The sequence below is a fragment of the Haloechinothrix salitolerans genome (genome assembly GCF_042662605.1).
Lineage (GTDB): Bacteria > Actinomycetota > Actinomycetes > Mycobacteriales > Pseudonocardiaceae > Haloechinothrix_A > Haloechinothrix_A salitolerans.
In genome coordinates this window covers 2,622,593-2,680,263 of the sequence record NZ_JBHSXX010000001.1, presented here as the reverse complement: position 1 = coordinate 2,680,263, position 57,671 = coordinate 2,622,593, and the positions used below count along the sequence as shown (strand labels likewise).

The 57,671-nt window shown below is 62.8% G+C and carries 51 protein-coding genes and 5 pseudogenes (2 of these 56 running past the window's edge); 24 read left to right on the top strand and 32 right to left on the bottom strand.

The annotated features are described in order from the left end of the window. The 4 genes from ACFQGD_RS12660 to istB all read left to right on the top strand — a co-directional run. Window positions 1-48, top strand: the 3' portion of a protein-coding gene (locus tag ACFQGD_RS12660) for an ATP-binding protein (RefSeq protein WP_345398935.1). 162 nt of this gene lie to the left of the window's left edge; the window shows 48 of its 210 coding nt (coding positions 163-210); its start codon lies beyond the left edge, outside the window; it ends in the stop codon at window positions 46-48. A gap of 89 nt (window positions 49-137) precedes the next feature. Then, a complete protein-coding gene (locus tag ACFQGD_RS12655) occupies window positions 138-455 on the top strand; it encodes a hypothetical protein (RefSeq protein WP_345398879.1) in 318 nt (105 codons plus the stop codon). After that, window positions 455-1,549, top strand: coding sequence for an integrase core domain-containing protein (locus ACFQGD_RS12650; RefSeq protein WP_345398882.1), 1,095 nt, complete (start codon window positions 455-457; stop codon window positions 1,547-1,549). Before ACFQGD_RS12655 ends, ACFQGD_RS12650 begins: the two co-directional genes overlap by 1 nt. Window positions 1,550-1,613: 64 nt before the next feature. Next, window positions 1,614-2,189, top strand: coding sequence for an IS21-like element helper ATPase IstB (gene istB, locus ACFQGD_RS12645; RefSeq protein WP_345398917.1), 576 nt, complete (start codon window positions 1,614-1,616; stop codon window positions 2,187-2,189). On the opposite strand, the gene ACFQGD_RS12640 is transcribed toward istB, so the two are convergent. Together ACFQGD_RS12640 and ACFQGD_RS12635 are read right to left on the bottom strand one after the other, a co-directional pair. Continuing rightward, window positions 2,100-2,822, bottom strand: a complete 723-nt coding sequence (locus tag ACFQGD_RS12640) for a helix-turn-helix domain-containing protein (RefSeq protein ID WP_345398920.1) — start codon at window positions 2,820-2,822, stop codon at window positions 2,100-2,102. The genes istB and ACFQGD_RS12640 overlap by 90 nt on opposite strands. A gap of 72 nt (window positions 2,823-2,894) precedes the next feature. Then, window positions 2,895-3,494: a hypothetical protein gene (locus ACFQGD_RS12635; RefSeq protein WP_345398923.1), complete on the bottom strand. Its 600-nt coding sequence runs from the start codon at window positions 3,492-3,494 to the stop codon at window positions 2,895-2,897. Window positions 3,495-4,069: 575 nt separating this feature from the next. Between ACFQGD_RS12635 and ACFQGD_RS12630 the strand changes: the two genes are divergently transcribed. Together ACFQGD_RS12630 and ACFQGD_RS12625 are read left to right on the top strand one after the other, a co-directional pair. Next, a protein-coding gene (locus tag ACFQGD_RS12630) for an IS3 family transposase (protein WP_390221050.1) occupies window positions 4,070-5,259 on the top strand; the annotation gives its coding sequence in 2 pieces (ribosomal slippage) (window positions 4,070-4,322 and window positions 4,322-5,259; 1,191 coding nt in all). Between the two features lie 204 nt (window positions 5,260-5,463). After that, window positions 5,464-6,653, top strand: a protein-coding gene (locus tag ACFQGD_RS12625) for an IS3 family transposase (RefSeq protein ID WP_390221019.1) whose coding sequence is annotated in 2 segments (ribosomal slippage) — window positions 5,464-5,716 and window positions 5,716-6,653 — 1,191 coding nt in all. Because the reading frame shifts where the segments join, the coding sequence is not laid out codon by codon here. Between the two features lie 180 nt (window positions 6,654-6,833). On the opposite strand, the pseudogene ACFQGD_RS12620 reads toward ACFQGD_RS12625, so the two are convergent. Beyond that, a pseudogene (locus ACFQGD_RS12620) lies at window positions 6,834-7,019 on the bottom strand (IS701 family transposase); the annotation flags it as partial. Window positions 7,020-7,262: 243 nt separating this feature from the next. After that, window positions 7,263-8,543 carry a glycosyltransferase gene (locus ACFQGD_RS12615; RefSeq protein WP_390183554.1) on the bottom strand — a complete coding sequence of 427 codons (1,281 nt, stop codon included), beginning with the start codon at window positions 8,541-8,543 and terminating at the stop codon, window positions 7,263-7,265. Window positions 8,544-8,833: 290 nt separating this feature from the next. Here ACFQGD_RS12615 and ACFQGD_RS12610 point away from each other — a divergent pair, with 290 nt between their 5' ends. After that, window positions 8,834-10,342 (top strand): IS1634 family transposase, encoded by a 1,509-nt coding sequence (locus tag ACFQGD_RS12610; RefSeq protein ID WP_425557298.1) that lies wholly within the window; start codon window positions 8,834-8,836, stop codon window positions 10,340-10,342. Between the two features lie 499 nt (window positions 10,343-10,841). Here ACFQGD_RS12610 and ACFQGD_RS12605 read toward each other — a convergent pair whose 3' ends face one another. Continuing rightward, the gene (locus ACFQGD_RS12605) at window positions 10,842-11,102 is read right to left on the bottom strand and encodes an IS3 family transposase (RefSeq protein WP_390183551.1); all 261 of its coding nucleotides are present in this window, start codon (window positions 11,100-11,102) and stop codon (window positions 10,842-10,844) included. 833 nt (window positions 11,103-11,935) lie between these two features. On the opposite strand from ACFQGD_RS12605, the gene ACFQGD_RS12600 reads away from it, so the two are divergent. The 4 genes and pseudogenes from ACFQGD_RS12600 (at window position 11,936) to ACFQGD_RS12585 (ending at window position 18,766) form a co-directional block, all read left to right on the top strand. Beyond that, window positions 11,936-14,161, top strand: a complete 2,226-nt coding sequence (locus ACFQGD_RS12600) for an MFS transporter (RefSeq protein ID WP_345393091.1) — start codon at window positions 11,936-11,938, stop codon at window positions 14,159-14,161. 104 nt (window positions 14,162-14,265) lie between these two features. After that, the gene (locus ACFQGD_RS12595) at window positions 14,266-17,118 is read left to right on the top strand and encodes a branched-chain amino acid ABC transporter permease/ATP-binding protein (protein ID WP_345393094.1); all 2,853 of its coding nucleotides are present in this window, start codon (window positions 14,266-14,268) and stop codon (window positions 17,116-17,118) included. 306 nt (window positions 17,119-17,424) lie between these two features. Further along, window positions 17,425-18,383, top strand: a pseudogene (locus ACFQGD_RS12590) (IS481 family transposase). Window positions 18,384-18,412: 29 nt separating this feature from the next. Beyond that, window positions 18,413-18,766, top strand: coding sequence for a hypothetical protein (locus ACFQGD_RS12585; RefSeq protein WP_345393097.1), 354 nt, complete (start codon window positions 18,413-18,415; stop codon window positions 18,764-18,766). Between the two features lie 241 nt (window positions 18,767-19,007). Here the strand turns inward: ACFQGD_RS12585 and ACFQGD_RS12580 are convergent, their stop codons facing one another. The 3 genes and pseudogenes from ACFQGD_RS12580 to ACFQGD_RS12570 all read right to left on the bottom strand — a co-directional run. Next, complete coding sequence (locus ACFQGD_RS12580) at window positions 19,008-19,751, bottom strand: SDR family NAD(P)-dependent oxidoreductase (RefSeq protein ID WP_390221049.1); 744 nt, start codon at window positions 19,749-19,751, stop codon at window positions 19,008-19,010. 29 nt (window positions 19,752-19,780) lie between these two features. Beyond that, window positions 19,781-20,806, bottom strand: a complete 1,026-nt coding sequence (locus ACFQGD_RS12575; RefSeq protein ID WP_345393100.1) for a class I SAM-dependent methyltransferase — start codon at window positions 20,804-20,806, stop codon at window positions 19,781-19,783. Continuing rightward, a pseudogene (locus tag ACFQGD_RS12570) lies at window positions 20,803-21,108 on the bottom strand (thiamine pyrophosphate-dependent enzyme); the annotation flags it as partial. The gene ACFQGD_RS12575 and the pseudogene ACFQGD_RS12570, both read right to left, overlap by 4 nt. 315 nt (window positions 21,109-21,423) lie before the next feature. Between ACFQGD_RS12570 and ACFQGD_RS12565 the strand changes: the two are divergent. Together ACFQGD_RS12565 and ACFQGD_RS12560 are read left to right on the top strand one after the other, a co-directional pair. Then, on the top strand, window positions 21,424-22,407 hold the full coding sequence (locus ACFQGD_RS12565; RefSeq protein WP_345393103.1) for a 3-oxoacyl-ACP synthase III family protein: 984 nt from the start codon (window positions 21,424-21,426) through the stop codon (window positions 22,405-22,407). After that, window positions 22,395-22,871, top strand: coding sequence for a 3-oxoacyl-ACP synthase III family protein (locus ACFQGD_RS12560; protein WP_345393106.1), 477 nt, complete (start codon window positions 22,395-22,397; stop codon window positions 22,869-22,871). The genes ACFQGD_RS12565 and ACFQGD_RS12560 overlap by 13 nt, the downstream gene beginning before the upstream one ends. Here ACFQGD_RS12560 and ACFQGD_RS12555 read toward each other — a convergent pair. Both ACFQGD_RS12555 and ACFQGD_RS12550 read right to left on the bottom strand, forming a co-directional pair. After that, window positions 22,852-23,193: a group II intron maturase-specific domain-containing protein gene (locus tag ACFQGD_RS12555; RefSeq protein WP_345393109.1), complete on the bottom strand. Its 342-nt coding sequence runs from the start codon at window positions 23,191-23,193 to the stop codon at window positions 22,852-22,854. The genes ACFQGD_RS12560 and ACFQGD_RS12555 overlap by 20 nt on opposite strands. 191 nt (window positions 23,194-23,384) lie before the next feature. Next, window positions 23,385-23,810 carry a hypothetical protein gene (locus tag ACFQGD_RS12550; protein WP_345393112.1) on the bottom strand — a complete coding sequence of 142 codons (426 nt, stop codon included), beginning with the start codon at window positions 23,808-23,810 and terminating at the stop codon, window positions 23,385-23,387. A 73-nt stretch (window positions 23,811-23,883) separates the two neighbouring features. On the opposite strand from ACFQGD_RS12550, the gene ACFQGD_RS12545 reads away from it, so the two are divergent. Then, window positions 23,884-25,133, top strand: a protein-coding gene (locus tag ACFQGD_RS12545; RefSeq protein ID WP_390221048.1) for an IS3 family transposase whose coding sequence is annotated in 2 segments (ribosomal slippage) — window positions 23,884-24,157 and window positions 24,157-25,133 — 1,251 coding nt in all. Because the reading frame shifts where the segments join, the coding sequence is not laid out codon by codon here. Window positions 25,134-25,225: 92 nt separating this feature from the next. Here the strand turns inward: ACFQGD_RS12545 and ACFQGD_RS12540 are convergent. The 3 genes and pseudogenes from ACFQGD_RS12540 to ACFQGD_RS12530 form a co-directional block, all read right to left on the bottom strand. Continuing rightward, a pseudogene (locus ACFQGD_RS12540) lies at window positions 25,226-26,748 on the bottom strand (IS1634 family transposase). Window positions 26,749-26,928: 180 nt separating this feature from the next. Beyond that, window positions 26,929-29,256, bottom strand: coding sequence for a glycoside hydrolase family 3 C-terminal domain-containing protein (locus ACFQGD_RS12535; RefSeq protein WP_390221145.1), 2,328 nt, complete (start codon window positions 29,254-29,256; stop codon window positions 26,929-26,931). Between the two features lie 621 nt (window positions 29,257-29,877). Further along, window positions 29,878-31,266 (bottom strand): IS1380 family transposase, encoded by a 1,389-nt coding sequence (locus tag ACFQGD_RS12530; protein ID WP_345398995.1) that lies wholly within the window; start codon window positions 31,264-31,266, stop codon window positions 29,878-29,880. A 381-nt stretch (window positions 31,267-31,647) separates the two neighbouring features. On the opposite strand from ACFQGD_RS12530, the pseudogene ACFQGD_RS12525 reads away from it, so the two are divergent. From ACFQGD_RS12525 to ACFQGD_RS12515, 3 genes and pseudogenes are all read left to right on the top strand, one after another. Then, a pseudogene (locus ACFQGD_RS12525) lies at window positions 31,648-32,142 on the top strand (Gfo/Idh/MocA family oxidoreductase); the annotation flags it as partial. A 112-nt stretch (window positions 32,143-32,254) separates the two neighbouring features. Continuing rightward, window positions 32,255-32,656, top strand: coding sequence for a hypothetical protein (locus tag ACFQGD_RS12520; protein ID WP_345398998.1), 402 nt, complete (start codon window positions 32,255-32,257; stop codon window positions 32,654-32,656). A gap of 58 nt (window positions 32,657-32,714) precedes the next feature. After that, window positions 32,715-33,599 carry an SDR family NAD(P)-dependent oxidoreductase gene (locus tag ACFQGD_RS12515; protein ID WP_345399001.1) on the top strand — a complete coding sequence of 295 codons (885 nt, stop codon included), beginning with the start codon at window positions 32,715-32,717 and terminating at the stop codon, window positions 33,597-33,599. Between the two features lie 162 nt (window positions 33,600-33,761). On the opposite strand, the gene ACFQGD_RS12510 is transcribed toward ACFQGD_RS12515, so the two are convergent. The 9 genes from ACFQGD_RS12510 to ACFQGD_RS12470 all read right to left on the bottom strand — a co-directional run bounded on the left by ACFQGD_RS12510 (window position 33,762) and on the right by ACFQGD_RS12470 (window position 43,273). After that, a protein-coding gene (locus ACFQGD_RS12510) for an IS3 family transposase (RefSeq protein ID WP_345398863.1) occupies window positions 33,762-34,960 on the bottom strand; the annotation gives its coding sequence in 2 pieces (ribosomal slippage) (window positions 33,762-34,702 and window positions 34,702-34,960; 1,200 coding nt in all). Between the two features lie 27 nt (window positions 34,961-34,987). Beyond that, a complete protein-coding gene (locus ACFQGD_RS12505; protein ID WP_390221144.1) occupies window positions 34,988-35,299 on the bottom strand; it encodes a transposase in 312 nt (103 codons plus the stop codon). Window positions 35,300-35,324: 25 nt separating this feature from the next. Next, complete coding sequence (locus ACFQGD_RS12500; RefSeq protein WP_390221047.1) at window positions 35,325-36,479, bottom strand: ISL3 family transposase; 1,155 nt, start codon at window positions 36,477-36,479, stop codon at window positions 35,325-35,327. 153 nt (window positions 36,480-36,632) lie between these two features. After that, the gene (locus ACFQGD_RS12495) at window positions 36,633-37,499 is read right to left on the bottom strand and encodes a 3-hydroxybutyryl-CoA dehydrogenase (protein WP_345399123.1); all 867 of its coding nucleotides are present in this window, start codon (window positions 37,497-37,499) and stop codon (window positions 36,633-36,635) included. Then, window positions 37,496-38,497, bottom strand: coding sequence for a 3-oxoacyl-ACP synthase III family protein (locus ACFQGD_RS12490; protein ID WP_345399126.1), 1,002 nt, complete (start codon window positions 38,495-38,497; stop codon window positions 37,496-37,498). The genes ACFQGD_RS12495 and ACFQGD_RS12490 overlap by 4 nt, the downstream gene beginning before the upstream one ends. A gap of 132 nt (window positions 38,498-38,629) precedes the next feature. Then, complete coding sequence (locus ACFQGD_RS12485; RefSeq protein WP_345399129.1) at window positions 38,630-38,845, bottom strand: biotin/lipoyl-binding carrier protein; 216 nt, start codon at window positions 38,843-38,845, stop codon at window positions 38,630-38,632. A 28-nt stretch (window positions 38,846-38,873) separates the two neighbouring features. Next, on the bottom strand, window positions 38,874-40,301 hold the full coding sequence (locus ACFQGD_RS12480) for an acyl-CoA carboxylase subunit beta (RefSeq protein ID WP_345399132.1): 1,428 nt from the start codon (window positions 40,299-40,301) through the stop codon (window positions 38,874-38,876). Between the two features lie 97 nt (window positions 40,302-40,398). Further along, window positions 40,399-41,775 (bottom strand): crotonyl-CoA carboxylase/reductase, encoded by a 1,377-nt coding sequence (gene ccrA / locus ACFQGD_RS12475; protein ID WP_345399135.1) that lies wholly within the window; start codon window positions 41,773-41,775, stop codon window positions 40,399-40,401. A 517-nt stretch (window positions 41,776-42,292) separates the two neighbouring features. After that, window positions 42,293-43,273, bottom strand: coding sequence for an AraC family transcriptional regulator (locus ACFQGD_RS12470; protein WP_345399138.1), 981 nt, complete (start codon window positions 43,271-43,273; stop codon window positions 42,293-42,295). A 214-nt stretch (window positions 43,274-43,487) separates the two neighbouring features. Here ACFQGD_RS12470 and ACFQGD_RS12465 point away from each other — a divergent pair, with 214 nt between their 5' ends. After that, a complete protein-coding gene (locus tag ACFQGD_RS12465; RefSeq protein WP_345399141.1) occupies window positions 43,488-44,525 on the top strand; it encodes a sigma-70 family RNA polymerase sigma factor in 1,038 nt (345 codons plus the stop codon). Here the strand turns inward: ACFQGD_RS12465 and ACFQGD_RS12460 are convergent. After that, on the bottom strand, window positions 44,522-44,776 hold the full coding sequence (locus ACFQGD_RS12460; protein WP_345399144.1) for a hypothetical protein: 255 nt from the start codon (window positions 44,774-44,776) through the stop codon (window positions 44,522-44,524). The genes ACFQGD_RS12465 and ACFQGD_RS12460 overlap by 4 nt on opposite strands. 341 nt (window positions 44,777-45,117) lie before the next feature. Between ACFQGD_RS12460 and ACFQGD_RS12455 the strand changes: the two genes are divergently transcribed. Beyond that, window positions 45,118-45,510, top strand: a complete 393-nt coding sequence (locus ACFQGD_RS12455; protein WP_345399147.1) for a DUF5615 family PIN-like protein — start codon at window positions 45,118-45,120, stop codon at window positions 45,508-45,510. Between the two features lie 6 nt (window positions 45,511-45,516). Here the strand turns inward: ACFQGD_RS12455 and ACFQGD_RS12450 are convergent, their stop codons facing one another. The 5 genes from ACFQGD_RS12450 to ACFQGD_RS12430 all read right to left on the bottom strand — a co-directional run bounded on the left by ACFQGD_RS12450 (window position 45,517) and on the right by ACFQGD_RS12430 (window position 50,148). Next, window positions 45,517-46,299 carry a LytR/AlgR family response regulator transcription factor gene (locus ACFQGD_RS12450; protein WP_345399150.1) on the bottom strand — a complete coding sequence of 261 codons (783 nt, stop codon included), beginning with the start codon at window positions 46,297-46,299 and terminating at the stop codon, window positions 45,517-45,519. A gap of 4 nt (window positions 46,300-46,303) precedes the next feature. Further along, complete coding sequence (locus ACFQGD_RS12445) at window positions 46,304-47,575, bottom strand: histidine kinase (protein WP_345399153.1); 1,272 nt, start codon at window positions 47,573-47,575, stop codon at window positions 46,304-46,306. Further along, the gene (locus ACFQGD_RS12440; protein ID WP_345399156.1) at window positions 47,572-49,257 is read right to left on the bottom strand and encodes a sodium/solute symporter; all 1,686 of its coding nucleotides are present in this window, start codon (window positions 49,255-49,257) and stop codon (window positions 47,572-47,574) included. The genes ACFQGD_RS12445 and ACFQGD_RS12440 overlap by 4 nt, the downstream gene beginning before the upstream one ends. Continuing rightward, on the bottom strand, window positions 49,254-49,625 hold the full coding sequence (locus ACFQGD_RS12435) for a hypothetical protein (protein ID WP_345399159.1): 372 nt from the start codon (window positions 49,623-49,625) through the stop codon (window positions 49,254-49,256). The genes ACFQGD_RS12440 and ACFQGD_RS12435 overlap by 4 nt, the downstream gene beginning before the upstream one ends. Before the next feature lie 91 nt (window positions 49,626-49,716). Continuing rightward, window positions 49,717-50,148, bottom strand: coding sequence for a hypothetical protein (locus tag ACFQGD_RS12430; protein ID WP_345399162.1), 432 nt, complete (start codon window positions 50,146-50,148; stop codon window positions 49,717-49,719). Window positions 50,149-50,387: 239 nt separating this feature from the next. On the opposite strand from ACFQGD_RS12430, the gene ACFQGD_RS12425 reads away from it, so the two are divergent. From ACFQGD_RS12425 to ACFQGD_RS12405, 5 genes are all read left to right on the top strand, one after another. Further along, on the top strand, window positions 50,388-50,699 hold the full coding sequence (locus ACFQGD_RS12425; protein ID WP_345399165.1) for a DUF4212 domain-containing protein: 312 nt from the start codon (window positions 50,388-50,390) through the stop codon (window positions 50,697-50,699). Beyond that, a complete protein-coding gene (locus ACFQGD_RS12420; protein ID WP_345399168.1) occupies window positions 50,696-52,408 on the top strand; it encodes a sodium:solute symporter family protein in 1,713 nt (570 codons plus the stop codon). The genes ACFQGD_RS12425 and ACFQGD_RS12420 overlap by 4 nt, the downstream gene beginning before the upstream one ends. Window positions 52,409-52,437: 29 nt before the next feature. Then, on the top strand, window positions 52,438-52,800 hold the full coding sequence (locus tag ACFQGD_RS12415; RefSeq protein ID WP_345399171.1) for an MFS transporter: 363 nt from the start codon (window positions 52,438-52,440) through the stop codon (window positions 52,798-52,800). Beyond that, window positions 52,769-53,958 (top strand): IS3 family transposase gene (locus ACFQGD_RS12410; RefSeq protein WP_390221019.1). Its coding sequence is split into 2 segments (ribosomal slippage): window positions 52,769-53,021 and window positions 53,021-53,958, totalling 1,191 coding nucleotides; the frame shifts between segments, so codons are not numbered across the junction. Before ACFQGD_RS12415 ends, ACFQGD_RS12410 begins: the two co-directional genes overlap by 32 nt. A 224-nt stretch (window positions 53,959-54,182) precedes the next feature. Then, on the top strand, window positions 54,183-55,001 hold the full coding sequence (locus ACFQGD_RS12405) for an MFS transporter (RefSeq protein ID WP_345398871.1): 819 nt from the start codon (window positions 54,183-54,185) through the stop codon (window positions 54,999-55,001). A 139-nt stretch (window positions 55,002-55,140) separates the two neighbouring features. Here the strand turns inward: ACFQGD_RS12405 and ACFQGD_RS12400 are convergent, their stop codons facing one another. The 4 genes from ACFQGD_RS12400 to ACFQGD_RS12385 all read right to left on the bottom strand — a co-directional run. After that, window positions 55,141-55,392: an SDR family NAD(P)-dependent oxidoreductase gene (locus ACFQGD_RS12400; protein ID WP_390221143.1), complete on the bottom strand. Its 252-nt coding sequence runs from the start codon at window positions 55,390-55,392 to the stop codon at window positions 55,141-55,143. Between the two features lie 47 nt (window positions 55,393-55,439). Next, a protein-coding gene (locus ACFQGD_RS12395; protein WP_345398863.1) for an IS3 family transposase occupies window positions 55,440-56,638 on the bottom strand; the annotation gives its coding sequence in 2 pieces (ribosomal slippage) (window positions 55,440-56,380 and window positions 56,380-56,638; 1,200 coding nt in all). Window positions 56,639-56,665: 27 nt separating this feature from the next. Continuing rightward, window positions 56,666-57,358 (bottom strand): SDR family NAD(P)-dependent oxidoreductase, encoded by a 693-nt coding sequence (locus tag ACFQGD_RS12390; RefSeq protein WP_390221046.1) that lies wholly within the window; start codon window positions 57,356-57,358, stop codon window positions 56,666-56,668. After that, on the bottom strand, window positions 57,355-57,671 hold the final stretch of the coding sequence (locus ACFQGD_RS12385) for an SMP-30/gluconolactonase/LRE family protein (RefSeq protein WP_390221045.1). Its footprint extends 502 nt past the window's final position; only the last 317 of its 819 coding nucleotides appear in the window; the start codon falls outside the window, past its right edge; its stop codon occupies window positions 57,355-57,357. Before ACFQGD_RS12385 ends, ACFQGD_RS12390 begins: the two co-directional genes overlap by 4 nt.

The window sequence follows — 57,671 nt, the reverse complement described above, 5'->3', positions numbered from 1 at the left end:
GACGACAACCGATTCCGCAATGCGTTACGCGTGTCGTCTTGCGTCTGAGTTAGATGACCATTTGATCTTTGAAATACCCAGCCACGAAGCGGTGTGTCTGACCGTTCCGGAGGCTGATGATGACGTCCAATACGCCCATGAAGGCACGCAAGCAGCGACGGCTGCTCTCGCCGAGCCAGAAGTACGAGATGTATGTGTCGGTGCTGACTGGGCAGTGCACGCAGCGGGAGGCCGCGCAGAAGTGGAAGGTCGACCGCACCACGGTGACCACGATCTGCCGTACCGCCAAGCAGGGCGCGCTGACCGCGCTGTCGGCTCGGCCGGGCCGGCCGGGCAAGACAGTCGAGCAGCTGGAGTTGGAGGAGGCGCGGGCGGAGGCCGAGCGGCTGCGCGCCACGGTGACCGAGCAGGCGGTGGCGCTGCATCTGCACGAGGGAAAACCCGCCTGGGGCTGATGGCCGGCCCGGTCCCGGCGCGGGTGCACGCTGACGTGAAGGCCGGCCTACTCGAGTTGATCGAGCACGCCGTCGAGCGTGGCTGGTCGGCGCGGCGGGCATGTGACCGGCTGGGCCTGGAACACGGTCGCTACCAGGCGTGGCTGGCCCGCCAGGCCGCCGGGCGGCTGGACGACCTACCGCCGGGCGGGCATCCCCTGCACGGGATCCTGCCGGGCGAGCGGGCCGCGGTCGTGGAGCTGTTCGAGACCTGGGGCGAGACCGACCGTAGTCATCGCAAGCTCGCCCACCGCGGCTCGCGGATCGGACTGGTGCATGTCTCCGAGTCCACGGTGCGGCGGATCCTGGCCGCCGAACGGCTCGTTCTTCCTGGTCAGCCGCCCCGCGAGCCGATCGGTCGGGCGGAGTGGCCGCCCTGGCTGGAGTGGAAGCCCAACCGGGTGTGGGGTTACGACTTCACGCACTTCACCCGCGCCCGGGTCGCCGCGATCGCGATCCTCGACATCGTCTCCCGCAAGTGGATCACCACCCTGGTGTCGGCCGAGGAGTCTTCCACCCAGGTCGAGGTCGCCTTCACCGACGCGCTGGAGGCCGAGAACCTGTGGGCGGCCGCCGACGCCCGCGCGACCGACGCGCTGGTGGCCGCGCTGGCCTCCGGCGACCGCGACGCCGTCGGCACCGCGATCGGTGACGGGCAGCTGCCGTTGCTGCTGGCCATCAGCGACAACGGGCCGCAGATGCGCAGCCACACCACCCGCGAGTTCCTCGCCGGTGTGGCCATCGCCCGCCAGTTCGGACGGCCCGGCACACCGACCGATCAGGCGTGGATCGAGACGCTGTTCGGGCACGTGAAGGGCGAGTGGCCGCACCTGGAAAAGATCCGCGACCCCGGCGAGCTCGAAGCCGAACTCGAGCTCGTACGGGCCCAATACAACGGGGTCAGGCTGCACGCCGCCATCGGGTATGTCACGCCCGACGACGAACACGAAGGACGAGGTGACGCCATCCGCAAGAACCGACGCGACGGACTCGCCCAAGCACGCGAGAACCGCCTGGCATACCGTCGAAGCAGAGCACCTGAGGAGAACCAATGACCACGCACCGGCCGTGGCTGGGTATTTCAACCCGCGATTGGTCAATTAACTCAGACACACCTCAGTGTCACGGCTACCACACCACAAAACACTCGACGACTACGATTTCACATTCCAACCCAGCCTCGACGTCCGCAAGGTCAAAGACATCGCCGCCCTGTCGTTCGTCGAAGCCAAAGCCAACGTCGCCCTGCTCGGCCCGCCCGGGGTCGGCAAAACACACCTCGCCTGCTCACTCGGGATAGCCGCCTGCCAAGCCGGCTACGGCGTCTACTTCACCACCCTCGACGAACTCATCCGCAAATTGCACGCCGCCGACGCCACCGGACGACTCACCCGCCAAATCCGCACCTATCTGCGACCCACCGTCCTCATCATCGACGAAGTCGGATATCTCCCACTCGACCAAAAAGACGCGAACCTACTATTCCAACTCGTCTCACGCAGATACGAAACCGGATCAATAATACTGAGCAGCAACAAAGCATTCTCGGAATGGGGACCGATCATCGGCGACGAAGTCCTCGCCACCGCCATTCTCGACCGCCTCCTACACCACTGCGACGTCATCTCCATCAACGGCCCCAGCTGGCGCATGAAAGACCGCCTCGCCGACACCGAACCACCCATGGCAGACTGACACCACGCCGGACCCCGACCTACACGCCAGGTCGTACCCCGTGAACCACGTCAGGTCGTACGCGGACAGATCATCCAGGAACGCGAACAGATAGGTCTTGCGTCCGCCGATCCGCAGAGCGTGCAGGGCATCGCCGGTCCATAACTCGTTCGGACGGGAGGCCTCAAACCGGCCGAACACAACCGGCCGCCCGGCCTCCGGGGCGACGGTGAGGGCGTGCTCAGCGAAGTGGCGTTGCAGGGTGCGTTCGGACGGCGACCAGCCGAGCTGGCCGCGCAGGACGCGGCGCACCTGCGCCGCGGTGCGCTGCGGGTTCTCCCGTTTCAGCGCTATCGCCAACTCGAGGACCTCGCTCGGGGTGCGGGGACTGGACTGCCGCGGAACCGGCACGAGGGCATCAAACCCGTCACGCCGCCACGCCCGGATCCAACGATCCAGCGTGTCCCGCGAGATCCGCACCGTCCGCCCGAACGGATCGACATGCTCGGCGGCGGCGATCGCGCGCACCATCCGACCCCGCACCTTGGACGACAGCTCCGGATCCGCCGCTTCCCGGATCAGCTGGTAGCGGAACAACCCGATCAGCCGGGCCCGCTCGGCCCGCACCTCATGCTCATCTCGTCGCCCAACCATTCGCGGGCCACCTCCTCGCTCGATCCAGTCAGGACACAAGCGCAAAGGATCACCGCATCAACGACCGCGGCGTCAGGGGCAACTCGTGTTGATCAACTCCCCGGGCCAGCCAGGCGCCAGCAACCGCCCGGACGAGATCGCTCCCACCACCTCCCACGGCGTCACCGCGCCGAGCACGAACCGCTGACCCACCGCACGAACCGTCGCAGTGATCGCGGTCAACGCATCCGCCCAGCGTGTTCCGGCCGGCTCGGGCATCACCGGGTCCGGATCCATCGCGCCCAGCCACCGGGTGAACACCACCCGCACCGCTTCCAACCGCCCGGCGAACCGGCGCAACCAGCCCCGCACCGTCTCCGCCGGCCGCCCCACCACGACAGCGATCCGCCGAAACCCGAGCCCCCGGGCACGGGCCGCCAACGCCGCCCCGATCACCGACAACGTGTCCGCCCGCCGCAGCAACACCCCCACTGGCAGCAACACATGCGTCGCCGCGCACCCGATGCAGCGCGACCGCCGAGGACGCACCCGAACCAGAACATGACGATCACGCAGCAGCCGCGTTCGCCCATATCCCCAGCCCGCCAGAACCCCCGAACATCCCGGACAAATCAGTTCCCCGGCGACCAGCCGCCGCTCGACGCCCTCCACATCAGCCTCTACCGTGACCACAGCGCCTCCAAGCGCTACCGCACGGCCCTCCCGTGAGCTCCGGCCAGAGACGACGGGAGGGCCGTCGCCTACATCGACCTCGTCACGGTGACGGCGCCGACCACCGAAAACAACCCCACCCCACCAGCCCCACAGCCATCGGCACCCCCAACGACGCCGAACCCCCACCACGTCGGCACCCTCAACGACGCCCGACAACGGCCCGGCTTCGGCTGAGACACTCCAAACCTCCTGAACGGATGATCAACTTAGCCCGTTCAGTGGTCGGGAATTAAAACCGGGATCTGGTTCACAGACTCAGACGCGCAAGGGTCCCAACATCACCAGCACGACCACAACGCCAAGAAGACGGCCCATAACCACGATTCCCTTCAGAAGACCAGAACAAAAACCTTCCAAAGAGAACTCCGCATCACCAGCTGCAAACACGGCACTACCCAGCGCAAAATCACTCAACCGTCGCACAACGCAACGTCCAGAACGAGGAGTGCCGGTTGCCCACGGAACTCGTGAGGGGCTGTTGATCTTCCGGACAGCGAACCCACTAGGGTTTTTGTTCGGAAGAGAGGAAGCCAGTGTCAAAGAATCGTCGGTCGTTTACTCCTGAGTTCAAGGAGGAGGCGGCGAAAATGGTGGTCGAGACGGGCCGCCCGGTGGCGTCGGTCGCGCGGGAGAACGGGCTGAACGAGCAAACGCTTCGTAACTGGGTGAACGACTACCGGAAGGCTCATGCTGCGGACGAGCCACCATTGACCGTGTCGGAGCGCGCGCGGCTGCGTGAGCTGGAGAAGGAAGTCCGTGAGCTACGGATGGAGAAGGAGTTCCTGGGAAAAGCCGCAGCCTTCTTCGCGAGCGAGTATCGGTGAACGAGAGGTACGAGTTCATCGAGGTGGAGAAGGGCGCAGTGACCGATACTGGCGAGAAAAAGTACACAGTGACCAAAATGTGCGAATGGTTGGGTGTGTCGAAGTCGGGATTCTATGAATGGCGTTGTCGGCCCAAGTGCGCGACGGCGCAGCGTCGCGCCTACCTGGCTCCGTTGATCACGAAGGTTTTCGACGATTCGGATGAGACCTACGGTCACCGGCGCGTCCACGCCCAGCTGCAGCGCCAGGGTGAGCGGTGCACCCCTGAGCTGATCCGCAGCATCATGCGTGAGCTGGGGCTCGAGCCTTGCCAGCCCCGTCCGTGGCGACTCGGCCTGACTGAGCCGTCTGCCAGCTTGCTGCCCGACCTCGTTGGCCGCGACTTCGCCGCATCCGCGCCCGGCGAGAAGATGGTTGGCGATATTACCTATATCCCTACGTGGGAGGGCTGGGTTTATCTCGCGACGGTCATCGACTGTCATACGAAGGGCGTTATCGGGTGGGCGATGGACGATAATTACCAGACGCCTCTCATCGAGAAGGCGATTCGCATGGCCGTACGCAACTATCCTATCGCACGCGGGGCGATATTCCACTCCGACCGTGGCAGCAATTACACTTCCGCCCAGTTTGCCAGCACGCTCCGATCATTGGGCATCAGGCAATCGGTCGGACGCACGGGAATATGCTATGACAATTCGATGGCCGAATCGTTTTTTGGTGCCCTGAAGAACGAGCGGGTTCACCGAGTGATCTACTCCACCCGAGAGAGGGCCAGGACAGATATTGCTGCCTATATCGAACTTAGATATAATAGTCGACGTCTCCATTCGGGACTCGACTATAAGGCCCCAAATGAGGTCTACAACGAGTACCTGAACCGGCAGCAAGCGGCATGAATTGACCCACTAAACAGCTGTCCGGAAAGATCGAGGCCGCTCATCGCGACTGTCGGGGACGCAGCGCCGTGGACACCCGGCCGAACAAACGCTACCCGAGCCACCACACCACCGCAGCGACATCACCCAACACGCGGAATGAGGGGCTGTTGATCTTCCGGACAGCGAACCCACTAGGGTTTTTGTTCGGAAGAGAGGAAGCCAGTGTCAAAGAATCGTCGGTCGTTTACTCCTGAGTTCAAGGAGGAGGCGGCGAAAATGGTGGTCGAGACGGGCCGCCCGGTGGCGTCGGTCGCGCGGGAGAACGGGCTGAACGAGCAAACGCTTCGTAACTGGGTGAACGACTACCGGAAGGCTCATGCTGCGGACGAGCCACCATTGACCGTGTCGGAGCGCGCGCGGCTGCGTGAGCTGGAGAAGGAAGTCCGTGAGCTACGGATGGAGAAGGAGTTCCTGGGAAAAGCCGCAGCCTTCTTCGCGAGCGAGTATCGGTGAACGAGAGGTACGAGTTCATCGAGGTGGAGAAGGGCGCAGTGACCGATACTGGCGAGAAAAAGTACACAGTGACCAAAATGTGCGAATGGTTGGGTGTGTCGAAGTCGGGATTCTATGAATGGCGTTGTCGGCCCAAGTGCGCGACGGCGCAGCGTCGCGCCTACCTGGCTCCGTTGATCACGAAGGTTTTCGACGATTCGGATGAGACCTACGGTCACCGGCGCGTCCACGCCCAGCTGCAGCGCCAGGGTGAGCGGTGCACCCCTGAGCTGATCCGCAGCATCATGCGTGAGCTGGGGCTCGAGCCTTGCCAGCCCCGTCCGTGGCGACTCGGCCTGACTGAGCCGTCTGCCAGCTTGCTGCCCGACCTCGTTGGCCGCGACTTCGCCGCATCCGCGCCCGGCGAGAAGATGGTTGGCGATATTACCTATATCCCTACGTGGGAGGGCTGGGTTTATCTCGCGACGGTCATCGACTGTCATACGAAGGGCGTTATCGGGTGGGCGATGGACGATAATTACCAGACGCCTCTCATCGAGAAGGCGATTCGCATGGCCGTACGCAACTATCCTATCGCACGCGGGGCGATATTCCACTCCGACCGTGGCAGCAATTACACTTCCGCCCAGTTTGCCAGCACGCTCCGATCATTGGGCATCAGGCAATCGGTCGGACGCACGGGAATATGCTATGACAATTCGATGGCCGAATCGTTTTTTGGTGCCCTGAAGAACGAGCGGGTTCACCGAGTGATCTACTCCACCCGAAAGAGGGCCAGGACAGATATTGCTGCCTATATCGAACTTAGATATAATAGTCGACGTCTCCATTCGGGACTCGACTATAAGGCCCCAAATGAGGTCTACAACGAGTACCTGAACCGGCAGCAAGCGGCATGAATTGACCCACTAAACAGCTGTCCGGAAAGATCGAGGCCGCTCAGAAGGATCACCCATACAGGGCGGAGCCAAAATAGACCGGACAACTGCCCCAGACCACACCCAAACCGGGGCCAAAACCCACCGGCCAAACCGCACCAACCGGGGCCAGAACTAACCTGCGGAAACACGTGACGGTTCAAGATGCTCCACGACGTAGCCGCGCAGATCGTCGCGCACCGCGTCCTCTTCCCACACCGCCTTGCGCAGAAGGTGCTGCAACCGGTCCGGCGACTTGTGCCCGGCATGCTCGGCGATCGTCCAGCAGTTCTTAACCTGCAGGTCCGACACCAGACCGAGCAGCAGGTCACGAGCCCGATGGCGCAGTTTCCACCCCGCACGAACCGGCCCCGGTCCGCATCATTAGGTCATCGAAATGCGCCCACCACCGGGCAGGCGATACGCTGTGGCCCGCGAGCACCGCAAGATCAGCTGAGTTCCACACAAACCCGGCATGATCACGCGGTGGCCGTTCTACGTCACGCCGCCACGCCCAAGATCACGAAGTCCGGCTGCCGTACTAGGATGCGCCAACTGGGGATTCAATATCGAAAGCAGGCTCGAAGCCGTTTAAGTTTTCCAATGCTCGACGACAGATTCCAACGCGTCCACTGAATAGGCGACGCCTCCTTCATTTCGGACACGTTCGGCCAGTTCAAATGCGCGCCTCTCAAGAGCCAGGTTATCTACTACTGATCTGATAGCGTCCGATAGTCCTGACGCATTTAGCGACCGTTGATGCAATGGCTTGACGGCCACTCCGCACTGATGCATTCGAGATGCATAATACGGTTGGTCTGCATAGAATGGGCATACGACCTGGGGGCGTCCGGAAGCCAACGCAGCAGCGGTTGTCCCCGATCCGCCGTGATGAACTATTGCGCTCATGCGAGGGAAGAGCGCGGAGTGTGGAGCGCCGGTGATACAATAGATCTGTTCATCGCGGTCACTGATTCGGATCCCGCCCCAACCTGCGGCTACGACCGCTCGAACTCGTGCTCGTTTAACGGCCTCCCGGACTTCTGAACCTGCACGGTACGGGTCAGTGCCAGACAAACTTCCGAAGCCGATATAAACTGGGGGCGGACCTGAGTCTATAAAGCGAACGAGATCTTCAGGCAGTGACCGCGATTCTTGCTGTGGTGCATACCAGAACCCTGTGGTGTGAACCCAGCCGGGGTAGTCAAGTGGATGCTGGAGGATGTGCTTGCTGATGGCCTGAAACGTGACTGTCGGTGAGCCGTCAGGATTGCGCAGAACGTTCAGGTGTCCTCGTCGAGGGCGCAAGCCTAGATCGCGTTCCCGCCACTGCGGCACCCCGGATATATAGCCTCGAATCAGATATTGCGCTGATACGTACGTAAGTCTATTGAGAAATCTTGGAGCCGGAAGGCCGAAGCGCGGACTCGGAAACGAATTTGTCGGAATGTAGGACGGATCGAAACATACGGGTATCGAAGGGACGTCTAAAAACTCTCCAATTTGATTTCCCGGAAGCTTGATGTGATGAACGATGATGTTGGGGCGGTAAATGCATGCTGCTTCTAGGATGTCTCGGAGCATGGGTGTCATTGCAACTCTGGCAACTCTCATTGTACGGTATCGCAGCCTAAATCCACGAGGGCCGTGGCAGCCTTGTTGAATCGACTGTCGTATTTCCGGATCGGCAACTAGACGAGGCACTGGATCAATGGTAGGAAAGCATGTTGCTCCGAAATGACGTGCCAGATCTAGCTGAGACGCGGGGCCAACAAGGGCTATTTCGTGGCCTCGTTTGATGAGTTCGTGCGCTAGTGCTGAAAATGGTTCTATGTCGCCCCGGCTCCCTTGCGTGATGGCTAGCACTCTCATGGCCTTCTCCGTGGGCTCGGCGATACCGGCAGTGCGGTCGGTCACGGAAGTCGAGGCTGCCGCATGTCGTCTTCTTAGCAGATGGGGCTAGTTGTACTTGCGAATCCTTCGGCGAGATATCGGCTTTTTGTATTGCACCACGGGGAAGAGTTGTTCTGGTTGAGGTCGAATGATGAAACCTGACTTGGGCCACGAATCGGGGCTGGTCGGGGGCATGGTTCGCTGACCTGGGGTTTCTTCGCTCGGGTGGGCGGAACTTGTGCACTAAATCTGGGTCCTAAGGTTGGCTGGTGGCCTACGTCCGGACCGTGAAGACCGCCTCCGGGGCGCGTGCGGTGCAGATCGTGCACTCCTCACGCAAGGGCTCGCGCGACATCGAGCACATCGGCTCCGCTCATGACGACGCCGAGCTCGAGCTGCTCAAGACCGTCGCCCGACAGCGTCTCGCCTCCGGGCAGGGCGAGCTTGACCTCGGGCTGGACGCGCCACCGGAGGCGGGCGGACCGTTGCCGATCACGGCCTCGCGGATGGGGCACCTGTGGGACGCGCTGTCGCTGGCCTACGAGGCTCTCGGGTTCGACACCGGAGCCGAGGGGGACGCGGTGTTCCGGCAGCTGGTGCTGGCACGCATCATCGAGCCGACCAGCAAACTGGACTCGCTGCGGGTACTACAGGAGGCTGGCATAGCGCCGGTGTCCTACCGGACGCTGAAGCGGCGGCTACCGGCGTATGCCCAGGACTCGTGGCGGGAACGGCTGGCGGCGCTGTGCGCCCACCATGTTGGCCTGGGACCGGCGACATATGTGCTGTACGACGTGACGACGTTGTACTTCGAGACCGACACCGGCGACGGGTTTCGTGAGTCCGGGTTCTCCAAGGAACGTCGCCTGGAACCGCAAATCACGGTGGGCTTGCTGACCGATGCGGCTGGGTTTCCGTTGATGGTCAACGCATTCGAAGGGAACAAGGCGGAGACCACCACCATGCTGCCGATGATCACAGCGTTCATGGCCGCCCACCGGCTGCGCGATGTGGTCATCGTCGCCGACGCCGGGATGATCTCCGAGAGCAACATGACCGACATCGAGGCCGCCGGCCTGTCGTTCATCCTCGGCATGAAAATTCCCGAGGTTCCCTACGTCGTCGACGAGTGGCGCCGCAAGCATCCGGGCGAGCCGATCCCGGACGGGCACATCTTCGTCCAACCCTGGCCCGCAGGGTCGAAAGACAAACGCAAAAACCAGGTGCGGTACTACCAGTACCAACACGACCGGGCCCGGCGCACACTCAAGGGCATCGACGAGCAGGTCCGCAAGGCCGAACAGGCCGTCGCGGGCAAAGCCGCGGTCAAGCGCAACCGGTTCGTCAAGCTCACCGACGCCACCAAGACCGTCAACCGCGAACTCGAGGCCAAAACCCGCGCCCTGGCGGGTATCAAAGGCTACGTCACCAACATCGCCGACCCCACATCTATGCAGGTCATCGACGCCTACCACCGGCTATTCCAGATCGAGAAAAGCTTCCGGATGGCCAAATCGGACCTGGCGGCCCGTCCCATCTTTCATCGCACGAGAGACTCGATCGAGGCGCACCTGACCATCGTGTTCGCCGCCCTGGCCGTCTCCCGCTGGATCGAGGACACCACCGGCTGGTCGATCAAGAAGTTCGTCAAGACCGTCCGACGCTACCGCACCGTCCACATCCAGGCCGGCGACCACCTGATCACCGCAGCCGACCCACTACCCGACGACATCCAGCAGATCCTCGAAGCGATCAAGACTCGAGCAGCTGCACACTAATTTGGCCCAACTCGGGTCTTAGCAGATGGGGCTAGTTGTACTTGCGAATCCTTCGGCGAGATATCGGCTTTTTGTATTGCACCACGGGGAAGAGTTGTTCTGGTTGAGGTCGAATGATGAAACGCCGACGTTTGACTATTGACAACCTATGAAACATACTGATCCATGGGCATGAACCCGCTTCGTCTCCACGGCGCAGCCTGGGCACCCGTCGCTGGCCCCAGCGGCGTCGACGCCCGGACTACGATCGTCCCTTCATCCTCCTCAACCCCTTGGATGACCTACGACGACAATCCCGAGAACACCAACGCCAGAACTTGATCAACATCGCACCAGCGTCACTATGACACAACGCCCCGTGCCCACCCCATCAACCCCTCAGTGTTGTGCGTGACGAACGAATGCCGAAGACTTTGGGGTGTACTGGGAGAAGATCGCTAAGGCCCTGAGCCCAGTCTACACCGGTCTGAGCTTCCCCCGGGGATCGTGGAGGGCTTCCCTAGGCGGCTCGTTGGGCCGCAGTGGTTTCGTAGTCGATCGGGGACATCATGCCACAGGAACTGTGGCGTCGGCGTCGATTGTAGAAATCGACCACCCGTTCCACAATGACTTGACGGGCCTCCTTTCGGGTAGTGAAATGGTGGCGCGATAACATCTCGTGTTCAAGGGTTGAGAAGAACGAAAGCGCGAGGCTAGGGACCAACCCGCGTTTTGTACAATTTTCTCGCTGACGTCGTACTTTTACTGGAGAGCTTTCCACGAGGGGAACCGGTCGCCAGTCCGGAGTTTCTCGTTGCCCAACTCGTCTTCGGTGCCGTGGATCCTACGGCGAAGTATCTCGGCAAGCTGGCGGGCTATTCGTTACCTCGTGCTTGACGGGGCCTATCTGCATCGCGGTGATCTTCGGACATGGGGCTGGACGCAACGGACGAAGGTGAGGAGGATAACTTGTGGCCGTATGGCCCTGTATTTGTTAACTTACCCGGATAAGTGCTCTTAACCTCGAAGTTGCTAGAGTTCTCTGCCCAGGAGTCAGCGCGGGGGTATACCTTGTCCATGCTGCAGCGTCCTCGTGCACCATAGCGCACGCAGGGCGACGTCGCTCGGCTTGTTGAGGTTCTTATCGTGTTGCCACCGCTTCTAACTTGCCTCTTTTGTGGCGCCGCATGGTGAGGCTGCAGCACGAACGACGAGGTAATAGTTGATCTCCTATTATGAATTGAGATAGCGTTGTAGGATTTTGGGCGGATTTCATCGCATCGAAATAAGATTTTTGTATAATGCAGGAGATTATATAGGATCGATTGTTGACCCCGGTTGATGGTACTTAGATAATTCTCCCAGTCGGACCTAAACTCATATCGTATTTCAGCGTGTCAGCATCGTTGCTTTCGGTCATTTTTCATCTGGTCTGGCGCCGCCAGCAAGGGAGCTGGCCAATGTGTATATGATTTTCGGATATTCAAGAGAGTTTGCATTGGAAAGCTGTTGTAGAGGACTCCTGCGGTGACAGCTCGTTCCATGTGCGATTCAACTACGAGTGGAGAGCGTTGCCATGAGGTTCCTCGCGAACACTGACGGACGGACATCGAAGTGGCCAAGGCGTTAGGGAACGGACAGCCGATCGACGGGGCAGCAACGGCCGTGCTGTCCGACCTCGAGCGTAGGCGGGACGGTCTGCACGCCCGAGCGCGTCAACAGCTGGGCTTCACAGGCACGGAGGGCACTCCGCCGTTGCGTAAGACGCTGCGCGAGCACAACACCAGCTGGTACCCAGTCCTAGCGCTTGGTGGACTGGCCATCGTTGATCAGTTCCAGACGTATGTCTTCACGGTCCTCACACCGGATATTGCTCGTTCGCTCGGGTTGAGCATCGCGGCGATAGCAGGGATGCGCACCCTACAGGCGCTCGCGCATGCGGTGTCGCCACTGCCGATGGCCGCGCTAACGCAGAATCGCGCGTGGCGAGCCGCATTGTGCATCATCACGGCCTTTGGGTGGAGCCTTATCACCGCTGGCACCGGCTTGGTGGTCAACCTGTGGGGCTTGGGAATCGTACTGGTCACGGATGGGTTGCTAGTGGGCAGCGCAGTCGCCCTTCACCGGCCGCTGATCATGGATATATATCCGCCGCCGGCCCGGGTACGGCTGCTGGCGATACGTGAGGCGTTCGAGCGCAGTACGAGTATCGTCGCGCCGCTGTTAGTGACACTCGGTGCGTCGGTGCTCGGGCTGACGTGGCGGGGTGTATTCCTCATACTAGGCATCGTCTCGATTATCGGCGCGCTTTTTGCACTCGGGTTGCGAGATCCGGGATACGGCAAGTGGGACACCGAACAAATCCGCAGGACGGTACGCGAAAGCCACCACGCGCACGCAGACCAACTGTCGTCGCAGGCGGTGCAACTCGGTTTCTTCGAGATCACCAGACGTCTGCTCCTTGTCCCCACGGTGCGACGGCTTGCTGTCGGCTACCTGGTGTTCGGCATTCTGGTTATTCCTTACACCACATTCCTCTCGTTCTTTCTGGATGAGAGGTGGGGTATGGATGCCGGTGAGCGCGGAGTGTTCTTCGGATTTACCGCCGCGGTCGGTGTGGTCGCCCTGCTGCTCTACGGGCCGCGGGGCGAGGCGATCTTCAGGCAGAACCCCGGCGGGGTGCTGGATGTCGTCGGCATCGCGCTGATAGCCGCCGTGGTGTGCATCGTCGTCGCCGCAGTGATGCCGTGGTTTGTGGCCATGGTGGTTTTCTTCTCCGCAGCTCAGGCATTGATCGGGGTGCTGGCCCCGCTACTGGGTATCGCGCAGCTGTCAGTGGTGGAGGCAGCGTGGCGTCCGCACGCGGCCGCGTTGATCGGGATCTACATGGCCTCGGGAAGTTTGCTGGGAGTGTTCCTCCTGTCGGGTGTCGAGGAGCGCTATGGCATTGCGGGCGCCATGATCTCGCTGTTGATTCCCGGAGTTATAGGTGCGCTGATCATTCGCAGCGCTAAAGATCTTGTTGCCGCCGACCTGGACCGTTTGATCGACGAGATCGTCGAGGACGAGGAGGTGTGTCATCTCACCTCGTCCGGGGCTGGTGTGCCGATGTTGGCGTGCCGAGGAGTGAACTTCTCCTATGGGCAGCTTCAGGTGCTCTTCGATGTCGACTTCACGGTCGACGATGGGGAGATGATTGCGCTGCTGGGCACTAACGGGGCAGGCAAGTCGACCTTGCTGAAGGTGGTCTCCGGGATCGGACTGCCGACAACGGGCACGGTTCGCTATAGGGGGCAGAACGTGACTTATCTTGACGCCGAACGCCGTGTTCGGCTCGGCATCAGTCAGATCCCGGGCGGACGCGCAGTCTTCGGACCGATGAACGTCGTCGAGAACTTGCGCGCCTTCGGCTACACGTTGGGACGCAGTCCGAAGGTGGTCGACCAGGCAATTGAGCGGTCGTTTGAAACCTTCCCACGCCTGCACGAACGGCGCCATTCGTTGGCGGCCACGCTGTCGGGCGGAGAGCAGCAGATGCTCGGGTTGTCCAAGGCCCTGATCCTCAAACCCCGACTCCTGCTGATCGACGAACTCTCCCTCGGCCTGGCGCCGGTGATCGTGGGCCAATTGCTGGAGCTGGTACGCGAGATCAACCGGCGCGGCACCGCCGTCGTGCTGGTGGAACAGTCCGTCAACGTGGCACTGAGCGTTGCTCACCACGCGTACTTCATGGAGAAGGGCCAGATCCGGTTCGACGGCCCGAGCGCGGACCTGCTGGCACGAGGTGACCTCCTGCGTGCGGTGTTCCTCGAAGGAGCGACCAAGGGGGCTGCACTGTGAACGCCTTCACGGCTCAACTCCACCGCGTTGTACGGCCAGAAACCCTCGTGGTCACCGGTGCCCTCGCAGTCGTGGCATTACTGGTATGGCCGACGTTGTCGTCGATGCGGACCAATAGCCCCACCGGGGTACTGGAGGCGCCGCCGCCGGTGCTGATGCTCGGCGCGATCGTCGGCACCACCTACGGCCTGCTCGCCGCCGGCCTGGTGATCGTCTACCGCACCAGCAAGGTGATCAACTTCGCGCACGGCAACATCGGCGCGTTCGCCGCCGCGGTCTTCGGGCTCGCTGTCGTCGAGTGGACGTTGCCGTACTGGGTCGCATTCCCTCTCGCTCTGGCAGTGGGCGGTGCCGTGGCGGCCGCAACCGAGGTCGTCGTGGTTCGCAGACTCCGCAACGCGCCGCGACTGATGAGCATTGTAGCCACCCTGGGCGTCGGCCAGTTCATGCTGCTGCTTGGGTTCGCCGTCAACGACCAGGCCGGCGCAGCCCATCTGTATCCGCAGCCGACCGGGATGCCGGATTTTATGATGGGCGGGCTGCGCGTTTCTCCGGCTTACTCAGGCATGCTCATCCTCTCCCCGATTCTGGTCATCGCACTAGGCCTGTTCCTGAAACGGACCAGATTCGGGATCGGCATCCGCAGCGCGTCGGCGAACGCCGAAGCCGCCCGGATGTCAGGGATCTTCGCGTCGCGGATGTCGTCGCTGGCGTGGGGCCTGTCGGGGGTCTTCGCGGCCTTCACCGCCATCCTGACCCAGCCGGCGAAGGGGTTCACTACTGCCGAGTCGTTCGGCCCGAGCCTCTTGCTGTTCGCACTGGCCGGCGCGGTTCTGGCCCGTATGTCCAGCATCCCTGTGGCGGTGGTCGCCGGGCTCGGGCTCGGCGTCATCGAGCAGGTCCTGAAATGGAACTTTCCGTTCGGCGGCGCGGTCGAGATTGCTTTGTTCGTGCTGATCGCCGGTGTGTTGCTGGTGCAGAAGACCGCGGGCGGCCGCGACGAGGAGAAGGGCAGCTGGGCCGCGGTGCAGGCGATCCGACCGCTGCCGGACGAACTGCGGTCGCTGTGGATGGTGCGCAATCTCGGTTGGATCGCTGGGATCGGCGCGCTAGGGGTGGCGCTGCTGCTCCCGCTGATGATCACGCACAGCGCGTCGGTATCGATGACCGTCATCTTCGCCTACGCGGTCGTCGCTCTGTCGTTGACGGTGATTACCGGACTCGGTGGTCAGCTGACCTTGGGGCAGTTCGCGTTTGCCGCGGTTGGTGCGACGGTGTCGTATCACGTGTCGATGCGCACTGGCTGGTTCCCGCTATCTTTCGCCTACGCTGGTATCGTCGCCGGTCTGGTCGCCGTTGCAGTCGGGTTACCGGCGTTGCGGATCCGCGGGATGCTGATAACTGTCACGACTCTGGCGTTCGCCCTCGCCGTCCCCGCGGCGATCGTCAGCCAGGCGTGGGGTCTCGGTGACGGCGTCGACCCCGGCAGACCGATCGTGTTCGGGCTTCCGCTGGACACCGGCAAGTCGTACTACTTCGTCGGGCTCGTCACCGTGGTGGGCGCGCTGCTGCTGACTCGCAATGTCCGGACATCCGGATTTGGCAGGCTGCTCGTCGCCGTGCGAGACAACGAGGACAACGCCAAGGCCTTCACCGTCCGGGCCACTGCGGTCAAGCTCCAGGGCATGCTCATCGCGGGCTTCATCGCTGGCGTCGGCGGCGCGATGTACGGGCACGCGCTGTCCTTAATCGGGGAAACCACCTTTCCCGTGACGGCGAGTATCGACATCGCCAAGATCGCAGTCATCGGCGGGATCTCGATGCTGGCGGGGCCCCTGGTAGGCGCCCTGTTCGTGATGGGTCTCCCCACATTCGTCTCCTTGGGCGCCGCGGGCCTGGCCGCGACCTCGTTCGGGCAGCTGTTGATCATCATGTACCTGCCGAAAGGCCTGGCGCAGATCTTCGTGCCCATGCGCGACCACCTCGTCCGCTGGCTTGGTACACGGGCGGGCATCGACGTCGACGCTGCTTTCGCGCGACGCGACGGACACGCCGATCACGGTGAGATGCCCATGGGTAGGCCGAGCAGGTCACACTCGGATGTGCTGACCGCGTCGGTATCGCAACAGGTACGGCCCCGCAATGGGCACCCCAGAGGGGAGAGGCTTCTGGAGGTCAGCGGGCTGCGCAAGTCCTTTGGCGGTGTGCACGCCGTGAACGGGGTGTCGTTCGACGTCCGCCGTGGCGAGACTATGGGACTGATCGGGCCCAACGGCGCGGGCAAAACCACCACTTTCGAGCTCATCAGCGGGTTCACCCGTGCGGACGCCGGCACCGTGCACTTCCAGGGTCGTGCTGTGACCGCGCTGTCCCCGGAGGCGCGAGGGCGGCTCGGACTGATTCGGTCCTTCCAAGACGCGGGACTGTTCCCGACCATGACTGTGCACGAAACTGTGATGCTGGCGTGCGAAAAGGTCATGCCGACCCGCGTCGTCTCCTCGATAGCCGGCATTGGCCTCGGCGAAGGCGCCAAGCGCCGACGCGCGGACGAAATCATCGACTTCATGGGCCTGGGCCTGTACCGCTCGAAGCAGATTCTCGAACTGTCCACCGGGACACGCCGCATCACCGAATTGGCGTGCCTGGTGGCACTGCAGCCGACATTGCTGTTGCTGGATGAACCCACGTCCGGAATCGCCCAGCGGGAGACCGAGGCCCTCGGGACGCTGCTGCGCGACCTCAAATGCGACCTGCATATGACTCTTGTTATCATCGAACACGACATTCCCATGGTCATGGGGCTCTCCGACCGCATCGTGGCCATGGCAGAAGGCGAGATTCTCACCGTGGGCACTCCTGACCACGTCCGGAATGACCCCCAGGTAATTGCGGCCTACCTGGGCGGCGATCCCACCGCCATCCAACGCTCCGACATCGTCGCCGGGGTTTCGCCATGAAATCCTGAATCGCCTGCATCTATCGAGACTCGGCGGAACCGGTCGTCTGCATTATCGGCGCCCGCACGAGAACGTTGTGCCAAGCCCTCATTTCCATGCGAGGTCAGGAGCCGGTGTATGGGCGCGTCGCAGATTGGGCTACTTACATCCCCACGTACTGCCGCCGGTATACGGATCATCCCTTGTACTACGGGTATTCTGTGCCCATCAGGGGCCTCCTTCTCGTTCGTGACGGAACTCTGAAACTGCGGGAGATGGTTGACACTCGGGCTCGTTGATCATAGGGAGTTCCGGGTGAGTGAACCTGTGTTGGACCGCGAGGTGCGTCGACGTCTCGCGGTCCTTCGTCATGTTGAGGAAGTCAGTGGCAACGTTGCGCAGACCTGCCGGTACTACGGCATCAGTCGACAGACGTACTACAAGTGGCTGCGCCGGTACGAGACCGACGGCGTCGACGGGCTGCGCGACCAGTCGAAGCGGCCGCGGACCAGCCCTAACGCTACTCGGGCGGAGGTGGTCGACAAGATCGTGCACCTGCGGCGCAACTACCACTTCGGACCAGGCAAGATCGCGATGTACCTGCGGCGCTACCACGACGTGGAGATCAGCGGCTCGACGATCTGGCGGATCCTGCACCGCCTGGACATGGGACGCCTTCCGACCTCGCAGCGGTACCAACGGCACGACCGGCGTTGGAAACGCTACGAGAAGCAGCGCCCCGGTCATCAGGTGCAGATCGACGTCAAGTTCGTCGAGCCGCTGCCCCAGGCCGGCAAAGCCGGGGTGTCGCTCAAGCCGATCGGACGGCGGGGCAAATTTTACCAGTTCACCGCGATCGACGACTACACCCGCCTGCGGATCATCAAGATTTACCCCAAGCTCAACCAGAAGACCGCGATCCAGTTCCTCGACTACGTGCTGTCCCAGCTGCCGTTCGCTGTCGAGAAGATCCAGACGGACAACGGTAGCGAGTTCGGCACTCAGTTCCACTGGCACGTCCTCGACAAAGGCATCGGCCACGTCTACATCAAGCCCCGCACCGCACCCCACGGTTGAACGGCAAGGTCGAGCGCAGCCACCGCATCGACGCCGAGGAGTTCTACAAGCTCCTTGACGGCGCCGTGATCGACGACGTGAACGTCTTCAACGCCCGCCTCAAGGAGTGGCAGGACTACTACAACTTCGACCGCCCACACGGCGGACTAAACGGCCAGACACCCTATGAGAGACTCCGACAGAAGACCCAAACCCAAGCGCCCGGATGACACCGATCTCCTGCAGTCGCACAACGTTCGTGACGGACATGGAGGTTGATTTCAATAGTGCGGTATTCGTGGGAGTGCAGTTCGTCGTGGGCGTCGCAACTCTGGCATGCCACGAGGGTGCCCGCCACGATCAGCTGCTCACCATCGGGCAATTCCTCGGTGGTCGGCGTGAATTCCTGCAACGCGCTGGCCAGCAGCGGCATGATGACACTGCTCGCCTGGCTGCTGGTGGGCTAGGATACGTCGTGACACTCGCCGAGCTCCTGCTGCACGTGATCGCCATCGCCGCAGACGGCGATGGCGATCACCGTGGATTTGAACAAACCCAGAATCGACGGCCGCCGGTCGCGCTTCCTAGCCATTTGGTTCAGCCTCGCGAATAAGTGTACGAAGCTCGATGATGTCGTCCTTACGCAAGTCTGCAATATGCCGCACGCGAAGGGTAAATCTTTGAAAACTGAAGACGGCAACGCATTCCTTCTGAAATTTAAACTGCCTCTATAACAGGCGCCGACACGCCATTTCTCAAGACAGGACCGGGTACGCTTCATCGGCCCTCTCTTCGTGCTTGTGGCGCGCGCAAGATAAATAATAGCTACGTACAGAGACCAGAATAACCGAACGCTATCCTATTCCATAGCCGCCATCAACACGTAGCGTCTGGCCAGTTATATAGCTTGAGAAGTCACCCGCGAGAAATAGCACACTCTTCGCGAACTCGGACGCATCGCCAGCTCGCCTCAGTGGAATTCTTGCGAGTAATGAGTCGCGAACTCTGCTGGAATGGACATTGGGATCACCGTTTTCTATATAGCCGGGTGCTACAGCATTGACACATATATCGTCAGTCGCCCAATCCGAACATAGCGCCCTAGTCAAACCCTCAATGCCAGCTTTCGATGCCACATATGAGGATGACCCTCGCATTGGCAATCGCGCAGCACCTGAAGAAACGAAGACCATGCGCCCTCGCCTGGAAGCACGTAGATACCGATGCGCGTAGCGTGCAACGTGAAAAGCGCCGGATAGATTGGTTCCGATAACCTCGTTCCAGACCTCAATTGGCAGATTCTGCGCCTTAGCGGTTGTAGAGAGAACACCGGCGTTCGACACGACTGAGTCCGCGCCGCCAAGCTCCGATGCTACTTCTTCAAATGCGCGCGCAACAGAATTGGCATCTGCCACGTCACATTGGATAGGAGCAACTTTGCAAGGGAGTATCGCCGCCAGCCGCCTCAGGCGTTCAAGGTCGCGTGACAGCAACCCCAGAGAAGCTCCCTCCTTCGCGAATAGCTCTGCGCACCGACGGCCCAGACCACGACTCGCTCCCGTTATTACGACAATTCTTCCCGACACGCCAAGGCTCATAGGTCTTCCTACCTTGAATCCAGTAACTGTTAGCGTCGGCATGTGATGTACGTCCACGTAAAGGGAATCGCTTCGCTGCCCGGAAACAGCGTCTCAAGGGCGTAGCGAATGAAGAACAACCTATCCTGAACGGCGGACTCCGTGGGCGATATGGACTCGACCTTTTCTGATCCACCTATCCAGCTAAGTACACCCTCGTGGTAGGTGCTCACACCTTTAGCGAAGTCATTCAAGGGAACTGACGTGGTCTGCTCAAATGTGTGTAGGACCTCGAACCCAGATTTGGCGAGATTCTCCAAATAGCTTTCCAGCATTCGCGGTGGCGGAAAGATGGAGTCGCGGAACTGTCGATGCTTGGACATTTTTGGGGCGTTCTCCAAAACTCTGCGGTATCGCGTAAATGCAGGTTCCCTCTTGACAAGGTTCGCAACTATATCGCCTATCTTGATTACCATGTCGCCAAGGATCCAGCTATCGGGTGGACTCTGTGTATTCCTAATGTTTCCTGACGCAATGAGGACGATGCTGCCCGGACGCAGTGCGTCAAACCAAGACTTGAATGTTGCGTAGGGATTCTGATACAGGTGTACCGAATTGGTCGAGGCTAGCACCTTGACGCGTTCGAGTACGCAACCGTCCACAACCTCTGTCAAAAGCTCCAACCGTTCATCTTGGGAAAGCCATTCCAGTAACCTGAAGGCGGCACGATCATCACCGCGGAATTTCTCGACGGCTACGCGGAGAAGTTTTGCAGATGGATCGACGTTGAGGACACCAATCGGCCGGTCCTCTGAACTTAGCAAACATTCAGTCACTGGTCCGGTTCCGCATGAGAAGTCCAGTAGCACGTCGTTGGTTTCCAACACAGCTAGAGCCTGCGAAACGATCGGATCGAAGCTCCTTCGCCAACCATCGCGCCCGGCGCGGTCGTAGTTCTCGCCGGCGTCATCGATGGGCGCGCGGGTCCATTCTGAATTCGGAATACGACTGAATCCCTCGGGCCACGAGAATAAGTGCGCACCTGGAAGGGAACTGTCGCCATCGAGCGTCGTCATCCACTCCTCCATTTCTGTGATGATTTCTCGTGTGGATCGTCCTCGTCGAACAGCGGCCAGATGCCTCGGGCGGCCATGATCTCGTCGTTGCCGGTCCCGGCGGCGACCATCGGCCACACCTGAGCGTCCTTGCCGACGATGAAGTCGATGACGACCGGCCGGTCGTTGATGTCCATCGCCTTCTTGATCACATCGTCGACCTCGTCCTTGGACTCACACCGCAACCCGACACAGCCCATCGACTCCGCCAGCAGCACGAAGTCCGGGATGCGGTGGGCGTGCGTACCGAGGTCGGTGCTGGATTAGCGCTCGGCGTAACTCCGTTGGTATGTCGCCGGCAAAGATCATCACGTGTTGCGTCGCTGATGACTGCCTCGGCATGCTCGTCCATCGTCAGCCCTTTTCGCGTTCGCGCAATGTGTCACTCTGCCTTAGTTGCGGCTGATGCGTTGTGTCATGCTGCCTATGCGAGAGCCGACGCACACAGAGGGCTCCTTCAGGCACGGATGGCGTCGTCATCCGTACGGGCGGACACCACAGGTGAACTCGCCTCCTGGTTCGTGGCGTCGTGCAACGGGAGCCTTGTGACAAGCAGTCGACCTACCATCGGAGCAATCATGGGTGTTGGTATTGTCGGTACGGGCTCTTACCTGCCGCAGACCGTTCTCGACAATGCCGAACTCGCAGCGCGTATAGATGTCGACATCGACCAGATCGTCGAAAAAACCGGAATTCACGAGCGGCGAATAGCCGCACCGGCGGATGCGACGTCTGACCTGGCCGCCTGGGCTGGCAAACGAGCACTTCACTCAGCGGGTATCGCGGCAAACGATCTCGACGTGGTGATACTTGCAACGGGCACGGCTGACCAACCCTCCCCCGCCACAGCGTGTTACGTGCAGGCAAAGCTCTGCGCGGCCAAAGCAGTGGCATTCGACGTCATGGCGACCTGCTCGGGATTTATCTACGGGCTCACCATCGCTCGCGACATGCTGATCGCGGACCGTTCGCGCAAGTACGTACTTGTCGTCGGCGCCGAGGCCTACTCACGCTTCGTCGATTACACCCGAAAAGGTGCGAGTGCCCTCTTGGGGGACGGTGCCGGCGCTGTCGTGGTCGGCAGAACCGACAGCGGCGGGATCCTCGCTAGCCGATTAATGACCGACGGCACCTTGGCCTACCTCGGCGGGATTCTTGGCGGAGGCTCCCGCAACCCGGCTTCGCCATCGACCCTCTCCTCCGGCTTGCACCACGTGAGCATGAACGGCCGTCTTATCCGGGACCTGGTCGCGAACCTCCTGCCCGGACTGGTAACGGAATTGACCGATCAGCTTGCCATCACGCTTTCCGATGTTGATCTGATTGTTCCCCATCAAGCCAACGGCACGATGTTGAAGGAATGGGTACAGATACTCGACATCGATCCTGCTATTACACACGAAACGGTGTCGAAGTATGGAAACACCGGGGCCGCGTCGATCCCAGTAACACTCGACGACGCAGTTCAGCGCGGGCGCCTGTCCTCCGGGGACCGCCTCCTGTCGATATCGTTCGGAGCCGGCGTCGCGTGGGGCGGAGTCATCGTCGAATGGACTCAGTAACCCACCATGAACCGGAAGGAGTAGCTCGTCAATGCAAACTGCGATTGTCGGAACGGGGTTCTCATCTGCCGGAAAAGGTGCTCGCCACCGCCGGGTTCGGCGTGCGACTCGGCAAGGCAAAACAATGGATCCTCGACAAGACGGAGATCGAGGAGCGTCGAATCGCCGCGAAAGACGAGGCGACGTCAGACCTCGCTATATTCGCCCTGTTGAAAGTGATCGAAGATACCAGAATTTCGCTGGCGGATATCGACGTGATTGTGCTCGCGACTGCGACGAAGGACCAGCCGATTCCATCAACCGCTTGCAGGGTGCAGGGAAATTTGGGGGCTATGTGCGCGGCGGCTTTCGACATTGAGTCGGGTAGCCGGGAGGAACTTCCCCTCCCGGCTCCCTCAGATCCGGACGTGAAGCTCTCGCTTCATCCGGCTCCTGTGGTGCCGGTCAGTGTCCGATCCCAGTGACCCATCGCCAGTGAGCGAGGTAGTTAGGCTGTTCAGCCACGACCTGTTTCCATCGGCGGATGAGTCGGTCCCATCGGCGGAACCGGCGGTATTTTCGGCGGACCCATTTAGCCAGCATGGCGTTGAGCTGCATCAGCAGCGGGTAGAGCTCGGAGCGCCGGAAAGCCCCATAGTAATTCATCCAACCGCGCACGACTGGGTTGATCCACTTGGCGAGGTCAGCGAAATTCAGGTCGGTGCGGCGGGCGATGCGCCAAGACCGCATGATCTGTGACATGCGTTTCCGGGCAGCCTTGCTCACCGCCGGGGCGAACGTCGTCATCCGCGTCCCGTCCTTGCGTTTCGCTCTGCGCTGACGGAAGTCGAACCCCAGGAAGATGAATTTCCTGGCCCCGTTCCATGCCGGGGCGGGGTCGGTACCGCAGTAGTCGGGTAGCGGGGACGCATTGCTGCGCCCCCGCCCCCTCGGAACCGGCCATGCGGGCTTTCCCCGCAGCTCGGCTCGGGCAGGGCCTAAGGCTTACGGGCGATCAGAAGTGCTGGTTCCGTGCCGCTTTCGACGGTGAGCCGACGGCGGCAGCGGGTGTGTATCAGACGGAACGTGACGGCTTCGTCCGGCATGCCGGGACCCGCATCGACGGTGATCGCGTGTTTGCCGATCGCTCTGCGGGTGACCTGGAGCCACTGTTCGGGGCTTTGTGGCTCGCGGTCGGCGTGCAGCAGGAGATCCCCGCACTCAGGGCAGCGTCCGTGCTGCGTCCTGAGCAGACGCAGACTGGTGCGGTCCAGTGGCGGCTTGTTTCTGCGACGCCTTGCGGCCCAGTACTCGGCCAGGGCCGGGTCGTCCGGAGACGCCGTGCCTGGCACCAACTGCTGCCGGACGATCTTCGTCCAGCCGAACTTGGACAGGTAGGCGCCGGTTTCGCGGTCGCCGAACACTCATCGGTCCTGCCGAGACTTGAACCGTCACGGGTTTGATGCCGCTTCCTTGTAAGTCAAGGAGGATGAGCACATGCCCAAGAAGGTGGACCCGGCCCTGAAGGATCGGGCGCTTCGGATGGTCGCTGAGCACCGGTCGGACTATCCATCGGTGACCGCGGTCTCGAAGGTCGTGGCCGAGCAGCTCGGGATCGGGAAGGAGACCGTGCGCCGGTGGGTCGTCCAGGCCGACATCGATGCCGGCGACCGGCCTGGTGTCACGAGCGAGGAGTCGGCTGAGATCAAGCGGTTGAGGGCCGAGAATCGTCGGCTGCGTGAGGACAACGAGATCCTCCGCAAGGCATCGATTTTCTTCGCCGGGGAGCTCGACCCCCGCAACCGCTGATCATGGCCTTTATCGAGGACATGCGCAGCGAGGGCCACGCCGTCGAGTCGACCTGCCGGGTGCTCACCGAGCACGGCTGCAGCGTCGCGGCGCGGACTTACCGCAGTTGGCGACAGACCAATCTGCCAGTCGCGGACCGGATAGTGTCTGACGCTGTGGTCATCGACGCACTGCTCGCCACCCGCGGCACTCCCGAAGGGCTCTACGGGCGCCGGAAGATGACCGCCCACCTGCGCCGCCAAGGCCTGCACGTAGCGCACTGCACGGTCGACCGGCTGATGCGCGATCTGGGCATGAACGGTGTACGACGTGGCAAGAGGCTGCGCACCACCATCCCCAGCCGTGAGGGCGACCGGGCCGGGGACTTGCTGGACCGTGACTTCACTGCATCGGCGCCCAACACCCGGTGGGTCGCTGACTTCACCTATGTGCGGACCTGGACCGGGTTCGTCTATGTCGCCTTCGTCGTGGACTGCTTCGCCCAACGGATTGTGGGCTGGCACGCCGCGACCTCGAAGGTGACCGACCTGGTGCTGACGCCGCTGCGGATCGCGATGTGGGACCGCGACCGCCACGGCCACCCGGTCGAGCCCGGCACTCTGGTCTGTCACAGCGATGCCGGGTCGCAATACACCTCGCTGCGGTACACCGAGCACCGTGCCCTCGAGGGCATCGCGCCCTCGATCGGGACTGTCGGCGACGCCTACGACAACGTCCTCATGGAGTCGATCATCGGCCTGTACAAAACCGAGGCCATCGCCACCGACGTCTTCCACGGCGGCCCGTTGAAGACCCTGGTCGACGTCGAGTACACGACAGCCGGCTGGGTCGACTGGTGGAACCACCGACGCCTGCACAGCACGATCGGACAGATCCCGCCCGCTGAACATGAGCAGGCCTACTATGCTGCCCTCAATCGAGAGCCGCACCCCGTATAGAAGCGGCAGAGAACCCGTGACGGTTCACAGACCCGTAAACCAATTCGAGTCACTCGACGACAACCTCCGCCTGCAACCCGAGTTTTGCCAAGTTAGTGCGTAGGCTGGCTGACCGTGTTGATGGCGTCGAGCGCGTGTTGGAGGTCGTCGGGTAGTGGGTCGGCGGCTGTGATGGTCTGTTCGCCTGCCTGGATCTCGACGGTTCGGTAGCGGCGGGCGGTGCGGACGAACTTTTTGATCGACCAGCCGGTGGCGTCTTCGATCCAGCGAGACACGGCGAGGGCGGCGAAGACGATGGTCAGGTGGGCCTCGATGGAGTCGCGTTTGCGGGCATAGATCGGCCGGGCCTGGAGGTCGTGTTTGGACATTCGAAACGACTTTTCAATCTGGAACAGCTGGTGGTAGGCGCCGATGACGAACTCCGCGGTCGCGCCCTCGAGGTTGGTGACATAGCCCTTCAGGCCAGCCAGGGCGCGGGCTTTGGCCTCGAGGTCGCGGTTGACGGTCTTGGTGGCGCCGGTGAGCTGGAGGAACCGGTTGCGCTTGACCGCTACCTTTCCGGCGACGGCTTTCTCGGCTTTGGCGATCTGCTCGTCGATGCCGCGCAGCGTCCGGCGGCCCGATCGTGCTTGTATTGGTAGTGGATCACCTGGTCGCGGCGGTTGTCGGTGTGCCCGGCGGGCCAGGGCTGGGTGAAGATCTGCCCGTCGGCGATCGCCGTGTTGGGATGCTTCTGGCGCCACTCGGCCACCACATAGGGAACGTCGGGGATGCGCATGCCGAGGATGAACGACAACCCAGCCTTTTCGATGTCACGCTTGTTCGCGTCGGAGATCATTCCCGCGTCGGCCACGATCGTGACGTCGGTCAGCCGGTGCGCGGCCATGAACGCCTGGATCGACGGCAGCATGGTGGCGGTCTCGGCCTTGTTGCCCTCGAACGCGTTGACCATCAACGGAAACCCGGTCGCGTCGGTGAGCAGCCCGATCGTGATCTGCGGTTCCAACCGCCGCTCCTTCGAAAACCCCGGCTCGCGGAATCCGTCACCGGCATCCGCCTCGAAGTACAACGTGGAAACGTCGTAGAGCACCAGGCTCGCCGGCCCGAGCCCGGCATGGGCGGCACACACCGCCGCCAGCCGCTCCCGCCACGCATCGGCGGCGAACACCGGCAGGCGACGGTTCACCGTCCGATACGACGGCGCCTGCACCCCAACCTCGTCGAGAACCCGCAGCGAGTCCAACTTGCTGGTCGGCTCGATGATCCGCGCCAACACCAGACCCCGGAACACCTCGTCACCCTCGGCCGCGGCATCGAAGCCCAGCGCGTCATACGCCCGCGAGAGCGCATCCCACAGGTGCCCCATCCGCGACGATCGGATCGGCAACGGCCCACCAGCCCTCCCACCTGCCTGGCCAGCGGACTCGAGACCGAGTTCGAGCTCGCCCTGACCAGCAGCCAGCCGCTGCCGCGCCGCAGCCTTCAACAGCTCCACCTCGGCGTCGTCGTGCGCCGAACCAACGTGCTCGATATCGCGCGACCCCCGCCGCGACGAGTGCACGATCTGCACCGCCGTCGCCCCCGAAGCCGTCTTCACCGTGCGCACATACGCCACCCGGCCACTCTACGACCCCATTTAGTGCGCAAATCAGCCCAGCAACCAAGGCAAAACCGCAGGTCAACGGCTCGCGCTCGTCACGGTCTGCCGAACGTGGCAAAAGTCAGGGAGAGCCGCACCCCGTATAGAAGCGGCAGAGAACCCGTGACGGTTCACAGACCCGTAAACCAATTCGAGTCACTCGACGACAACCTCCGCCTGCAACGGAAGAATCTCACTGCACCCGCCCGCGAGTAGGGTGAACGCCCCACGCTCATTTGCCCACTGACGCTGCTGTGTGTCCCAATGCTGAAAAGCTCGCGCATCGATGTCGATGTTAACCCAGTGTTGCTGCCCCGGATCTGCGATAAGGCGCGTGAATCCAGCAAGCCAGAGAGATGGTCGATCGATCGCGCTGCGGAGTCGTTTCAGATAGATTTGAACAACCTCACTTCCGGACCGGTCGCCAATGTTCTCTACCAGCACATTGACTATCATATTCTCGCCAGCGTGAATCGAATCAGGCAACTTCAGTGAGTGATATTTCCACGCAGTGAATCCCATGCCATAGCCGAAGGGATAGGCGGGCTTACGTTGGGCCCGTACCCATGCGCGGTATCCGATATGGACGCCTTCGGAATAAACTAGCTTCCCGCTACTGGGAGCCGTTTCGAGCACTGGCACATCGCCTTCGGCGGCTGGCCATGTGGTTGGTAATCGGCCAGCAGGCTCGTGCCGTCCCAGGAGAACGTCCCCAAGCGCATCGCCGAATTCTTGCCCCGGAAACCACGCCACGATAATTGCGGGAACCTGTTCGCTCCAGGGCATCACGACCGGAGAGCCCGAATTGACGACTACGACCGTGGCGGGGTTCGCGGCGGCAACGGCACTAACTAGCTGATCTTGCCCATCAGGAAGCGCAAGGTTTTTTCGGTCGTAACCCTCTCCCTCGGCGAATGCCTTTGACCCAACGACAACGATTGCTAGATCAGCCTCCTGCGCTGCGGCTACCGCCTTGGTCGTTTCATCTGTGGTTGTCGGCTCCTGAACGCACAGCGTGATTGCAACGGACCGACAGGCGGCGTTCGGCTCATAAGTAACCGATAGACGAACCGATTCGCCGACTTGGACGTTTACGTCGACCCAAGTCGGACTAGCCAGTGCGCTTGGACTGCCATCATTGGCGGTCTGGACCACGTCTTCGCGGACGACCAGTTCATCGACAAGTATGCGATATGAGCCCGCGCTTCTGTTGGATCCGAGTCCGGTAATAGCCAGCCGATGGGACCCGCTGCTGCGCGCCGTGAACTCTGTGTTGATGACGATCCGGCCGACGTGCGGTAATGGCGGCCCGAACCAGACGAACTGCGATGTTGCCCGGCTCTCAGAAGAGAGAAGACGTCCGACGCGATCGAAGAATTCGACGGATGAACCCGGCTCAGCTGTCACAGGATTGCGCAGCTGCTCGAGTGGGATCGGCCGCAGGCTATCGTCAGTGCTATCGCGACGACCGGGACAGTAGACGACTTCCGCTATGCCGCTGAAGGCCTTCTGGAGTCCGTCTAATGCTGAAATCGTCCTCGTCGGCACGACCTGCGCAGCTCCACCCCCCTGGTGCTGTGTGTCAAGGGCATTATGACCGATCACGGCAACTTTCCGTATGGATCCATACTTCAATGGCAGCAGCTTTCCCTCATTTCGAAGCAGAACCATGGATCGTGCGGATGCCTCCCGTAATAGAGATCGACCATCGAGTTCGAATGTCTCCTGAGTCGTATTTTCGTGTGATGCGCTCAGAGCGCACACCCGCATCGCGAGGAGTAAAATGCGTCGAACCTTCTCATCAATCGTCTCGAGTAGAACCTCGCCCGAGTCGATTGCCTCTGCTAGCGCTGGACCCCAATAATCGCAAGGGCCCGGCATAGCGAGGTCGTTAGCGGAGTTCGCAGAAGCTGACGTAGACCGGATCGCGCCCCAGTCGGACACGACGACTCCGTCGAACCCCCAATCGGTTTTCAATGGTTCTTGCAAGAGTTGATTCTCCGTCATCGTACGGCCGTTTACGCTGTTATAGGCAGACATGATTAGCCATGCTCCGGCCGCGACGGCCTGCTCGAAGGGCCATAGGTACACTTCTCTGAGGGTTCGTTCGTCGACGTGCACATCGATCGTGAATCGATTCGTCTCTGACTCGTTCGCAACGTAATGCTTAGGGCAGGCGGCGATGCCACATCTTTGAAGGCCCCGAACAAAAGATGCGCCGAGGCGTCCAGTTAGAAGTGGGTCCTCGGAGAAACACTCAAAATGGCGACCACTTAGCGGACTGCGATGAAGGTTCAGGGTGGGCCCAAGGACAGCATCTACGCCCTTTCGCTTCGCCTCTTTAGCGAGGAAGGTTGCCAGGATCTCGACGAACTCTTCGTCCCATGTCGCACCCATGGCGGTCGGGCAGGGTAAACATGCCGATGGATCTCGCTCGTCCCACAGTATTCCTCTGACTCCGGCCGGTCCGTCCGCCAGTGTCATTGAACGCAGGCCAATGCTGCTGAGTGGTTTGGTACTCCAAGGGCCTTCCCCGGCGATAACAGACAGCTTGTCACGCAGTGGGAGTCGACACAGGAGCAGTTCGGCTTGCGCCTTGAACGGGTCGGGGGCGTGCGACATGCCAGAAGCTCCCTTTACAATAGGAATATCGCACAAATGAGAACATGTGCGATCTTCGTAATCCGGGAATTATATCAGCGTTCGAGTCTTTACGCAGACTACGTCTGGAACTGATATGAAGTCAAGCTTCGGGAGTGAAGAAAAATTCGTGGCGCAATCGAACAAGCATTCCGATGTTGCATGCGGTGAAATTGGGCGTGCGCGCATTTCCCCAGTGAGCAGGCCGCGCTAGCTTCGATCTTTCGTGCTTGTGACGGGTCGGCCTGATCTGGCTCGGATTCCGCGTTGTGGCTGCTGTGGTGTGGTTTCGGGCGTGGCTGGTCCCCGTTACCTAACCCCGCTCTTTCAGTAAGCGGGCAATCGGCTTGTTGATCTTGATTCTCGGGTGTGGGTTGGGCTGAGTTGGTGTGGGCAGGGGTGTTCTGCCGTTCTCGGTTGACGGCTTGTCCATTGGTGAGTTCGAAGGGATAAGGGTCGGCGGTGTTAGGCAGGCAGCGGGATTTCGCGGAGACGTGCGAAGGCTCGCGCCAGGGCGAGGGCCCAGGGCCAGTGCTCGGCGAGGCGCAGCCGGGTCCGGCGGGCGCCGCGGGTGACGCGGGCGGCGACGTGCAAGATCCGGTAGCGCCGCAGCCGCGGCTCGGCGCGGGCCAGGTCGGGTTCGCCGGCCAGTAGCCCGGTGCGCATCCAGGCGAGCAGGTCGGTGGCGGTCAGGGCGAGTTCGAGCCAGGCGGCGTTGACGTGGGCGAGCTGGGACGGGAACTTCCCGAGCCCACATTGTTTCCCGGTGCGGATGCGGTCCTCGACTCGGGCGTGCGCACGATGCCGGGCGTCGAGGAACGCCAGCTGCCCGGTCGTGGTGTTGGTGATAAATGCCTGGTAGCGCCATCCGTCGCGTTCTTCGAAGGCGTTGAGCTGGGCGCCGGGATGCGGGCGTTCGCGGCGCACGATCACCCGCATGCCGGTCGGCCAGCCGGTCAGGGTGAGCATGCCGGTGATCTCGGCGACGTCCGCGCCCTCGCGCGGATATCCGTCGGTATCGATCGCTGGGGTCCATCCGCGCCTCGGAACCCCAGCGATGGCGGTCCGCAGTGCTTCGGTGACCCGGAACCCGATGGAGTACTCCACGCCGGTGTCAGCGAGTTCGCCGACGAACCGGCGCGTCCCGCCAGCCGAGTCCGCGCGGATGAGGATCGGCTTCGTCCGCCAGGCGTCCGGCAGTTGCGCCAACGCCAACTCCAGCAGCCGCACGTGATCGCCAGCATCGTGCGCGGCAGCGTTACCCGGACGCAAGATTCCCGCCAGGGCTTCGCCGGTGTTGTCCAGAAACGCCAGCAGCGGATGGAAGCCGAATCCACCCTTGTAGTGCGGCGCCGCGCTGTCCTTCTCGCTGTGCGCCTCAACCAGCGTCGCATCCACGTCGATCACCGCATGCTCGATCATCCGGTCGGCGACCCGCGAGCCCGGCAGCTCCGTCCCGGTCCACTCGCCGCGCGCTGCCCAGGCCCGCTCCCGCGCTGCCGCCCGCGCCCGGCGCAGCCCGGCCAGCACCTGCTCGTCAACGCCGTCCAGCACGCGCCACGCCGTCGCCGTCGAGGCGACCGGGCCGTGCAGCAACCCCTGATCCGCCAGGGTGCGCAGATCGCTGATCACCGCACCACCGTCGGCGATCACCACCGCCACATCCACCGCGACCCGCCCGGGATCATGACCGCCACGACGAGACCGCGACCCCGCCAGTGCCGCCGACAACCCGCTGGTCAAACCGCTGCGATCCGCCAGCTCCCGCAGCAACGCCGTGCCCGCGTGCGACACGACCCCTCTGCCATCCACCGTCACAACCGGCAACTGCGGAGCGCGTCTCGTAGCCTTCACTCAGAAAGTGCCTCTCTCGAGGTGAACCTGGACCTCAACAAGCCCAGTTTCCCTTACAGAGCAGGCACTTTCTCCATCTCCCAGCCCGTGTCGACCACACAATCACGCAACAGCCGGGCTAGACAGCAACGCCGAAAACACCGTTTCTCTATAGACCCATCGGGGTCAGAAAGACTCGGTATCAAGGGATGCTGGTCTTATGTAATATGATCAGGTAACGTTATCCACGTTCCGATTGCATCTCACATAAAACGAGATGATCTACAAATCGGAGAACGTATGCAATTCTAGGGGCGCAACTCTGTGTTGTCAGAATTCTCGGATTGCGGGGTCCGCTGGAAAAAGTTCGTTTATCATCCTCTTGACTTCAGGATTTTACTGATGCTCGAATGGACTGAAATGAACTACGAGTATCGAGGCGGCGGTTCTGTGGTGCGAGTGGGTGTTGTGGGGACCGATAATACGCATGCGTTTTCGTTGTGTGCGTTTGTGAATGGATGGGATGAGGGCGTGGCGGTTCCGGCTCGGTTGCCAGGTGGGCGTGCTGTTCCGAATTTTTGGTTATGGGGGTCGTTGCTGCGGCGGTTGGAGGTTGAGCCGTTGTCCGGGGTGCCGTTAGAGGGTGCTCGTGTGACGGCGTTGTGGAGTGCGGATGAGAGGGAGGCCGAGTTGCTTGCCCGGGCGTGCGGGATTGAGTGTGTGTGTGAGGGTCCCGAGCAGGTGTGTGAACTGGTCGACGCGGTCATGGTGTTGAGTGAGCGGCCGGAGTCGCATTTGGAGTATGCGCGACCGGCGTTGGAGCGGGGGTTGCCGACGTTCATTGATAAGCCGTTGGCCGAGAGTGCGGAGGTGGCGCGGGAGATCGGGAGGTTGGCGGAACGGTGCAGGGCTCGCTGGTTCTCGGGGTCGGGGTTGCGGTGGTCGCCGGAGTTGCTTGCGGCACGGGATTTCGTGCGGGCGCGATGGGGGGGATGTGCGGGGGATATCGGTGGCGGTGCCGGCGGATGTAGAGCTGTATGGCATTCATGCGGTGGAGGTGGCGAATTTGTTCCTGGGGCGGGATATTGTGGCGGTGCGGGGAATGTCGGCGCCCGGGCGGCAGGTTGTGCTACTGGAGTATCGCGACGGGCGGTCGGCGGTGTTGGAGCACGTGACGTTCTTGCGGTATCCAGTGTATGTGGTGGTTATCTACAGCAACACGTGGTATCACCAGATCAGTCTTGAACCGCCGAATACTCTCCTCGCGTTGGCCCGTCAGATCGTTGATTTCTTCCGCGGTGGACCCATACCCGTCACTCCTAATGAGGCTATCGATCTCATACACATTACTGAGACAGCCAAAGAGACCTTGAGGAGTAATATTGCCACCCGATTCGGAGACGCTTGGTAATCGTCCGATGTCCGTAGTAGTAAATCCAGTGAACCAGATTCTTGTGTAAGGATTCGATATGCTAGATCTCTCCTCCGTTCGAGACACTTCCGAGTTCATCGTGGTGGTTACGGGTGCTGGTAGTGGGTTGGGGCGGGCGATCGCCCTTCGACTATTAATGGACGGATACTACTGTGTCCTGGCGGGGCTTGAGAAGAATGACCTTGAGGAGACATTAGGCTTGGCGGGCGAATATGATAGTCGGAGTGTGGTGGTGGAGTGTGATGTGCGGTCGGTGGAGGATCGGGATCGATTGATGGGATCTGTTGCCCAGTTGCCGGGTCAATTATTCGGTTTAGTGAACAATGCGGGAGTGTCGCGGGGAAATCCGTTGTTGGATGAAAGTGTTCAGGACTGGCGTGACACTATGGAGACTAATTTGGAGTCGGCGTTCTTTCTCAGCCAGGCCGCGTTCGAGTTGATGCGTTCGCACAGGGAGGGACGGGTTGTCAACATCGGTTCCATATATGGAGTACTGGGATTGAAGAACCGTACTTATGGTATGCGTGCGCCGGAAACGACGCCTGATGACAGGGGACCTGTCTATCAACCTGCCTACGCGGCAAGCAAAGGCGGATTAATTCAGTTGACACGCAGTCTGGCTGCTGCCGTCGGCCGATGGGGAATCACCGTAAATGCAATTAGCCCGGGCGCCATTCCGTGGGCTAATCAGGAACCCGAGATGCGCCCGTCCTCACCCCGTAATTCAACAACCCCGAAGAAACCTGGTCTTGGTGATGTCATCTCGCGGGACATCCTTGCCGCCATAACCGACGAGATCCCGCTCCAACGCCTCGGTCGTGTCCGTGACGTCGTAGGACCCGTCAGCTTTCTACTTTCCGACGACGCCGCCTACATCACCGGCGTCAATCTCCTCGTCGACGGCGGATTCACCACCTGGTAAACGTCGTGATTCCATAGGGTCTGTCCGGTGAGCGGTTCTGTCGCTGATTTTGTGGTTGTTCCTTATGTGGCAAGGAGAACGCGTTTGCGGAGGAGGTCGAGTCCGGCTCTGCCGTACATTTGGGCTGCCCCGTGTTTTCCGGACTGGTGAGTTTGTGTCCTTTTATGCCGCGAACTGCTGATTCAGGTATTCGTTGCGGACTTCGTGCGGAGTTTTGTATCCCAGTGCTGAATGGATTCGTCGCCGATTGTAGTGAAGTTCGATATAGCGGGCAATATCAGTCGAAGCCCTTTTTCGTGTGGGATACACCATATGATGAACGCGCTCGTTTTTGAGGCTGGCGAAGAACGACTCGGCGAGCGCGTTATCCCAACAAATCCCGGTGCGACCGAGGGAATGTCGCAAATCGAGTTCATCCAGTTTCGCGCGATATTCGGCCGATGTATATTGGGTGCCGCGATCGCTGTGCATAATACAGCCCGACTCAAGCGTGTGATTTCGTGCGGCCATGTCGAGGGCGTCGGTGACCAATTCGGTGCGCATGTGATCGGCCATCGCGTAGCCGATGACCTCGTTGTTGAAACAATCAATCACGGTCGCCAAATACAGCCAGCCCTGCCAGGTGGAAATGAACGTGATGTCGCCGACCAGCTTGGCCCCGGGCCGGTTGGCGGTGAAGTTCCGCTCGACCAGATCTGGCACGCCGTCGGGCTGTTCAGCGCTGCGGACGGTGGTGGTGCGGTACGGCTTCAGCTGCACCGTGACCAGGCCCATCTCGCGCATGAGTTGGCGGACCGTCTCGTCATCGACCCGCTCACCAGCACGGACGAGCTCGGCATGGATCCGCCGGTAACCGTAGGTGCCGCCGAAGAGGTCAAACAGTGTCTCAATCTTGGTCTTGAGCAGTTCGCGGCGCCGCTCGGTCGCCGACGGCGGCCGGCGAAACCACTCGTAGTAGCCCGATTTCGACACATCCAGCCACGCCAGCATCTGCGTCAGGGTGGGAGCGTCCGCCACATTATGGCCCTTGTTGTGCGCGTACTCGGCGGCGATGAACTCGTACTTCTCGCTCACCGCTGCTCCCTCGCAAAGTACGCTGCCGCTTTTTTCAAAAAGGACAGTTCCATCTCCTGCTCGCGCACCCGGCGACGCAGTTCGGCGAGTTCGGCACGCTCAGACAATTCCAGCGGCGGCTCGTCCCCGGCGTGATCCTCGCGGTATTTCTTCACCCAATTAGCTAGGGTCGTTTCCCCGAGACCGTACTCGCGAGCGACCTCAGCGATCGGACGCTGCCCTTCCACAACCAGCTTCGCCGCCTGCTCACGAAATTCAGGCGTGTACTTCTGATACTTCCTTGCCACGAACCAACATCCCTTCCAGAACGGACCCTATGCGGTCCACAGTCCGGGAAATAACGGGCACCCCAATTTGGCGTTTGAGCATTTGATGCGGTTGACGTGGCCTTCGGTGGGGCCGTTGCTGTAAGGCAGGGTCAATCCGGCGGTGATGGCGGGTGTGTCTTTGTCGAGGCCACGGGTGAAGGCGTGTAGGTAGGGAAGGTCGAAGGAGCGCACTGTCGTGATCCATTCCTGGAGCCGTTTGGCGTTGCCCTCACAGGGTGTGAGCAGGTCGGCGAAACCCCGGACTGCGTCGGTCAGCTCGATCATCTCGGGGCAGGCGGCGGTGAGTTCATCGCGCAGCCGTCGTTGGGTGTCGCTGAGATTGTCATCGGGTGAGGATGAGCCCGGTCAGGCCGCGTGGAGAGATCGGCGGACGGTCGGTTTCGACGCGGCCTTGGTTGATGTAACGCACCAGCAGATTCGCGCTGCCGCGGTAGCCCAGTGCTGTGATCTCGGCAAGCAGCCTGGTGACGGGGACGGCGGGATCTTCGGCACGGCGCTGACGGAGGTGTTCGCGGTAGGGATCGACCAGGGTGGGCCGGTAGGCCGGGGCGCGCACCAGCCGTTCGGGCTGGGCGATGCGCGCGTACCGTTTGACGGTGTTCAGCGACAGATTCAACCGGCGTGCGCACTCGCCCAGCCCGACACCGCGGTCGAGTAGGTCGTGGACGTATTGCCAGCGTTCGCGGGTGGTCGCTGCACGGGTGCCTTCCCGGATCGGCAGGGTGGCTTTGGCCCAGCAACCGCTGTGCGTGGCCACTTCCTTGAGCGTGGCGTCGCCGAGTCCTTTCCAGAGATGCCAGCGATCGCTAACCTGCACCGCCTGTCCGGCGCCCTGGTTGATGGCTTCGGCGTAGGCCGCTGACCCATCGCGACACACGATCCGTATCTCGGGATGGGTACGCAGCCACGTCGCCGTGGGATCGACGCGCCGGTCGGCGAGCACGTCGACGGGGCGGCGGGTGTCCATGTCGACGAGCACTGTTGCGTACCGCAGTCGCTTGCGTAGCGCGAAATCATCGACGCCCACAACGTGCACCTCGCGGCGAGGCGGGTCGGGATGGTCGCGGACCCGCCGGAGCAGCGTGTCGCGGCCGCACGTCATTCCGAGTGTCGCAGCCAGCCGTGCTCCGGCCCGTCCGGCCAGCGCTAGCCCGATGTGGGCCACCATGGTTTGCCACAACGGTGTGGCTCTGCAGTGCGGGGTGGTCACACCGGGCACCTGTTCGGCGAAGGTCGCAGCGTGACATGTTCCGTTGCTGCAGCGGAAGCGCCGTACCTCGAGGTCAATGAACACGCCAGTACCGGCCAGCGGTGCATCCGCCAGGCAACGCCGATAACGACCATGCACCAGCCGGGACGCCTTCCCGCACCAACGACAACGAGCACTAGATCCCGCAACCCTCGCGACGACAACAAGATCACCGACACGCCGCTCGACCCGCTCCACAACCAAGCCAGCAAGACGAGGCCACACCATTTGACTGTCCACAATGCACAGTCAGCACCCTAGAACACGCAAGCCCTCCAGCCCGTCAGACACGCCACAAAATCAGCGACAGAACCAGAAATCGGACAGTCCCGGTCAGGCAGGCCGCTGCGTTCGACACGGAGTGATACGTTCGGGTTGCAGTCACGAGGTGTGATCGTGAAATCCTCGGCCGGTCTTGTATCCAAGAAGTCCTGAGTCGACCATGCGGACGAGCAGCGGAGGCGGGCAGTAGTGGGGCTCGCGGAACTCGGCGTGGAGTGCTTCGGCAACGTCGAGGATGATATCGAGTCCGATCAGGTCGGCCAGTTCCAGCGGGCCCATGGGATGGGCACAGCCGAGCTTCATCGCCCGGTCGATATCCGTAGCGGAGGCGAACCCGGACTCGAACATCCTGATCGCGGACAGCACGTACGGGATCAGCAGCGCGTTGACCACAAATCCCGCCCGGTCACGGGTGCGGACGACCTGCTTCCCCAGTACAGTGCTCAAGAAGTGCTCCGCACGGGTAACGGCTTCTTGGTCGGCGACCAATGTCTCGACGAGCTCAACCAGGGGCATGCGCGTGGCGGGATTGAAGAAATGTATGCCAAGCACCCTCCCTGGGCGCGTGGTAATGCAGCCAAGCCGTGTTATCGGTATGGACGACGTATTGGACGCGAAGATCGCGTCCGGCGCTTGAACTACCTTGTCTAGGTTGGTGAAGATTTCAGTCTTCACGTCGCTGTGTTCGACGGCTGCTTCGATGACAAGTTCGCGATCGGCCAGGTCGGCTAGCTCAGTCGTGAACACGATCCGCGCGAGTATGTCGTCACGCTGGGCTTCGCTGGCGTGCTGTTTGCGAACGCTGCGGTCAAGGGACTTGGTGACCCTAGCGAGTCCGGCATCCTGCGAGCCGGCGCTTCGTACCGCCACCCGCACGTCAAGGCCTGCTCGCGCACAGATCTCCGCAATGCTCGCGCCCATGACGCCACAGCCGACGACACCAACTCGAGTGATGGTCTCGGTCATTTGGACCACCACCGAAGCAGGCAGCTGCCGATCGACATACCCCCGCCAAATCCAGCGAGTACCAGCAGGTCACCGTCGGTGAAAGCTCCTGCTTGGTTGGCTGCGTCAAGTGTGACGGGGACCGAAGCGCTGCCGACATTTCCGTACCGCTCCAGCGTGCGGTGCGTTGCGACATGGCCGAGGTCGGCTTTGGTGACGAGGTTGTCGAGCAGATTGCCGTTGGGTTGGTGTGGCACGAAATGGCTGACCTGATCGACGTCAATACCGGCGTTACGCAAGAGGCCCTCCAGTGCGGGCGGTACTTCGTCGAGCACGAAAGATGCGACGTCGCGCCCTTGCATGGTGAAGTAATGACCGCCCGAGTCGACCGTCTCGTGCGAGGTGGGGATCCGGCTACCGCCTGCGTCTACGCGGATGTATTCGTGGGCGTCGCCACGAGTGTGCATCCCACAGCTGACGATGCCGTAGTCAAACGGGACCGGCCCGATCACAGCCGCGCCGGCGCCGTCACCGAGCAGCACAGACGTTGTTCGATCGTCGAAGTTAAGAATCCGAGAGTAGAGGTCCGCCGCGATCACCAGAACGTGGGTGCCAGGGTTGAGCGCATACAGTGCGGCCGCGAGACCGATCCCGTAGGGAAAACCGCTGCAGACGACATTGATGTCGAAGCAGCCTGCTCGAGAGGCGCCGAGCGTCTCCTGGACCAACGCCGCCGTTGGTGGCTGCGGGGAGTCCGGCGTTGACGTGGACACGATGATGCAGTCGACGCGATCGACGGACACACCTGCTTGCTCCAATGCTCGCTTCGCCGCGTGCACGGCGAGATCCGATGTCGCCTCATCGGATGCGGCATAGCGGCGCTCTCGGATCTGGGTCTTCCGCTCGATCCACTCCGGTGTCACCCCCACCTTCTCTGCCACCTCCGCGTTGGTGACCACACGCTCAGGAAGATACGAGCCGGTCCCTAAGATTCCGGCGGTCTGCCCCTTGGTGAACACGCGTCCTCCACGTTTCCTTTGGCGCCGCTCTCTCGTTGCCATGCTCGCGATGCCCTTGATCAGCAAGCAGAGGACGACTTCAGGCCACCCGACGTCGTGCACCAGACCAGCAGGGCAGCCGTAGCAGGCTCCTCACTCGACCACCGCGATGAGGTCGCCTTCGTTCAGCAGGTCGCCTACTGACGCGCGCAGCGACGTCACGGTCCCCGAAGTCTCGACGGCCGCCGGTATCTCCATCTTCATCGACTCAACGACGATCACGTGGTCGCCCTTACACACAACCTGGCCTTCGGCGGCGACGACCTCGATCACATAGCCCACGATCTCGGCACGGATTTCCTCGGCCACAGATCCCCTTCCTCACGTGCCACGACGATCAAAGCGGGATGTTCCCGTGCAACCCACGCCGCGGCGGGACCGCCGCCAGTGCCTTCGCCAGGACGGATCGTGTGTCCTCGGGGGCGATCACGTCATCGACGACCCCAATCGAGAGCGCCCTGGCGATGCCGCCCGAGGTCTGTTCGTGCTCGGCAATCCATCGCGCTAGCACCTCCTCGCGTTGATCGTCCGGAATCTCGGCCAGTTCCTTGCGGCGCATGATCCCGACCGCCGCCCGCGCTCCCATCACGGCGACCTCCGCATCCGGCCACGCGAAGACGTTCGTGGCAGCCAACGCGCGGCAGTTCATCGCGATATACGCGCCGCCATAGCACTTCCGCACGACGAGGGTCACGCGAGGTACCACCGCCTCAGCGAACGCATACAGCAGCTTGGCGCCTCTCCTGACGACCCCGCCCCATTCCTGACCAACACCGGGCAGATAGCCAGGGACATCGACCAGCACCACCAACGGCACGCCGAAGCTGTCACACATGCGGACGAACCGTGCTGCCTTCTCCGCGGCGACGGAGTCGAGGCAGCCACCCTTCCGGATCGGGTTGCTCGCGATGACGCCAACGGTGTGGCCGGCTAGTCTGCCGAGACCGACGACCACATTGGGCGCCCACCGGGATTGGAACTCCTCGAACGGATCGTCCGTGTTCTCCGCGTCGAGAATGTTGCGAACGAGCGGCTTGATGTCGTACGCCCGGCGTTTTCGCTCCGGCAAGAACGCACGCAGATCCCGCGGTTCGCTCACCGCATCCGGACTGAACTCGCCCGGACGAGCGAGTAGATCGGTGATCTTCCGAGTGCGCCACAAGGCATCATCCTCCGATGACGCCACCACATGCACGACGCCTGACTTCTTGCTGTGCGCTTCGGGACCACCAAGACCCTCCATGTCGATCCGCTCACCGGTAACCTCGCGCACCACGCCTGGACCGGTAATGAACACCCGGCCCGCGGGCGCCATGATGATCACGTCTGTCAGCGCTGGGCCATACGCCGCCCCGCCCGCGGCTGGTCCGAGGATCACCGAAAGCTGCGGCACACGTCCCGATGCGTTGATCATCGCAGCGAACACCCGAGCCACCGCGTCCAACGACGCCACACCTTCGGATATCTGCGCCCCACCGGAGTGCCACAGCCCTATTACCGGGCAGTCTTCATGCAAAGCTGTCTCGATGGCGTCAACGATGTGCTCGCATCCTGTGACACCCAGCGCACCACCCCTTGTGTTGACATCGGTGCAGTAGGCCGTCACCTGCGCACCGTTGATTCGGCCCCGGACCGCGACCACGCCGCTGTCGTCCGGAGGATGCAGCGGCTCGATCGAGGCGGAGTCCAAAAGACCGGCGAGCCTATCGCGGGGCAATGGATGTTTGTTGACCGTGGAGCTTTTCGTCTCCGACGTCGAAGTCATTCACACTCTCCCACCGCGCAAAGCAGCGCTATACAGGTCAATTGAAATGCTTTCGCAGCTTTGCCAGGGATTCCCTATGCACAAATCGCCCTGAGCGTCAGGCGTTCCGGACGAGCTGCACGCGTTCCCCCATCTCGGCGCGCAGTTCTGGATCGGTCACACCAAGCCCTTCCTTCGGAGCCAGGCATAGCACACCCACCTTGCCGATGTGCTGATTGAGCTGCACCAGCCGGGTTGCTTCACCGACCTGGTCGAGCGGATAGACGGTCGAGAGCATCGGCACGACCCGCCCCATTCCGATGAGCCGGTTGGTCTCCCATTGCTCCTGCAGGTTCGCCACGTGGCTGCCGACGATGCGCTTGAGCTTCATCCAGAGATAGCGGTTGTCGTACTGGTGCGCGTATCCCGTGCTCGAACCACACGTCACGACGGTCCCACCGCGCCGTACGACGAACACCGAGATGCCGAACGTGGCCTTCCCGACATAGTCGAAGACGACATGCGGCTCCGTGCCCGTTTCACGTCGGATGATCGCGCCCAACCGCTTGCCGATCTCCACTGTCTGTGCTGGATCGTCACCGTTGTAGTCGGCAAATCCGAGCTCTTCCCGGTTGATGATGAGGTCGCATCCCAGGTTGCGAAGCACACGAGCTTTCCGCTCCGAGCTGACCACCCCGACGGCGATGCCCCCGCCGTTACGGACGTACTGCACCGCGTATCCGCCGAGCCCTCCCGTCGCTCCCCAGACGAGAACGACGTCTCCTTGCTTTATCCGGGCGGCGTGCTCCCCGACGAGCATGCGATAGGCTGTGCCCGCACACAGCGTGTTGCACGCGGCCTCTTCCCAGGTGAGGTGCGCAGGCTTCGGAATCAGCTGGCTCGCCCGCAAGATCGTGTAATGGGCCAGCGCACCGAAGTTGGTCTCGAACCCCCACGCGAGTTGACGGGACCCCATCATGCCGTCCGCGTGCGTGCCTGGTTCCTGATCATCGACGTAGGCGGGACTGGCGACTACGTGGTCTCCTACCTGCCAATGCCGGACGCCGCTTCCCAACCGCACGATGACACCCGCAGCATCGGAGCCCACGACTTGATATGGCTGGTCGTGCCGCGCCTCCCACACCCCCTGCTTGCCGAACTGCGCCAGGAAACGGAACGTGGGAATCGGCTCGAACATGGCCGACCACACGGTGTTGTAGTTGATGGAGCTGGCCATCACGGCCACGAGAACCTCGTCCGGCGCCAGATCCGGCATCGGCACCGGCCCGACATGCAATGACCTGCGGACATCCTTGTCAGCCGTGTCGGCGAACATGTCGACGTCCTCACGGCGCAAATGAGCCGCGATGTATTCGTCCGGAGTTGGACGCTGTTCGAGCTCGCTGCCGGAAGCACCGGCTAGAACAGCTTCGGAAAGCTCATCGGTAACCACGCGCACCTCTCCACCGGTCACGTCGACACTTGTCACTGACATGCTCATGGTCATTAATCGAGTGCCCGTTCAGCAGAGGTCGACTTACAGCCCGCCGGTCGCAATGGCATCTGCTTATGTCCACCTTGGTTGCCGATATCCCAAAATCGAATACACTGGTACATGTGCTCAGCCCGACGTCGATTCTTCGCGCGGCACGCGCCGCAAATGGATCAGCCGAGCCCGCGCATGGAGTTGGCCGGCACATGAGCAGGCGCCCGATACCCCGGCTGACGATATGGCCGCAATACCGTCACCGGCTCTCCGGAGCAATCCGGTCTCGCATAAAGTGACACTGGGAACTTCGAGTAGTTCACCGAGGACACCGCGCTTCTCGGCGACGTTGTTCCGGTGCACGCTCCCCTTTCCACACGATTCGTCTGCGCGGACACCGCCGGAGAAAACCCAGCTTCGGGATAGAGCGTCACCGTGCCTACCGAATCGGACGCATCAACCGCGGTGGCATAAGCGAGCACGAAGGCGAGAAACGCACACATCAGCAGTAAACGATTCGACATCGTCATGTTCCGCGTTTGAGCGTTCGCATCGGGGTCTCGCCGTATCGACGGCGATACGCGGCATACGTCTGACCTTTGACCGGTAGTCGCCACTTGGCCATGACCTCGCTGACGGTGACGTCATCCGGGTGGGCGGCTCGGAGTTCGTCGTGCACGCGTCGCAGCCGGATGTCGTGCAGTACCTGCTGGAACGTCGTACCGAGCTGAACGTGGAATCCGCGCTGCAGGCTGCGCGCGCTCACGGCTACCTGCTCGGCCAGTCCCATCACGGTGTGCGGCCGTTCGGGAGAGCTCTCGAGCAGGGCGACGGCGTGATCCACTTCTCTGGAGGTCGCCGGGCTCGGGACCGCATTGAGCTGATCACTGTAGTTGTGCTGATGACCAAGTAGCAGCTCGGTGATCAGCATGCGCTCGAACGCCCTCCCGACTGCCTCGTTGTCGAACAGCCCTCGCTCCCGATCCAACTGCGCCGCGAGATGCCGGAGCGCGTTACTCACACATGCACCGGCACCATGGGTGGTGTCCATCTTCCGCTCGAATCGCAGCGGGTTCCGCACACAGTCACCGAGCAGACTCGCGAGCCGCGCCTCCACGGCGCTGCGCTCGATCCGGACAATCAGCTTCGCGCAGCCGCTGTGCCAGTGGACCGGAACGTCGTCACCAGGTGAGATCACCAGCGCGACCGCCGGGGTCGACAGGAACCGATCGCTGTCACGTCCGATCGTGCTGGTGCCGGTCAACGGGAGGTGGATCGCGAAATAGGTACTCGCCGAATCCGGCCGCATCACGACTTCCGTGCCGTAGGTGAGGAAGCTGATCGAGACGTCGGTCAAACGGTGCGTATGGAACTTGGCGTCAAGTGAGTTCGATGCGTCGACGGTGGTGAGGCGGTGTGGACCGAGAATCCGGCCTACCATGTCGTTCACATACGTCGATTCCATTGAGTGAAACAGTTTGTAGCGATGCAGTGGAAGACGTGCCATCTCGGCTCCTCAACTCCTCGCGGTTGTTGCCATCAACAGCAAGTTGCACGTCGCCAGCGCTGGCTTTGTGACAACCGAACCCCTCGATCGTGCCCAGGTTCGCCCTAATGGAGCAGCCGAGCACTAACAGAACGGCCCCCTTGTTTTGTCCAGTAAACAGTGGGTATCATTTACCGCCTGTCACTAACGCACTACAGATGGGGGCGGTAGGCAGATGCCGGGCCAAGACTTCATCAACTTCTATCGTCATCACTACGCCTGGACCACGCGGTATGCGTCCTCGCTTAACGACAACCTGGACGCCGACGAGCTCGCACAGGTCGCGCTGGTGAGCGCCTGGATGAACTGGGAGGCCTTCAATCCCAGGAAGCCGCGCGCATGGCTCAAGACGGTCGTCAAGAACGCCGCGGTCGACGAACTGCGCAGACAACAACGCAGACCCGTTGACGGGGATGTCGACGTGGAGGCGGCGTTGCTCGTTGCCACGCGCAAGGACGACCCTGCGGAGCAGGCCGTGCGAGCAGAACGTCGAGAGCAGGTGCGAGCACTCTTGCGCGAGCTTCCCCAGCAGGACCGCGAGATACTCGAGCGAAGGTTCTTCGATGAAGCCAGCTACGAGGTGCTCAGCCAAGAGTTCGGCATCAGCTACAACACTGCGCGCCAACGAGTCCACCGAGCGAAGGAAAAGCTCATGGAGCTCGCCAAGAAGCGGCGCATCACGTGTATCGCGCTACCGGTGACGCTGAGCGGTGTGTTCGGTTCCCTTCGGCGAGCGTGGATGACGGCGCCGACCGGACTCGCGACGACCGCAGGCGCCATCGTGTTCGCCGTCGGCTACGGAACGGGCATCTTCGGCCCTGAGACCAACACGGACTCAGACGTGACAATGCGACCTCCCAGCGCGTTCACTCCGTCAACGCCGTCGACAGGACGAGCGGACCCTAACGGGGGATCCGCCGTCCCATCGACAGGCACATCAGCCGCGACTCCGCCATCTGTGCCTGCCCCGGTGCCGGACGATGAGAGCGCTCCCCCACCACGATCGCCGATGACGGTGTCTGTCGACGTCCCACCGCCCGACACCGGACCTGGCAAGAAGCAGTCGCACGACATCAGGGTCCCGACACCGGCGGGCGAGGTCAGGACCGACAACGAGCTCTACTCAACGGGCCCGCTGGTCGGTCCTGCTTGTGACTCGGACCCGCTGCTGCCAGCTGATGTCGCGTGCCCACGTGAACGTTCCGACGGTTAAATGGGCACACAGACGTAGGTTCTGACCATCACGGTCGGGTCCAGACCTACCCCGGTCTTCATGCATAGCGTCGACCATGGGTACGGCTGGCAGTACGGCCCGACCTCGTGGGTCCCCGTCGCGGTCCCGCTGACCTTCGCTCCCACACAAACCGGGTCGGCCTGCGCCGGTGCGGCGAGCGCGACACCAAGGGCGGCGAGCACTGCGCTCGTGCCCAGCAATGCAAGACAACGTTGCAACGTGCGGTACATGGTTGCTCCTCTCGACGTGCACTTACGCCGAGAAGCACGCACCGAATCCGGTTGTTGTGACCGCGCGGGCAGGAAGTTGGCGTGATGGGTCGCATCATTGACGCCATCGAGAGGAAACCGCCGACTGGACTACGACGAGCCGACCGCGCCGCCACAGGAAATCAGACCGCACAGTAGCCATATATCCGAAAAGCGGATTTCAGATTCGTGTCGCAATTCCGGACAGTGATCGGGCTGCCAACTGTCTGTCGGGTTCTGTAGCGGTGAGAACTGCGGTAACCTCACGCGTATCGTTCTCCGAAACGAATGGCCATAATGGTTCCCAGTCGAGGGGCGGTTACGTGAAATTCCTTGTCGACACCGGAATATCCACGGCGGTGTGCGTGCAGTTGCGGGCGGCAAGCCACGACGCGGTGCACATCGACGAATTCGCCGCTGGCGACCGCTATCCGTCTGTCCTCGCTACCGCGGCTGAGCACGGCAGGGTGGTGATCTCACGGGACCACACGCTCGACATCGAACGACAGACGAGCCGGTATCCCACCCCGCCGATCGTCCTGGTGCAAGAACTTCATGAAGACCCGAACATTTTTGCCACCTACCTGTCGAGAGCGCTGAAAGCCCTGCGGGACGACTTCGTCTCCCAGGCGACGATTACCTACATTCACAGCGAAGGCATCTCGTACGGAGGAATTCCCGTCTTCCTCAACTCCGATGACGGCCCCACACCCTGACAGCCATTACAGCCCCAGCAGCTTCCTCAGCTCCCGAACATGTCGCCGAGAGACCTCCACCCGACTGCGGCGATGGTCATCCATCACCAGCACGAGGGCACCCTTGAAATCAGGCCGCAGTTCGCGCACGTGGTCCAGGTTCACCAGATACGACCGGTGGGTCCGGTAAAAGTGACCGCGGAGCCTGCGCTCCAGCTCATTCAGCGAGTAGCTCACCAACACTCGCTCCCCCGCCAGCTGCAGATACGAGTACCCGCGCGCTGCGGTGGCGAAGATGATCGACGACGCGTCCACCAACACAGTGCGGTCGCCCTGCTGCACCGGAATCCGGGCCAACGGCTCCGCAGGCGGCGCCGGGGCAGCCGACGACCCCGGTGCCGCGGGGACGCCATGTGCGGGCGTCGACTCGCTGTCGGCGTCCCCCTGCCCTGGCGCGAGCGCCCGGGTCAGCGCCCTGCCGAGACGCTCGGCGTCGAACGGTTTGACCAGGTAGTCGGCCGCGTCGAGGTCAAAGGCGTCCGGTGCGTAGTCGGGATAGGCTGTGGTGAAGATGACCTTCGGCGGGTTCGACCCTGACCGCAGCGCCTCCGCTACCTCGATGCCGGTGCCGCCGGGCATCCTGATGTCGAGCAGCACGATGTCGTAGTCGAGCGAGCGCAGCAGGGTGAGCGCTTCCTCGGCGTTGGTGGCCTCCCCCACGACTTGCACCTGGTCGAAGCCGCCGAGGAGGTAGCGCAGCTCCGCCCTGGCTGGTGCCTCGTCGTCCACTATCAGGCAACGGGCGCGCACTCGATCACCTCAACGGAATCTGCAGCTCGACAACGGTACCGCCACCGTCGTGCGATTGGATGTCGAGACGATAGCGCTCGCCATACAACACCTCCAAACGCTGCGAGATGTTGCTAAGCCCCACTCCCCCGTTCGCCGCATCACCCGAGGTCACGCGGTCGAGCACCTCCTGCGAGATGCCGACACCGTCGTCGGCGACGCGGATCGACGTCGTCCTGGTCAGCGGGTCGACCCTGGCCTTGAGCGACACGGTCCCGCCGTCGACCTTGTCCGCGATTCCGTGCTTAACGGCGTTCTCCACCAGTGGCTGGACGGTCAGCACCGGAACGTTCGCGGTGAGCACCTGCGGGTCGATGTCGTACCGGACGTTGAGCCGGTCGCCGTAGCGGGCTTGTTCCAGCGACACATAGGTGCGCACGAAGTAGTACTCCTGCCCGAACTCGACCAGCTGCCCCTCTTGGCGCACGGCGTAGCGGAAGAAGTCCGACAGCCGCAACAGCAGCCGCCGTGCCTCTTCCGGGTCGGTGCGCGCCTTGGAAGCGATGGTGTTGAGCGTGTTGAACAGGAAATGCGGGTTGATTTGTGCCCGCAGCGCGTCGAGCCGCGCGTCGACGGCGAGTTTGCGCTCCCGGTCCAGCTCGGCCAGTTCGAGGTGCAGCGACAGAATCCCGGCGAGCCCTTCGACCAGCTCGCGGGACGGCGGCACCTCATCCAGTCGATACACCTTGAGCGTGCCGACGACACGTTTCCCGATGGACAGCGGCGCGAGCACCGCACTGCGCAGCGGACAGTCCGGCTCGGGGCAGCCCAGTTTCGCCTTGTTGCGCACGACCGTGGTCTTGCCGCGCGCCAATACCCGGGACGCCGACTCGGTCTGCGGCGCGTCGCCGACGGTGTGGTGGTCAGAGCCGGGCCCCACGAACGCCAGCACCCGTTCCTGATCGGTGATCGCGACCGCGTCCCCGCCGAGCAGCGGGTGCAGAAGTGCGACGGCGCGTTCGGCCGCCTCCGTGGTCAGCCCGGACCGCAGCGGCATGGAACGCCCGACGGCGGCGATGGTGCGGCCGTGCCTGCCAGCCTGGCGCGGCGGCCGAGGTTTGCGCGGCCCCCGCAGCGCGGACGGATAGCCGATGGTCAGCGCCACGGTGAGCGCGACGCCGATCAGCACGGTGACGCCAACTTCGAGTGGCGGGTCCGGCACGCGCTGGGTCACCAGATACACCAGTCCCCAGGCGAGGACCATCGCGCCTGCCAGCGGCAGACTTCCCTTGCTCATCGTCTCCTACTCTCCCCGACTCCCGCGATCGTCAACCGCGCCAACCGCGCCGCACGCCGATCGGCCGCTGTGCCGTGCAGCCGCAACCACAGCCTGTCCAAGTCCTTCGGCGTCGAGGTACGCAGCGACACCACCACCGTCACCAGCGTGGCCAGCGGCGCCGCCACGATCGTCGGCGCGAGCAGGATCTCTCCGACGCCCTGGTCCGTGACCAGACTGGCGCTGGCGAACATGCCGATCGCGGTCACCGCGCCGGTGATCATGCCGGCACCCGCGCCGCGCGACGTCGTCTTGCGCCACCAGATCGCCAGGATGAACACCGGCGCCAGCGCCGAGCCCGCCAGCGCGAACGCCCAGGTCACCATGGTAGCCACGATCGAAGGGAACAGCGCGGTCAGCGAGTCGGGCCGCAGCCCCAGCGCCAGCGCGGCCGAGAACACGGCGACGACGATCACCGCGCCACGACCGGCCCACACCGCCTGCCGCTGGCTGGCCCTGGGGTTGATGTGGCGCTCGTAGACGTCGTGGCCCCACGACGCCGCCGACGCGAGCAGCAGCCCCGCGATGGTCGACATGACGGCGATCAGCGCGCCGATGGCGATGAACCCCAGCCCCGCCTCACCGCCGTAGATCCGACCGAGCACGAGCGGTGCGTGTTCGGGCACGCGCAGCACGCCGTCCACGGTGAGCTCGGCCAGCCACGGGCGTCCCTCGACGGACTTCGCGATCAGCGAGCGGGATGCCGTGCCGAGCAGCACCGCGAGGGTGTAGAAGAGGCTGGCGAAGCCGAGCACCCACACCGTTGTCATGCGCGCGGCGGTGCCGGTGGGGCTGGTGAAGTAGCGGTTCATGATGTGCGGCAGGCCCGCGGTGCCCATCACGAGCGTCACCATCAGCGTGAGCTGCCCGAACGGCCCGTAGCGCCCGCCGGGTTCGCCGAACGTCGCGGATTCGCCGGAGTCGAGCCGGTTGGGTTCGGTCGCCAGTCCCCACTCGCCGCCGGCGTATTCGGGGTTGGCGAGCGGTTCGGAGTCCAGTTCGGACACGGCGTCCGGGTAGCTGAAGCCGGAACCGAGCACCGCAACGGCGAGCCAGATGAACGCCGCGAGCAGCAGCAGGAACTGCACGGCCTGGGTCCACGTCGTGCCGCGCATCCCGCCGAGCACGACCAGCGCGGTGATGGCGACCGTGGAGAGCACGACACCGGTGGCATACGGCGTCAGGCCAAGCACGCCCTCGCCGACGAGCAACTCCCAGGTGATGCCGCTGCCGACGGCCTGTGGCACGAGATACGACAGTATGATCAGCTGCACCACGCAGACCGCGATGAGCCGGATGCGGTCGGAGCCGAGTCTGCGACCGAGGAAGTCCGGGATGGAGAACTCGCCGAACCGTCGCAGCGGGGCCGCGACGAACAGCAGCACGGGCACAAACCCGGCGGCGAATCCGGTCGCGTACCAAACACCGTCCAATCCGGACACATACACGGCCGCGGCGACACCGAGGAACGAGGCGGCGGAGAAGTAGTCGCCGCAGATCGCGCAGGCGTTGGTGGCGACGCCGACTCTGCGTCCAGCGAGGTAGAACTCCAGGGTGGACGCCCTGCCGGGCCGCAGGACGAGGGCGAGCACGGCCACCGCGAGCAACAACACCGCGAGCGCGATAACGCTGGCGACCGTCATGCGTCGTCACTCTCGTCGGCCGGCTCCCGCTCCTGCGCGCCGAGCATCCGCTCCTCAACCCCGTTCGACAGCGTCGCGGCGGCCGCCGCCAGCGCGAAGAAGAACACGTACAGTCCGAACGCCGCCATGACGAAGCTCGGGCTCATCCCGCCGATCAGTCTGCCGCCGGACCACCAGTCGACGGTCAGCGTCAGCACCGGCATCCCGACCACGACGGCGAGGAACACGACGAAGTGTCCGACGGCGACCTTGCGCACCGTGCGGAAGGACGCGTCGACGTCGGCGGGCATGTCGTAGTCGTCGCCGATGTCGGCGACCCACTGGGGATCGTCGTCGTTCAACGGCGAAGGAGCACCGGTATCGCGCACATCATGACCCTAGTCAGCGGGAGGGCACCCCGGAACAGCACCGCAACGGCGACGACGCGGTGGTCGCCGTCCGGTTCTGGCTGGCCCAGGGCTACTCCCGTGCCGTTCCGGCGGCGCGGATCTTCATCGCCGAACGCAGCAGCACGATCGCGCCACCCCCGACGAGCACCAGGCCGATGCCCGGGAGCAGCTTGCCCCAGGCGTCGGTGCCCGCGCTGATCTGCAGCATCCTGAGAAGCTGCCAGCACACGATCAGTGCTGCTGCGACCCCCGGCACTACGGCGTGGACGAAGGCCACTCGACGTCGCGGGATGAGGGCGCCCGCGATCGCGAGGAAGCCCGCGCACAACGTCCACAACCCCGCGCCAGCGGCACCGGACAGGCTGCCGACGGGCGTCGACACCCAGGGCATCGGCGAACCCACCACCATGAGCAGTCCACCAAGGATCATCCCACCACTGCCCACGTGCATGATCCGCCGACGAGCCGGGCGAGTCCTGTCCGCTGCGATAACCGACGACATGCCCCGCAGACTAGAAGTGACGAACGCCACGTCGACAGCCTCCGTTCCCCAACGGTCCGCTCCCGCTCCCCGGCGGCGTCTACGGCGCCGCGAGCGGCCCACACTGTGCTCCGGATCACGTTCGGCCGGCACTGCGACCGTTCGGGAACCCAACCCAGCCACCGGGGCGACCTTCCTTGATCTTGCCCGCGACCTGGCGTTGCGCTAAGCGCGCGAAAGGCTCGAAAGGAGACGTGACGGTGACGCATTCGAAGTATGACCAACACAGCCCGCCCGAGGGCGACTGGCGCCGCGAGTACTGGCGCAAGAACCTGCGGCTCATGGTGATCCTGCTGAGCATCTGGTTCCTCGTGTCGTTCGGGTGCGGCATCTTGTTCGTCGAGCAGCTGAACAAGATCGAGATCGCGGGCTTCCCGCTCGGCTTCTGGTTCGCCCAGCAAGGCTCGATCTACACGTTCCTGGTGCTCATCCTCATCTACGCCGTCCGGATGGACCGACTCGACGACGAGTACGGCGTCAGCGAGCGCAACGGGGACGGTGATCGCCTGTGAGCGAGATCCAGCTCTGGACGACGATCTTCATCGTCCTGTCCTTCGGCGTCTACATCTACATCGCCTGGCGCAGCCGGGTGAGCGAGACCGAGAGCTTCTACGTCGCCAAGCACGGCGTGCCGACAGTAGCCAACGGCGCGGCGATCGCGGCGGACTGGATGTCGGCCGCGTCGTTCATCTCGATGGCGGGCCTGCTGGCGTTCCTCGGTTCCGACGGCTCGGTGTATCTGATGGGCTGGACGGGCGGCTACGTGCTGCTCGCCATGCTGATCGCCCCTTACCTGCGGAAATGGGGCAAGTACACGGTGCCGGAGTTCGTCGGTGAGCGCTACAACGAGACGGTGCGCACCGTGGCGGCGGCCGCGGCGATCATCATCTCGTTCACCTACGTCGTGGGCCAGATGAACGGTGGCGGCATCGTATTCAGCCGCTTCCTTGGCATCGGTCTCACCGGTGGTGTGCTGATCGCGGCGGGCATCATCTTCATCTACGCGGTGCTCGGCGGCATGAAGGGCATCACGTGGACCCAGGTGGCGCAGTACACCGTGCTGATCATCGCCTACCTGATCCCCGCGGTGGCGGTCGCGCAGCAGGTGACAGGGTTCCCGATCCCGCAGGTGTCGTTCGGCACGATCCTGGACGAGCTGAACGCCATCGGCACCGAGATGGGCCTCGAGCAGTACACCGAGGCGTTCGCCCAGCAGCCGATGATCAACATGTTCCTGGTGACGCTGGCGCTGATGATCGGTACCGCCGGTCTGCCGCACGTGATCATCCGGTTCTACACCACCCGCACCGTGCGGGGGTCGCGCCACTCGGCGTTCTGGGCCCTGCTGTTCATCGCCATCCTCTACACCACCGCTCCGGCGGTCGGCGCGTTCACGAAGCTAAACCTGCTGGAAGGCGTCAAGGGAACCGCGGTGGACGCGCTGCCCCAGTGGATCAACAACTGGGCGCAGACCGGGCTGGTCAGCATCTCCCCGGACGCGGACACGATCAACTCGGTCAGCAACAGCGCCGCGGACGGGGCCGATCTGACGATCAACAACGACATCCTGGTGCTGGCCTCACCTGAGATCGCGGGCCTGCCCGCACCGATCATCGGCCTGGTCGCGGCAGGCGGTATGGCGGCGGCGCTGTCCACAGCGGCCGGTCTGCTGTTGGTGATCTCGTCGTCGGTGTCGCACGACTTCTACTTCCGCCGGATCCGCAAGCAGGCCGACGACTACGAGCGGTTGCTCGTCGGCCGCATCGCGATGGCACTCGCGGTGGTCGTGGCGATCGTCGCGGGCATCAACCCGCCGGCGTTCGTGGCGGAAGTGGTGGCGTTCGCGTTCGGCATGGCCGCGTCCAGCTTCTTCCCAGCCATCGTGCTCGGGATCTTCTGGAAGCGGTGCAACGCGAAGGGCGCCGCGGCAGGCATCGTCGTCGGCCTCGGGTTCACGATCACGTACATGATCTGGACACTCGACGTGTTCGGGACGACGGCGCACGACTACATCCTCGACATCAGCCCGCAGGGCATCGGTGCCGTGGGTGCGGCGGTCAACTTCATCGTGGCGATCATTGTCTCGAAGCTGACCTCGCCACCGCCGAAGCACATCGAGGAGATGGTCGAGAACATCCGGTACCCGTCCGTGACCGCACAGTCCGGCTCCCCCACCGCATCGGCGGGTGAGGCCGGGCGCTCGGAAGGAGGCGCATCCTAGGTCGACTCAGTCAGCGGGGCCGCGTCCTGATGGGCGCGGCCCTGCTCGACGTCGCGGTCAGTCCGCTGTTCGTCTGGTCGACGTTCACCGGGGTGCTGGCCGCGGAGCTCGGCGTGCCGGAGCCGTCGCTGAGTGTCGTGTTCGCCGTGGGGTTGGCGTGCTTTACCGTCGGTGTGCTGGTCGGTGGTCGGCTGGCGGACGGCTTGCCGCCTCGGGTTCTGGCGCTGGGTACGGCTGTCGGGGTCGTGGCGGGGCTGGTGCTGTGCGCGGAGGCGTCGTCGGTGCCGGTGCTGCTTGAGGGGCTGTTGATCTTCCGGACAGCGAACCCACTAGGGTTTTTGTTCGGAAGAGAGGAAGCCAGTGTCAAAGAATCGTCGGTCGTTTACTCCTGAGTTCAAGGAGGAGGCGGCGAAAATGGTGGTCGAGACGGGCCGCCCGGTGGCGTCGGTCGCGCGGGAGAACGGGCTGAACGAGCAAACGCTTCGTAACTGGGTGAACGACTACCGGAAGGCTCATGCTGCGGACGAGCCACCATTGACCGTGTCGGAGCGCGCGCGGCTGCGTGAGCTGGAGAAGGAAGTCCGTGAGCTACGGATGGAGAAGGAGTTCCTGGGAAAAGCCGCAGCCTTCTTCGCGAGCGAGTATCGGTGAACGAGAGGTACGAGTTCATCGAGGTGGAGAAGGGCGCAGTGACCGATACTGGCGAGAAAAAGTACACAGTGACCAAAATGTGCGAATGGTTGGGTGTGTCGAAGTCGGGATTCTATGAATGGCGTTGTCGGCCCAAGTGCGCGACGGCGCAGCGTCGCGCCTACCTGGCTCCGTTGATCACGAAGGTTTTCGACGATTCGGATGAGACCTACGGTCACCGGCGCGTCCACGCCCAGCTGCAGCGCCAGGGTGAGCGGTGCACCCCTGAGCTGATCCGCAGCATCATGCGTGAGCTGGGGCTCGAGCCTTGCCAGCCCCGTCCGTGGCGACTCGGCCTGACTGAGCCGTCTGCCAGCTTGCTGCCCGACCTCGTTGGCCGCGACTTCGCCGCATCCGCGCCCGGCGAGAAGATGGTTGGCGATATTACCTATATCCCTACGTGGGAGGGCTGGGTTTATCTCGCGACGGTCATCGACTGTCATACGAAGGGCGTTATCGGGTGGGCGATGGACGATAATTACCAGACGCCTCTCATCGAGAAGGCGATTCGCATGGCCGTACGCAACTATCCTATCGCACGCGGGGCGATATTCCACTCCGACCGTGGCAGCAATTACACTTCCGCCCAGTTTGCCAGCACGCTCCGATCATTGGGCATCAGGCAATCGGTCGGACGCACGGGAATATGCTATGACAATTCGATGGCCGAATCGTTTTTTGGTGCCCTGAAGAACGAGCGGGTTCACCGAGTGATCTACTCCACCCGAAAGAGGGCCAGGACAGATATTGCTGCCTATATCGAACTTAGATATAATAGTCGACGTCTCCATTCGGGACTCGACTATAAGGCCCCAAATGAGGTCTACAACGAGTACCTGAACCGGCAGCAAGCGGCATGAATTGACCCACTAAACAGCTGTCCGGAAAGATCGAGGCCGCTCAGCTGCTCGGATTCGGTGTGGTGCTCGGGCTGGCGACCGGGGTTGGGTATGGCACGGCGGTACGAGTCGCGGGGACGGTGGGTGGTCCTGGCGCTGATGGTGCCGGTTCTGGCACTAGCGGCTCTGTCCGTAGCCATGGTCGGCGTCGCAACCACGCCCGGCGCGGCCGCGCGGTGGCGCTGGTGGTCAGCGCCTATGCGGCGGGCGCGGTGATCCTGGCTCCAATCGCCGACTGGCTGTTGGGTGCGGTCGGGCGCGAGGGGACGTTCATGGTCCTCGCGTCGGGGCTGGGGCTCGTGCTGCTCGGGGCGGCTGCGCTGCTGCCGGGTACCAGTGCCGCAGTGCCTGGTCACGGCGCCTCGACCGATTCCGCCGCTCCTGTCCCGCACGGGTTCGCTCGTGCGGTGCCTGCGCTGTGGGCGTTGTTCAGCCTCGGCAGCTTGCCCGCGCTGGTGGCGTTCGCGCACGCGGGCGCGTTCGCCGGTGATCCCGCGCTCGTCGTGACGGCTGTCGCGCTGCTTAATGCGGGAAACGTGATCGGACGGCTGGCGGCCGGACCGCTGGACGACGTCATCGGCTATCCGGCGGCATTGCACGGCACAGCGTTGCTCCTGCTCGCCGCGTTGCTGGCGCTGTTGCCGGAGGGACTACCGGTGTTGGCGCTACCCGCGTTGTTCGCGCTAGGCGCGCAGTACGGAGCGCTATCGGTGCTCACGCCTGTGGCCACTGCCGACGCCGTACCGGCTGCGCGGTTCGGCACCAGCTACGGCGTGGTGTTCAGCGGCTGGGGCGTCGCCGGGCTGGCGGGACCGATCACGGCGGCCGTGCTCGCGTCACACGCCGGGCAGCAGGCGGTTGTCGCGGCACTCACCGTAGTGGGGATCCTGGCATGGGCTGCAGTGCTGTGGGTGACGCCGAGCCGACGTTCTCGGCATAGGCGTCGGCTATGGGCAACTGAATGGCTATCGATACAGCTCGGCCGATGTTCTGACGGCGCCTGAGCCCAGCGGGATTTGTGTGCGGTGGAACTTTCGCTTCGCCGGGCGGGTTGTCGTAGGAAACGGACAAACGACGGTTGATCGGGCGCGTATCGCGCAATCTCCCCGGCGAAGGTGGGACGGTCTTCCCTCGCGTGCGCTCTTAGAGTGGTGTCCAGCCGCCGTCGACACAGATGGTTTGTCCGGTGATGAAGGCGCTGTCGGGGCTGAGGAGGAAGCTGACGACGTTGGCGATGTCGTTGGCCTGGCCGCGGCGTCGCAGGATTTGTTTGTCGAAGACGGTGGCTTGTACGGCGTCTTGGTCCGGGAACGCTTCGAGTTCTTCCTCGGTTTGGATGGCGCCGGGCAGTACGCAGTTCACGCGGATCCCTCGGTCGCCGAGTTCCTGGGCCAGGGGTGTGGGCTGCCCCGTGTTTTCCGGACTGGTGAGTTTGTGTCCTTTTATGCCGCGAACTGCTGATTCAGGTATTCGTTGCGGACTTCGTGCGGAGTTTTGTATCCCAGTGCTGAATGGATTCGTCGCCGATTGTAGTGAAGTTCGATATAGCGGGCAATATCAGTCGAAGCCCTTTTTCGTGTGGGATACACCATATGATGAACGCGCTCGTTTTTGAGGCTGGCGAAGAACGACTCGGCGAGCGCGTTATCCCAACAAATCCCGGTGCGACCGAGGGAATGTCGCAAATCGAGTTCATCCAGTTTCGCGCGATATTCGGCCGATGTATATTGGGTGCCGCGATCGCTGTGCATAATACAGCCCGACTCAAGCGTGTGATTTCGTGCGGCCATGTCGAGGGCGTCGGTGACCAATTCGGTGCGCATGTGATCGGCCATCGCGTAGCCGATGACCTCGTTGTTGAAACAATCAATCACGGTCGCCAAATACAGCCAGCCCTGCCAGGTGGAAATGAACGTGATGTCGCCGACCAGCTTGGCCCCGGGCCGGTTGGCGGTGAAGTTCCGCTCGACCAGATCTGGCACGCCGTCGGGCTGTTCAGCGCTGCGGACGGTGGTGGTGCGGTACGGCTTCAGCTGCACCGTGACCAGGCCCATCTCGCGCATGAGTTGGCGGACCGTCTCGTCATCGACCCGCTCACCAGCACGGACGAGCTCGGCATGGATCCGCCGGTAACCGTAGGTGCCGCCGAAGAGGTCAAACAGTGTCTCAATCTTGGTCTTGAGCAGTTCGCGGCGCCGCTCGGTCGCCGACGGCGGCCGGCGAAACCACTCGTAGTAGCCCGATTTCGACACATCCAGCCACGCCAGCATCTGCGTCAGGGTGGGAGCGTCCGCCACATTATGGCCCTTGTTGTGCGCGTACTCGGCGGCGATGAACTCGTACTTCTCGCTCACCGCTGCTCCCTCGCAAAGTACGCTGCCGCTTTTTTCAAAAAGGACAGTTCCATCTCCTGCTCGCGCACCCGGCGACGCAGTTCGGCGAGTTCGGCACGCTCAGACAATTCCAGCGGCGGCTCGTCCCCGGCGTGATCCTCGCGGTATTTCTTCACCCAATTAGCTAGGGTCGTTTCCCCGAGACCGTACTCGCGAGCGACCTCAGCGATCGGACGCTGCCCTTCCACAACCAGCTTCGCCGCCTGCTCACGAAATTCAGGCGTGTACTTCTGATACTTCCTTGCCACGAACCAACATCCCTTCCAGAACGGACCCTATGCGGTCCACAGTCCGGGAAATAACGGGCACCCCAATCGGGTGAAGCCGAGCAGACCTGCTTTGGTGGTGGCGTAGTGCAGCGCGTTGGGCGCGCCGAGCCGGGCGAGGACGCTGCTGATGGTGACGATGCCACCGGACGTGCCACCCCGCGTGCCGTGTGCGCTGCCACCCGCGCTGCCACCGGACATCGGGGTGTTGGATGTCGAGCCGCGGGACGCGTCACCGGTCGTCGTGGTGGTGCCGAAGGCCCTGCGGGTACAGAGGAAGGCGCCTTTGAGGTTGACGTTGGTGATGTGGTCCCAGGTCGCTTCGGTGATGTCGGTCCACGGCTCGCGTGCGGTCGCGGCGGCGTTGAGCACCAGCGCGGTGACACGTCCCAGGTCGTGCTCGCAGCGGGTGAACAACTCGTCGACCGCGCTCGCGTCGCTGATATCGGCGGGATACACGGCCGCGTGGCCACCGGCGTGCTCGATCTCGGCGGCGACATGCTTGGCGGCCGAGAGCATGGCCTCGTCCGGGTAGCTGTTGATCGCGACCGCCATGCCATCGGCGGCGAGCCTGCGCGCGGTGGCGGCACCGATCCCGCGCGACGCGCCGGTCACCAGCGCCACACCAGCAGGCCACCGCCCGCGCACCGCGTCCTGCCCGTTCGCCGTGCTCGGTCCGCGCGTCGTGTCTCGGCCGTTCATCGCGGGTCTCCGGTGAAGCGGTGCGGTAGGCGGCCTCGCGCGGGGACGTCGACGGCATACACCAGGCCGCCGCCGGGTGCGTTGTCGTGGGCGGCACTGGTGATGTACAGCGTCGACAGGTCGTCACCGCCGAACACGCAGCTGGTCGGATACCGGGTCGGCACCCGCACGATCCCGGTCGTCTCCCCGGTGCCGGGGTCGATCCGCCAGACCTCGCCACGCCCCCAGATCGCGAGCCAAATGTCACCATCGGCGTCGACCGTGAGCCCGTCGGGCAACCCGTCGGCGGCGGGCAGCGAACACACCACCCTGC

What these genes read in the sequence shown, in the direction of transcription:
- ACFQGD_RS12500 (WP_390221047.1), bottom strand. Translation starts at nt 36,479, where the DNA reads ATGGTGTGGCCTCGTCTTGCTGGCTTGGTTGTGGAGCGGGTCGAGCGG.
- ACFQGD_RS12655 (WP_345398879.1), top strand. Translation starts at nt 138, where the DNA reads ATGAAGGCACGCAAGCAGCGACGGCTGCTCTCGCCGAGCCAGAAGTAC.
- ACFQGD_RS12390 (WP_390221046.1), bottom strand. Translation starts at nt 57,358, where the DNA reads ATGAACGGCCGAGACACGACGCGCGGACCGAGCACGGCGAACGGGCAG.
- ACFQGD_RS12480 (WP_345399132.1), bottom strand. Translation starts at nt 40,301, where the DNA reads ATGACTTCGACGTCGGAGACGAAAAGCTCCACGGTCAACAAACATCCA.
- ACFQGD_RS12535 (WP_390221145.1), bottom strand. Translation starts at nt 29,256, where the DNA reads ATGACACTGGCGGACGGACCGGCCGGAGTCAGAGGAATACTGTGGGAC.
- ACFQGD_RS12465 (WP_345399141.1), top strand. Translation starts at nt 43,488, where the DNA reads ATGCCGGGCCAAGACTTCATCAACTTCTATCGTCATCACTACGCCTGG.
- ACFQGD_RS12565 (WP_345393103.1), top strand. Translation starts at nt 21,424, where the DNA reads ATGGGTGTTGGTATTGTCGGTACGGGCTCTTACCTGCCGCAGACCGTT.
- ACFQGD_RS12495 (WP_345399123.1), bottom strand. Translation starts at nt 37,499, where the DNA reads ATGACCGAGACCATCACTCGAGTTGGTGTCGTCGGCTGTGGCGTCATG.
- ACFQGD_RS12615 (WP_390183554.1), bottom strand. Translation starts at nt 8,543, where the DNA reads ATGAGAGTGCTAGCCATCACGCAAGGGAGCCGGGGCGACATAGAACCA.
- ACFQGD_RS12580 (WP_390221049.1), bottom strand. Translation starts at nt 19,751, where the DNA reads ATGAGCCTTGGCGTGTCGGGAAGAATTGTCGTAATAACGGGAGCGAGT.
- ACFQGD_RS12415 (WP_345399171.1), top strand. Translation starts at nt 52,438, where the DNA reads ATGGGCGCGGCCCTGCTCGACGTCGCGGTCAGTCCGCTGTTCGTCTGG.
- ACFQGD_RS12515 (WP_345399001.1), top strand. Translation starts at nt 32,715, where the DNA reads ATGCTAGATCTCTCCTCCGTTCGAGACACTTCCGAGTTCATCGTGGTG.
- ACFQGD_RS12440 (WP_345399156.1), bottom strand. Translation starts at nt 49,257, where the DNA reads ATGACGGTCGCCAGCGTTATCGCGCTCGCGGTGTTGTTGCTCGCGGTG.
- ACFQGD_RS12430 (WP_345399162.1), bottom strand. Translation starts at nt 50,148, where the DNA reads ATGTCGTCGGTTATCGCAGCGGACAGGACTCGCCCGGCTCGTCGGCGG.
- ACFQGD_RS12470 (WP_345399138.1), bottom strand. Translation starts at nt 43,273, where the DNA reads ATGGCACGTCTTCCACTGCATCGCTACAAACTGTTTCACTCAATGGAA.
- ACFQGD_RS12650 (WP_345398882.1), top strand. Translation starts at nt 455, where the DNA reads ATGGCCGGCCCGGTCCCGGCGCGGGTGCACGCTGACGTGAAGGCCGGC.
- ACFQGD_RS12445 (WP_345399153.1), bottom strand. Translation starts at nt 47,575, where the DNA reads ATGAGCAAGGGAAGTCTGCCGCTGGCAGGCGCGATGGTCCTCGCCTGG.
- ccrA (WP_345399135.1), bottom strand. Translation starts at nt 41,775, where the DNA reads ATGTCAGTGACAAGTGTCGACGTGACCGGTGGAGAGGTGCGCGTGGTT.
- ACFQGD_RS12640 (WP_345398920.1), bottom strand. Translation starts at nt 2,822, where the DNA reads ATGGTTGGGCGACGAGATGAGCATGAGGTGCGGGCCGAGCGGGCCCGG.
- ACFQGD_RS12560 (WP_345393106.1), top strand. Translation starts at nt 22,395, where the DNA reads ATGGACTCAGTAACCCACCATGAACCGGAAGGAGTAGCTCGTCAATGC.
- ACFQGD_RS12460 (WP_345399144.1), bottom strand. Translation starts at nt 44,776, where the DNA reads ATGTACCGCACGTTGCAACGTTGTCTTGCATTGCTGGGCACGAGCGCA.
- ACFQGD_RS12595 (WP_345393094.1), top strand. Translation starts at nt 14,266, where the DNA reads ATGCGGACCAATAGCCCCACCGGGGTACTGGAGGCGCCGCCGCCGGTG.
- ACFQGD_RS12575 (WP_345393100.1), bottom strand. Translation starts at nt 20,806, where the DNA reads ATGACGACGCTCGATGGCGACAGTTCCCTTCCAGGTGCGCACTTATTC.
- ACFQGD_RS12555 (WP_345393109.1), bottom strand. Translation starts at nt 23,193, where the DNA reads ATGACGACGTTCGCCCCGGCGGTGAGCAAGGCTGCCCGGAAACGCATG.